The 57671-nt window shown below is 72.8% G+C and carries 40 protein-coding genes and 4 pseudogenes (1 of these 44 running past the window's edge); 29 read left to right on the top strand and 15 right to left on the bottom strand.

What is annotated here, in order from left to right:
• The 4 genes and pseudogenes from iolB to AB0P17_RS10600 form a co-directional block, all read right to left on the bottom strand.
• Positions 1-583, bottom strand: the 5' portion of a protein-coding gene (gene iolB / locus AB0P17_RS10615; RefSeq protein ID WP_365809533.1) for a 5-deoxy-glucuronate isomerase. Its footprint begins 320 nt before the window's first position; the window shows 583 of its 903 coding nt (coding positions 1-583); its start codon is at positions 581-583; the stop codon falls past the left edge of the window.
• 123 nt (positions 584-706) lie between these two features.
• Positions 707-1576, bottom strand: coding sequence for an aldolase (locus AB0P17_RS10610; protein ID WP_365809531.1), 870 nt, complete (start codon positions 1574-1576; stop codon positions 707-709).
• A complete protein-coding gene (iolC, locus tag AB0P17_RS10605; protein WP_365809529.1) occupies positions 1569-2597 on the bottom strand; it encodes a 5-dehydro-2-deoxygluconokinase in 1029 nt (342 codons plus the stop codon). The genes AB0P17_RS10610 and iolC overlap by 8 nt, the downstream gene beginning before the upstream one ends.
• Before the next feature lie 569 nt (positions 2598-3166).
• Positions 3167-3760, bottom strand: a pseudogene (locus AB0P17_RS10600) (ScbR family autoregulator-binding transcription factor); the annotation flags it as partial.
• A gap of 122 nt (positions 3761-3882) precedes the next feature.
• On the opposite strand from AB0P17_RS10600, the gene AB0P17_RS10595 reads away from it, so the two are divergent.
• The 3 genes from AB0P17_RS10595 (at position 3883) to AB0P17_RS10585 (ending at position 6213) form a co-directional block, all read left to right on the top strand.
• On the top strand, positions 3883-4803 hold the full coding sequence (locus tag AB0P17_RS10595) for a ScbA/BarX family gamma-butyrolactone biosynthesis protein (protein WP_365809528.1): 921 nt from the start codon (positions 3883-3885) through the stop codon (positions 4801-4803).
• Between the two features lie 232 nt (positions 4804-5035).
• Positions 5036-5755, top strand: a complete 720-nt coding sequence (locus tag AB0P17_RS10590; protein ID WP_365809526.1) for an HAD family phosphatase — start codon at positions 5036-5038, stop codon at positions 5753-5755.
• Between the two features lie 56 nt (positions 5756-5811).
• The gene (locus tag AB0P17_RS10585; protein WP_365809525.1) at positions 5812-6213 is read left to right on the top strand and encodes a hypothetical protein; all 402 of its coding nucleotides are present in this window, start codon (positions 5812-5814) and stop codon (positions 6211-6213) included.
• Between the two features lie 53 nt (positions 6214-6266).
• Here the strand turns inward: AB0P17_RS10585 and AB0P17_RS10580 are convergent, their stop codons facing one another.
• From AB0P17_RS10580 to AB0P17_RS10550, 7 genes are all read right to left on the bottom strand, one after another.
• Complete coding sequence (locus AB0P17_RS10580; protein WP_365809523.1) at positions 6267-7148, bottom strand: endo alpha-1,4 polygalactosaminidase; 882 nt, start codon at positions 7146-7148, stop codon at positions 6267-6269.
• Positions 7149-7208: 60 nt separating this feature from the next.
• Positions 7209-8045: a ferritin-like domain-containing protein gene (locus AB0P17_RS10575; RefSeq protein ID WP_365809521.1), complete on the bottom strand. Its 837-nt coding sequence runs from the start codon at positions 8043-8045 to the stop codon at positions 7209-7211.
• Positions 8042-8722, bottom strand: coding sequence for a ferritin-like domain-containing protein (locus AB0P17_RS10570; RefSeq protein ID WP_365809520.1), 681 nt, complete (start codon positions 8720-8722; stop codon positions 8042-8044). Before AB0P17_RS10570 ends, AB0P17_RS10575 begins: the two co-directional genes overlap by 4 nt.
• Before the next feature lie 181 nt (positions 8723-8903).
• Entirely contained in the window at positions 8904-9809 is a 906-nt protein-coding gene (locus AB0P17_RS10565) for a carbohydrate ABC transporter permease (protein ID WP_365809517.1), read from the bottom strand.
• Positions 9806-10999, bottom strand: coding sequence for a sugar ABC transporter permease (locus AB0P17_RS10560; RefSeq protein WP_365809515.1), 1194 nt, complete (start codon positions 10997-10999; stop codon positions 9806-9808). Before AB0P17_RS10560 ends, AB0P17_RS10565 begins: the two co-directional genes overlap by 4 nt.
• A gap of 5 nt (positions 11000-11004) precedes the next feature.
• Positions 11005-12255: an extracellular solute-binding protein gene (locus tag AB0P17_RS10555; protein WP_365809513.1), complete on the bottom strand. Its 1251-nt coding sequence runs from the start codon at positions 12253-12255 to the stop codon at positions 11005-11007.
• A 149-nt stretch (positions 12256-12404) separates the two neighbouring features.
• Positions 12405-13454: a LacI family DNA-binding transcriptional regulator gene (locus AB0P17_RS10550; RefSeq protein WP_365809511.1), complete on the bottom strand. Its 1050-nt coding sequence runs from the start codon at positions 13452-13454 to the stop codon at positions 12405-12407.
• Positions 13455-13645: 191 nt separating this feature from the next.
• On the opposite strand from AB0P17_RS10550, the gene AB0P17_RS10545 reads away from it, so the two are divergent.
• The 21 genes and pseudogenes from AB0P17_RS10545 to argF all read left to right on the top strand — a co-directional run bounded on the left by AB0P17_RS10545 (position 13646) and on the right by argF (position 46500).
• Entirely contained in the window at positions 13646-15793 is a 2148-nt protein-coding gene (locus AB0P17_RS10545) for a glycogen debranching N-terminal domain-containing protein (protein WP_365809509.1), read from the top strand.
• A 252-nt stretch (positions 15794-16045) separates the two neighbouring features.
• The gene (locus AB0P17_RS10540; RefSeq protein ID WP_365809508.1) at positions 16046-16450 is read left to right on the top strand and encodes a cell division protein SepF; all 405 of its coding nucleotides are present in this window, start codon (positions 16046-16048) and stop codon (positions 16448-16450) included.
• Between the two features lie 93 nt (positions 16451-16543).
• Positions 16544-16750: pseudogene (locus AB0P17_RS10535) on the top strand (hypothetical protein); the annotation flags it as partial.
• Positions 16751-16830: 80 nt separating this feature from the next.
• Positions 16831-17175 (top strand): nucleotide pyrophosphohydrolase, encoded by a 345-nt coding sequence (locus tag AB0P17_RS10530; protein WP_365809506.1) that lies wholly within the window; start codon positions 16831-16833, stop codon positions 17173-17175.
• A 150-nt stretch (positions 17176-17325) separates the two neighbouring features.
• Positions 17326-17897 (top strand): annotated as a pseudogene (locus AB0P17_RS10525) (DUF6099 family protein).
• Between the two features lie 222 nt (positions 17898-18119).
• Entirely contained in the window at positions 18120-19043 is a 924-nt protein-coding gene (locus AB0P17_RS10520; RefSeq protein ID WP_365809504.1) for an LLM class F420-dependent oxidoreductase, read from the top strand.
• 31 nt (positions 19044-19074) lie between these two features.
• Positions 19075-19977, top strand: a complete 903-nt coding sequence (mmuM, locus tag AB0P17_RS10515; RefSeq protein WP_365809502.1) for a homocysteine S-methyltransferase — start codon at positions 19075-19077, stop codon at positions 19975-19977.
• Between the two features lie 135 nt (positions 19978-20112).
• Entirely contained in the window at positions 20113-21615 is a 1503-nt protein-coding gene (locus tag AB0P17_RS10510; RefSeq protein ID WP_365809501.1) for a 3' terminal RNA ribose 2'-O-methyltransferase Hen1, read from the top strand.
• Positions 21612-24233 carry a polynucleotide kinase-phosphatase gene (locus AB0P17_RS10505; protein WP_365809499.1) on the top strand — a complete coding sequence of 874 codons (2622 nt, stop codon included), beginning with the start codon at positions 21612-21614 and terminating at the stop codon, positions 24231-24233. The genes AB0P17_RS10510 and AB0P17_RS10505 overlap by 4 nt, the downstream gene beginning before the upstream one ends.
• A 352-nt stretch (positions 24234-24585) precedes the next feature.
• Positions 24586-25317 (top strand): Crp/Fnr family transcriptional regulator, encoded by a 732-nt coding sequence (locus AB0P17_RS10500; protein WP_365809497.1) that lies wholly within the window; start codon positions 24586-24588, stop codon positions 25315-25317.
• A gap of 65 nt (positions 25318-25382) precedes the next feature.
• Positions 25383-26210, top strand: coding sequence for a hypothetical protein (locus tag AB0P17_RS10495; RefSeq protein WP_365809496.1), 828 nt, complete (start codon positions 25383-25385; stop codon positions 26208-26210).
• On the top strand, positions 26207-28555 hold the full coding sequence (locus tag AB0P17_RS10490; RefSeq protein WP_365809495.1) for a hypothetical protein: 2349 nt from the start codon (positions 26207-26209) through the stop codon (positions 28553-28555). Before AB0P17_RS10495 ends, AB0P17_RS10490 begins: the two co-directional genes overlap by 4 nt.
• Positions 28552-30147, top strand: coding sequence for a hypothetical protein (locus AB0P17_RS10485; RefSeq protein ID WP_365809493.1), 1596 nt, complete (start codon positions 28552-28554; stop codon positions 30145-30147). Before AB0P17_RS10490 ends, AB0P17_RS10485 begins: the two co-directional genes overlap by 4 nt.
• On the top strand, positions 30144-30650 hold the full coding sequence (locus tag AB0P17_RS10480; protein ID WP_365809490.1) for a Pycsar system effector family protein: 507 nt from the start codon (positions 30144-30146) through the stop codon (positions 30648-30650). Before AB0P17_RS10485 ends, AB0P17_RS10480 begins: the two co-directional genes overlap by 4 nt.
• 48 nt (positions 30651-30698) lie before the next feature.
• Positions 30699-33137 carry a VWA domain-containing protein gene (locus tag AB0P17_RS10475; RefSeq protein WP_365809489.1) on the top strand — a complete coding sequence of 813 codons (2439 nt, stop codon included), beginning with the start codon at positions 30699-30701 and terminating at the stop codon, positions 33135-33137.
• A gap of 57 nt (positions 33138-33194) precedes the next feature.
• A complete protein-coding gene (locus tag AB0P17_RS10470) occupies positions 33195-36908 on the top strand; it encodes a tubulin-like doman-containing protein (RefSeq protein WP_365809487.1) in 3714 nt (1237 codons plus the stop codon).
• Entirely contained in the window at positions 36908-39496 is a 2589-nt protein-coding gene (locus tag AB0P17_RS10465; protein WP_365809485.1) for a hypothetical protein, read from the top strand. Before AB0P17_RS10470 ends, AB0P17_RS10465 begins: the two co-directional genes overlap by 1 nt.
• A complete protein-coding gene (locus AB0P17_RS10460; protein WP_365809483.1) occupies positions 39493-41709 on the top strand; it encodes a hypothetical protein in 2217 nt (738 codons plus the stop codon). Before AB0P17_RS10465 ends, AB0P17_RS10460 begins: the two co-directional genes overlap by 4 nt.
• The gene (locus AB0P17_RS10455) at positions 41709-44099 is read left to right on the top strand and encodes a hypothetical protein (RefSeq protein ID WP_365809482.1); all 2391 of its coding nucleotides are present in this window, start codon (positions 41709-41711) and stop codon (positions 44097-44099) included. Before AB0P17_RS10460 ends, AB0P17_RS10455 begins: the two co-directional genes overlap by 1 nt.
• Before the next feature lie 18 nt (positions 44100-44117).
• Positions 44118-45350: an arginine deiminase gene (locus AB0P17_RS10450; RefSeq protein WP_365809480.1), complete on the top strand. Its 1233-nt coding sequence runs from the start codon at positions 44118-44120 to the stop codon at positions 45348-45350.
• Between the two features lie 124 nt (positions 45351-45474).
• The gene (gene argF / locus AB0P17_RS10445; protein WP_365809478.1) at positions 45475-46500 is read left to right on the top strand and encodes an ornithine carbamoyltransferase; all 1026 of its coding nucleotides are present in this window, start codon (positions 45475-45477) and stop codon (positions 46498-46500) included.
• Between the two features lie 7 nt (positions 46501-46507).
• Here argF and AB0P17_RS10440 read toward each other — a convergent pair whose 3' ends face one another.
• A complete protein-coding gene (locus AB0P17_RS10440; RefSeq protein WP_365809476.1) occupies positions 46508-46918 on the bottom strand; it encodes an ATP-binding protein in 411 nt (136 codons plus the stop codon).
• 324 nt (positions 46919-47242) lie between these two features.
• On the opposite strand from AB0P17_RS10440, the gene AB0P17_RS10435 reads away from it, so the two are divergent.
• Both AB0P17_RS10435 and AB0P17_RS10430 read left to right on the top strand, forming a co-directional pair.
• Positions 47243-48073, top strand: a complete 831-nt coding sequence (locus AB0P17_RS10435) for an enoyl-CoA hydratase family protein (protein ID WP_365809474.1) — start codon at positions 47243-47245, stop codon at positions 48071-48073.
• Positions 48074-48219: 146 nt separating this feature from the next.
• Positions 48220-50538, top strand: a complete 2319-nt coding sequence (locus tag AB0P17_RS10430) for a bifunctional salicylyl-CoA 5-hydroxylase/oxidoreductase (RefSeq protein WP_365809472.1) — start codon at positions 48220-48222, stop codon at positions 50536-50538.
• Here AB0P17_RS10430 and AB0P17_RS10425 read toward each other — a convergent pair.
• The gene (locus AB0P17_RS10425) at positions 50525-51361 is read right to left on the bottom strand and encodes a PaaX family transcriptional regulator C-terminal domain-containing protein (RefSeq protein WP_365809470.1); all 837 of its coding nucleotides are present in this window, start codon (positions 51359-51361) and stop codon (positions 50525-50527) included. The two genes, AB0P17_RS10430 and AB0P17_RS10425, sit on opposite strands and share 14 nt — an antisense overlap.
• 4 nt (positions 51362-51365) lie before the next feature.
• Positions 51366-53069 (bottom strand): AMP-binding protein, encoded by a 1704-nt coding sequence (locus AB0P17_RS10420; RefSeq protein WP_365809468.1) that lies wholly within the window; start codon positions 53067-53069, stop codon positions 51366-51368.
• Positions 53070-53168: 99 nt separating this feature from the next.
• Here AB0P17_RS10420 and AB0P17_RS10415 point away from each other — a divergent pair, with 99 nt between their 5' ends.
• Positions 53169-54380 (top strand): acyl-CoA dehydrogenase family protein, encoded by a 1212-nt coding sequence (locus tag AB0P17_RS10415; RefSeq protein WP_365809466.1) that lies wholly within the window; start codon positions 53169-53171, stop codon positions 54378-54380.
• Positions 54377-54775, top strand: a complete 399-nt coding sequence (locus AB0P17_RS10410) for a RidA family protein (RefSeq protein ID WP_365809464.1) — start codon at positions 54377-54379, stop codon at positions 54773-54775. Before AB0P17_RS10415 ends, AB0P17_RS10410 begins: the two co-directional genes overlap by 4 nt.
• A gap of 81 nt (positions 54776-54856) precedes the next feature.
• Here the strand turns inward: AB0P17_RS10410 and AB0P17_RS10405 are convergent, their stop codons facing one another.
• A complete protein-coding gene (locus AB0P17_RS10405) occupies positions 54857-56689 on the bottom strand; it encodes a hypothetical protein (protein ID WP_365809462.1) in 1833 nt (610 codons plus the stop codon).
• A gap of 289 nt (positions 56690-56978) precedes the next feature.
• Here AB0P17_RS10405 and AB0P17_RS10400 point away from each other — a divergent pair.
• Positions 56979-57671 (top strand): annotated as a pseudogene (locus tag AB0P17_RS10400) (peptidase); the annotation flags it as partial.

Genomic DNA, 57671 nt, shown 5'->3' with positions numbered 1-57671 from the left:
AGATCTCCTCCAGCTCGCTCTCGACCGGGGTGCCGTGCTCGTCGTGGCGGGCCTCGTCGTGCTTGTGGGGCGGGTACGACGACCAGTTGCCGCCGGGGGTGAGCACCTCGCAGACGAGAAGCTGGTCCGCCTCGAACGTGCCGGGCAGGCAGTAGTTGTTGACCTGGCGTGAGCAGTTCCCGGCCCCGCGCAGCTCGGCCGGTACGTCCTGGGCGGGCCCGTACCGCACGGTCAGCCGGCGCTCGCAGCGCGCCGAGGGAAGGGCGAAGCGGCCGCCGCGCTCGCTGCGGACCACGGCGTCGGTGTCGCGGGGGACGTACGCGAAGTCGCTGACCGCGTCGAAGACGCCGTCCCGGCCGGCGAGGAGAAGGGTCGTGCCGTCGGCGACGACCGTGCAGGACCCGCTGAGCGGCAGCACCAGGTACTCGCTGTCGCCGGTGCCGAGGGAGACCTGCTCGCCCGGGGCGAGTTCGAGGACGCGCAGCCCGGAGTGGCCCCAGCGCGCCGACTCGGGGGTGACGACGGTGGTGTACGGGCCCTCGGCGGTGGAACCGGCGGGCAGATGCAGGGAGTGGTCACTCACCACGGACTCCTCGCGCTCCTTCGGTCGACTGGTGCGGGTGCGGGTGCGGGTGTTGCTGGTGGTGACGGGTGCGGGCGGCGGGTGCGGCACCCGCGGGGTACGCGTCGGCGGCGCGGCGGCCGGTCACAGCAGGCTCACCGCGCGGTCCACGGCGCCGGCGACATCGCCGTCCGCGGGGTAGAGCAGCGACCGGCCGACGATCAGGCCCTGCACGGTCGGCAGGGCGAGCGCCTTCTGCCAGGCGGTGAACGCCGCCTCCGCGTCCTTGACCTCGCCGCCGAGCAGCAGCACGGGCAGCGTGGAGGAGGCGAGGACCCGCTCCATCTCCTCGACGACCGGCAGCTTCAGCCAGGTGTAGGCGCTGCGGCGGCCGAGTCCGGACGCGATGGTGATCGACGTGATCACCGCGTCGGGGGAGAGGTCGTTGCGGATCTTCCCGTCCACCCAGCGGGAGAGGAACGGCTCGATCATGGCGATCAGCGCCCGGTCGTTCAGCTCGTCCACGGCGTGCGCGGTCTGCTCCAGCACGGAGGGGGTGGCCGGGTCGTCCAGGCAGATACGGGTGAGCGTCTTGCCCCCGTCGAAGCGCATCGCGGCGATGGTCTCGGCGTCGTACCCGGTGAACCGGTCGTCGATCTCGAAGGCCGAACCGGCCAGCCCCGCGCGGTTCATGGAGCCGAAGACGCTCTTGCCGTCGAGCACGCCGAGCAGCAGCAGGTCCTCCAGGATGTCGGCGGTGGCGAGGACCCCGGTCACCCCGGGGCGCTCCAGCGCGGTGCACATCCGGTCCAGGAGCTGCCGGCGGTCGGCCATCGCCGTGGGGTCGGAGCCGACCGCGTTGGCGCCGCGCGCGGGGTGGTCGGCGGCGATGATCATCGCCCGGCCGTTCCCGCCGAGCGGCGAGTCGGCCCTGACCCGCCGGGCGGCGGCCTCGGCGATGGCGCCCGGGTTGGTGACCCGTGTCTCGACGATCCGCCGGATCCGGTCAGACACCCTGGACTCCCTGGACACCCTTGCTCTCCTCCTCGATCGTGTTCCCGCCGAGCCGCGCCTCGACCGCCGCCGCGTCGGGCATGGCGTCCGAGCAGGCCAGCTCCCCGGCGACGATCGCGCCCGCGGCGTTGGCGAAGCGCATCGTCCGCGTCAGGTCCCAGCCGGCCAGCAGCCCGTGGCAGAGCGCGCCGCCGAACGCGTCGCCCGCGCCGAGGCCGTTGACGACCTCGACCGGTACGGGCGGCACCTCGACCGCGGTGCCGTCCCGGTCCATCGCCAGCACGCCCTTGGGGCCCTGCTTGACGACGGCGGTCCCGACACCGAGTGCGAGCAGCGCGCGGGCGGCGGCGTACGGTTCGGTCTCGCCGGTGGCGATCTCGCACTCCTCGCGGTTGCCGACGGCGACGGTGGCGTGGGCGAGCGCCTCGCGGTAGTACGCGCGGGCCTCCGCCACCGCCTCGCCGGGACGGACGTCGCGGCCGCCCGCGTAGGCGCCCTCCCAGAACATCGGCCGCCAGTCGAGGTCGAAGACGGTGATGCCCGCCCGGTTCCGGTGCCGGAGCGCCGCGAGCGTCGCAGACCGGCTCGGCTCGGCGCTCAGCCCGGTGCCGGTCATCCAGAAGATCCGGGCCGACGCGACGGCGCCGAGGTCCAGATCACCGGGGCGGATGTCCAGGTCGGGGGCGAGCGGCAGCCGGTAGAAGTAGAGCGGGAAGTCGTCCGGCGGGAAGATCTCGCAGAACGTCACCGGGGTCGGCGCGACCTCGGAGACCCCGACGTGGGTGGGGTCGACGCCGTACTCGGCGAGGGCGCGCCGCACGTACCGGCCGAAGGGATCGTCGCCGGTCTTGGTGATCACCGCCGCGTTCCTGCCGTAACGCGCCGAGGCGACCGCGACGTTGGTGGGGCTGCCGCCCAGGTACTTGCCGAACGAGGTGACATCCGCCAGACCGACGCCCGTCTGCAGCGGATAGATGTCGACTCCGACCCGTCCCATGGTCAGGACGTCCAGGACTGCCATGTAAGGGGACCTCCAGCACCTGGCACGCTCTACTAGCGCGCTCTAGTTGCTCGTACGATGCTCGATGTCCATATGTCCTGTCAATAGCTTGTTACGTGCGGTTTTCCGCGAGGAGACAGGGAAGTGAGCGGGGCCGGGAACAGCCTCCTCAGGGCGTCCCTCGCGCCACGGGACGCCTTCCCCGGCCCGCAGTTGGCGGCACGGCGGACGAGTACCGCCCCGCCGCCCACGGCCTGACCGGGCGCCAGGCCCCGGAGCCCGATCCGGACGACGGGCCCGGGCGGCCACCGCGGCGCTCAGGGCCCCACGCCGGCCGCCGTCCCCTTCGTCCGGCCTGCCTTGCCCTTCGCCTTTCCCGAGGCCGTTCCCTTGCCGGCCGCCGTTCCCTTTCCCGTTCCCTTCCCCGTCGCCTTCCCTGATGCCTTCCCCGATGCCTTCCCGGTCGCCTTCCGCTTCCGTGGGGTCCTCCCCTCGCCCTTCGCCCCGTGCTCCTTCTCCGCCACGGCCTCGCGCATCCGTTCGCCGTGTTCCCGCGCCCGGGTGATCAGTGCCTGCGCGTCGCACCCGGGCCGGAGCGCGGTCAGGAGCAGCAGCCACAGATCGTGCAGCCCCTCCTCGATCTGCCGGCGCCCCTCCAGCGCGTCCGAGACGGTGTGCAGCCCGAAGAAGGCGCAGACCAGTCCGTGCGCGGCCATCTCCGGGGCGATCCCCTCGGCGAGCGCCCCCTCCTCCTGCGCCTCTTCGAGCAGTTCGGTGACCGTCTCCAGCCACCCCACGAACGGGCGCGGCAGGGTGGCGTCGATGGCGGAGCGCTCCGCCCAGAGCCGGGAGCCGGCGCGGATCACCACGTCGTCGCGGAAGGCTCTGGCCACGTCGAAACTGAGGGCCACCAGTCGTTCGAGCGCCGGGAATCCGGCCGTCCGGTAGCGGCCGATCAGTTCGGGCCAGGCCGCGAAATGCTCCTCGACAATGGCCAGCGCCAGATTCTCCTTGCTGGCGTAATGGAAATAAATTGCCCCACTGGTGCGACCTGATTGTGTGCTGATATCACTGATGCTGGTTCCGACATATCCCCGTTCGTCGAACAAATGTGCCGCCGCCTCCAGCAGGAACCTCCGCGTCGCTTTCGCCCGTACCTGCTCCGCCCGTACCTGCACGTACACTCCGGATTTCCGTTCCGATAAATGACAGTACGCAATCTAGCGTCTTTGTCGGCGGCCCTGTCGGTGCTCCTCGCGGGCCGGGCGAGGGTGCGTATACAGAAGAATTAAGATGTTCTAGTCACATGAACACATCGGGTGATGTCGGCCGGTACGACGGATACGACCGGCCGCTGTCCTGGTCGCGCACGGTGGCCCGCGAGCTCGTGCACCGCGCCTCCGTCGCGGAGGTGCTGCTCACCGACGTACGGCGGGCGAGGGGCGGCGGATTCGAGGCCGCGGCCTCCTGGCCGCGCTCCCACCCGACCTTCCCGCGCGGCGGCGGCGAACTGCACAGCCCGCTGATGATCGTCGAGACGCTGCGCCAGCTCGGCATCTACATCCCCCTGCGGTACTTCGCGGTCCGGCCGTCGGCGAACCTGGTCATCACCGACCTGTTCTACGAGATCGACCCGTCCGCCGAACCGCGGCTGGTCTCCGGCGCCACCTGCGTCCGCTGCCACGTCGGCGTGAGCGCCCTGCGCCATGACGCGGAAGGGGCGGTCAGCGGCATCCGGCTGGAGGTCGACTACCTGGCCGACGGGGTGCGCTTCGCCCGGGCCGGGGGCGGCGCCCGGTTCTTCCGGCCCGAGCAGTACGACGCCGTACGGGAAGGCCGTACGGCGGTCACCGCGCCCGTCGGAGCGGCGGACCGGACGCGTCCCGACCCGGCCGGGGTCGGGGTGAGCGGCGCGCACGACGTGGTGATCGGCACCGACGGCGCCACCCTCCTGGTGGAACCCGCGGACATGAGGCATCCGTACTTCTTCGACCACGCGACCGATCATCTGCCGGGGATGATCGTTCTGGAGGCGGCGCGTCAGGCGGCGGCCTTCGTGAGTCGTGGCGGGCTGCTCCGCCCTACCGCCGGTCGGCTGAAAACGGCGCGCTTCATCGAATACGACCCGCCCGCCCGCGTGTTGTGCGTTCCGCACCACGCGACCTGCGTTTTCCGCTTTTTCCAGGACGGTCTGCAGAAGGCTTTCGGGGTGCTGCGGTACCAATAAGCAGATAGCGATACTAAATGCGATCGCTTGACTGCTCAATGTTTCTCTCTCTAGCGTAGCGATCGTTATGTTCTTCGGCGGTCGCTGGATCCGGCCTCCATTCCGAGGTCGCGCCCGCCTGGAACCGCACCCGCTTCTCTTCGCGGGTGACCCTCGCGCCCGCGGTGTATTCACATCGATGCGGTGGCCAGCGCTACCGCTGTCAGGGCTCTCCTGAAACGGAAACAATCGGATGACAGCACAACGCATCCTTTCCTGGACACCTGCCGCCATCGTCTTCGACTGTGACGGCACTCTCATGGACACCGAATGCCACTGGCAGGACGCACGCCTCCGCGCCCTGCGCGAGTTCGGATTCACCCCCGCGCCGGGCTTCACCGAGCGGGCCAGGGGGCTGCACTACACGGAGTGCGGCGTTCTCATGGCCGAGGAGGCGGGCCACCCTGAGCTGGGCGCGGATCTGACGGAACGGTTGCTCGGGCACTTCGGCGCCCTGGTCGCCGACCGGCCCCTGACCATGCCCGGCGCGCGCCAACTCGTCGAACAGGCGGCCCGGTTCGCCCCGCTGGCCGTCGCCAGCAACTGCCCGAAAGAGGTGGTGGAGTCCTCGCTCGGCACGGCCGGCCTGCTCGACCGCTTCGACCATGTCGTCGTACCCGACGACGCCCGCGGCATCAGACCCAAGCCGCACCCGGACGTCTATCTCACCGCGGCCGGGCTCTGCGGCGCGGACCCGGCCGACACCCTCGCGGTCGAGGACTCCCACTGTGGGATCGAGGCCGCGGAACGGGCCGGGATGCGCATCCTGGGCGTCGGCCCGTGGCCGGCCGAACGGACCATGGCCCTGGTCGACCTGTGGGTCCGTTCGCTGGACGAGCCGGAGCTGCGGGGGTGGGCGGGCGACCGGGTGCCCACCCAGATTCCGGGGAATCGTCCTACCATGAAGCCGTAGGGACATATCCCTGCAAAAGTCGCCCACAGGTCGCCGCACGGGGAGATGGCCATCGGATGGATGAGGAACGTGCCGGCCGTCTCGTGACGTCGCTGCGGGCCCGGGGTGTGCCGGCCCATCTGGCGCATCTGGGCGTGTACCAGTGCGGTGTACGGGTCGTCCTGTACGACGGCGGTGAGGCCGTCTGGGACATCGACGGGGAGCTGGGACTGCGGGCCGAGGTCGTCGAGGACGGGGTGCTCGTCGGCTTCGTCCCGCACGTGCGGGACTCGGAGAGCTTCGACGAGGAGCGGCTCGTGGAGGTGATCGCGGCGACCCGTTACGACAAGGAAGGGCTGAGCCTGTCGGCCGACGCCGACAGCGGGCCCCGGCCTCCCGGCACGGGCCCCGTGCTTCCGCCGCCCCGTCCCCGGCGCGGCCCCCGCTGGCTGCGGCCCCGCTGGCTCCGGCGCCGGTGACCCCGGCGCCGGGACCCGTCCGGAGGAACGGGCGGGGCCGGTCTCAGACGCTGTCAGCAGCGCTTGTTGACATGGCCCGGCTCGCCCGCCGGGACGACGTCGAGGTCCCGCAGGACGATCGACAGCCGGTCGCCCCACTCCTCGCACGCGGCGGTGAAGTCCGGCCGCCGGTACTCCACCACCAGCACCTTGTCGTCGTACGCGGCAGCGTACTCCCCGCACTCGTCGTACCGCCCGCACTCCTCGGCGACCGCGAAGTCGAAGCCGATGGCGTCCCGCGCCCCGCTCATCTCCACCGCGTTCTTCTGGCCGATCGACAGCCCCGCCCGGTGGGCGCGCGCGGCCAGCAGCCGGGCGAAGGCGGTCGCCTGCTCACGGTCGAGCAGCGAGTCCGAGCGCAGGTACGAGTCCAGGTTGTCCGCCTCGACGGCGTCGAACCCGTCCCGCGCGCAGCCGTCGATCCACCCGCCGACGATGCCCGCCAGCCGCTCGCGGCGATCGGCGGTGGAGATGTCCAGCAGCGGTTCGTCCCAGTCCTCGTCGACGACGGTCTCGCCGTCCGCGTCCCGCAGCAGCAGGTCCGGATGGTTCTTCTGCCACCACCCCACGGCGTCCGGCTGCGTCTGGTAGGCGTTGACGTAGCAGATGTTGAACACCCCGGGCGCGGGCTTCGCCGTACGGTCCCTGATGACCGTACGCACCCCGGCGGGCGGGTCGTACGCCCCGCCGAGCTGGTAGTCGAAGGGGTCGTTCGCCTTCGGCTGCCCGACCCGCTCCGCCGGGGCGGTGGAACTCCCGCTCCTGGCAGGGGCGTTGCCGGAGGATCCGCCGGGGGAGTCCGGGCCGGCGCCGCAGCCGGTGAGGGCGAGGACGAGCGCCAGGGAGAGGGCGAGCAAGGGGGCCGCCGATGCGCGGGCGGCCGGGACGAACGGCAAGGTGGTGCCTCGATCTCGGTGCGGTGCGGTGGGACCGCCCCAGTCTCCCACCGCCCCGGCTCACACCGTCAGGAGGCTCGGCTTCGCCGCCTTGTCGACCGGCAGGAACGCGTCCGGCACGGGGTATTCCCCCAGCACGAAACGGAGGATCGCCGCGTGCATCGCCTCCACGGGCGCGATCGTCGCCGCCGTCTCGATCCCCGACGCGCTCTTCACGCTGTACGTCGACAGCAGATACGTCTGCGCCGCCTGATCCTCCAGCCGGAGGGCGAGCGCGGCCACGTCGCCCGCGTTCCGGGCCTTGCCCAGCGCGGTCGTGATCTCCTCGCGGTCGGTGAGCGGCACCCCCGTGATCGCGGGCCTGCCCGCCCCGGTCAGCACCGAGTTCCACACCTTCGCGTGGTCGGTGTGCTGGGCCTTCGCCGTCGTGACGAAGGACGACACCGCGGGCGGTACGGTGCCCAGCCGGCCCGCCTTCGCCGCCGCCAGCGTCGCCCGGTACGCGTCGACCGCCTGGTTCTCCAGGGCCACCGCCAGCGCGACGTACCGCAGATCCCCGGTGTACGTGACCGTGTCCGCGACGGGGTTCGCCGAGCCGTCGGAGGACCCGCCCGAGCAGGCCGCCAGCGCGAACGCCGCCCCGGCGCCGCCCGCGCCCCGCAGGAACCGCCGGCGCCCGGCGTCCACGGGCCCCTCCCGCCCCGTACGGCCGGCACCGAGGCGTGCCACCAGCGCGGCGGCCCGCGCCCGCATCACGGGCAGGGTCTCCCGGTGCGCCTCGGTCATCTCCCGCGTGAGGCGGTCCAGCGCCGCCTCGCCGACGGGCAGTTCCCAGCCGCCGCGCGCGCCGCCCGTACCGGAACTTGTTCCCGTACCTGTACCTGTGCCCGTGCTCATCGGGCCGCCCCTTCCGAGACGGGCGACGCGTCTGCCGTCGGGTAGAACGCGTCGGGGAAGCCCACCGAACCGATCGCCGGGGGCAGCTTCGCGACATCGGTGGGGAGCGCGATCAGGCTCTCGTCCCCGGCGGCGAGCAGCGCCTGCACCGCCAGCAGCGTCGCGCGGTGCTGCGCCTCCACCGGCGCCACGGAGCCGAAGAGCCGGCGCAGCGGCCCGCTGCTGACCTGGCCGACGTTCTTCGTGTACGTCTGCGCGGCCACGTCCTCCAGGGAGATGGCCAGCTTGACCACGTCCGCCGGGGTCTTCACGGTCGGCAGGGTCTTCCTGACCACGGCCGCGTACTTCGGGTCGGTCCCGGTCTGGGGCCGGCCGCCGGCCCGGGTGACCGCGGCGTTGAACGCCTTGGCGTGCTCCTCGTGCTGCCGCGTGGTCGTCGAGATGAACGCCACGAGCGTCTTGTTGCCGCTCCTGATGAACGGCAGACGGGCGGCGGTGCGATAGACGCCGACCGCCAGATTCTCCAGTGACGCCGCCGTCTGCAGCGCCATGACGTCCTCCTCGGACGCGGTCGGCGCCATGGCCCGGCCCGTGATCCTCAGCGCGTCGCTGTGCAGGTCCTGGGACTGCTCGGTGAGCTGTGCCAGCAGCCGGGTGTCGATGTGCTCCCTGCCCATCGCGCCCCCTCTCTCCTCGGGGCCCGCACGGCCGCGGGCACGCCCCCGACACCTTCGCGAGAGAGACGCGGACGGGGCGGGGGACGGCACCGGCGGGCGGGGGTGTTTCACCGGATCAGCCGATCCCGCGCCCCGCCCCGCCGCCGTACGTCCCCCGCCCCGCCGCCCTCGGGGAGCCGCGCTACTCCTTGACGGCCCCCGAGTTGGCGCCGTTGACGAAGTACCGCTGGAAGCAGAAGAACAGCGCGGCCACCGGCAGGGTGGAGAGCAGCGCCGCCGCCAGCTTCAGCGGGTACTGGGTGCCGCCGCCGAGCCCGCCGGAGGTGAAGCGCGCCAGACCCGTGGTGAGCGTCTCGTACTGCGCGGACTGCGTGGAGACGAGGAAGTGGGTGAACTCGTTCCACGACCCCTGGAACGACAGGATCGTCAGGGTGATCAGCGCCGGCCGCGCCATCGGCAGGACGACGGACCAGAAGATCCGGAACACCCCCGCCCCGTCGACCCGCGCCGCCTCCTCCACCTCGCGCGGCACCGACTCGAAGAACTGCTTCATGATGAAGATGCCCGCCGCGTCCACCAGTAGCGGCAGAATCATGCCGGTGTACGTGTCGAAGATGCCGAAGGTGTTGAGCACCAGGAACTTCGGGATGAGCAGCGTCACCCCGGGCACCGCGATCAGCGCGACGACGAAGCCGAACAGCAGCGAGCGGCCCCGGAAGCGCAGCCGCGCCAGCGCGTACCCGGCCATCGAGTCGAACAGCACCCGCCCCGCCGTCACCAGCACCGCCACCAGCGCAGAGTTGGAGAGCCAGCGCAGGAACGGCACCCCGCCGCCGTCGTCCGCCCGACCCATCCCGAACAGCCGCTGGTACGCGGCGGTCGTCGGCGTCGTGGGCAGCAGCGACAGCGGATTGGCCGCGGCGTCCGCGTCGGTCTTGAACCCGGTCACCAGCTGGAGCGCGAACGGCAGCAGATAGAGCAGCCCCAGGCCCACCACCAGCGCGTACCCCGCGGTGCGCAGCGGCAGCGGGAACCGGGGCAGTACGGGGCGGGCCCGGTCGCGTACCCGCGTACCCGAGGCGGTCATCGGTTCCTCCTGGTACGTCGGTTCCTCCCGGCCCCCGCGCCGCGCTCGCGCAGCACCCAGCGCTGGAGGGCGGTGAAGACAAGGATCAGGGCGAGCAGGATGAACGCGATCGCCGAGCCCTGGCCGAAGTCCGCGTTGTCGAAGCCCGCGGAGTACGACAGGAACGCGGGCGTCAGCGTCGTGTTGCCGGGGGCGCCCTGGCCCATCACGTACACCTGGTCGAAGACCTGCCAGGTGGAGATCAGCCCCAGGGTGAGGACCAGGAAGAGCACGGGACGCAGCGCGGGGAGCGTCACGTACCGCAGGAGCTGACGGCGGTTGACGCCTTCGAGCGCCGCGGCCTCCTCCAGCTCCCTCGGGATGTCCTGGAGCGCCGCGAGGAAGATCAGCATGAAGGTGCCGGACGTGGTCCACACGGAGAGCAGGATGATCGTGCACATCGCGACCGAGGGGCCGGACAGCCACTCGAACCACGACAGCCCCATGGTGGTGTGCTCGGCCAGCATCCCGGTGGGCCGCTCCGGGTCGACGACGCCCAGGGCGCCGAGGAGCAGGGAGAGCACCCCGCGCGGATCGGCGAACCAGTTCGGCCCCTTGACCCCGATCCACGACAGCACGGAGTTGACGGCCCCGCTGCCCTGGAAGAGGAAGAGGAAGACCGTGGAGACGGCGATGGAGCTGGTGACCGACGGGAAGAAGAACGCGGTGCGCAGCGCGCCGCGCCCGCGCAGCAGCTTCTGGTTGACGAGCAGCGCCAGGCCCAGCGCCAGACCCGTCTGGAGCGGCACGGTCAGCATCACGTAGTAGGCGTTGTTGCGCAGGGCGGTCGCGAAGAGCGTGCGGTCGAGGCCGTCCTGGGTGAGCAGCGCCCGGTAGTTGTCGAGACCGACGAAGTCGGCCTGGCCGGAGAACGGGTTGGACTGCCCGTCCCAGTTCAGCAGGCTGACCCAGAGGGCCATCAGGATCGGCAGGACCAGGAAGCAGCCGAGGCCGAGCAGCATGGGGCTGACGAACAGCCAGCCCCACGCGCCCTCCCCGCGAAGGGCCGCGCGCGGGGCGCGGCCCTTCGCGGTCGAACCGGCGGCGCCGGGCGTGTCAGGTTCGCCCGGCGCGCCGGCGGCTCGGGGCGCGCGCTCGGCGCGCGCCGCGGAGCGTGGCGTGGTGCGGAGGGGCATGGTGCGGAGGGGCATGGTGCTCAGTTGCCCTTCGCGATCGCCTGTTCGCCGTTGCGCTGGAGGTCGGCGAGGATCTTCTTCGGGTCGGCGGTGCGCAGCGACTGGAGGTCGGTGTTGAACTGGCTGAGGACCTTGTCGAACCCGGCGATGGTCACCGGACCCTGCGCGTAGGCGCTGCCGTCCACCCACGCCTTGGCGTGCGGCTCCTGCGCGGCGTACGTCTTCAGCGCGCTGGTGCGCGAGGGCATGACGCCGAACGCGTCGGCGAAGGCGAGCTGCTGGTCGGCGGAGGTGAGGTACTTCACCAGGTCGACGCCGGCCGCGCGGTGCGCGCTCTCGGCGGCGACGCCCCAGCAGTTGCTGAACGCGAGCGTGCCCTGGCCGGCCGGGCCCGAGGGGAGCGGGGCGACCGCGTACTTCACGTCCGGGTAGTCGAGCTTCATCCCGCCGTCGAGCCAGTTGCCCTCGATGGTCATGGCGGCCTTGCCCTTGCCGAGGGCCTCGCCGCCCCAGCTCGTGTCCACCTGCTTGGCGAACTTCATCGAGCCGGACTTGAGCAGCGACTGCACGTAGGAGAGCGCCTCGGCGTTCTCCTTGGAGTCGGCCGTCATCTTCGTCTGGCCGGAGTCGGTGATCCAGCCGCCCGTCTGCCGCATGAAGACGCCGAGGCGCTGGAACTCGTCGCTGGTGACCAGGCCGGTGACGCCGTCGCCGGTGAGCTTGTCCGCGACGGTCTTCAGCTCCGCCCAGGTCTTCGGGTAGTCCTTCTCCGTCAGCCCCGCCTTCTTCCACAGCTCGGTGTTGATGGTGAGCGCGAGCGTGGAGGTGTCCTTGGGCAGGCAGACCAGCTTCCCGTCGTACGAGAAGGACGTGCGGAGCTGCTCCGAGAAGTCGTCCGCGTCGGATATCTCGTCCCCGTACGCGTACAGCGAACCGCCCTTGGCGTAGTTCGCGAACTGGTCCGAGTTGACGTAGAAGACGTCCGGCGGCTTGTGCCCGGCGAACGACTGGGCCAGCTGCTGGTTCATGTCCTTGGCGACCTGGACGTCGACCGTGTTGCCGGACTTCTTCGCGTACGCCGCGGCGGCCTTCTTGACCGCCTGGGTCTCGGCGTCCCCGGACGTGGCGATCAGAACGGTCAGGTTCTGCTTGGCGGTGGTGTCCTGGGCCGGCTCGTTCTTGCCGTCCTTGTCGAAATTGGACGAGCAACCGGTGGCGGCCAGCAGCGCCGCGCAGGCGGCGAGGGCGGCGACGGCCGTACGGGTGACCATGTATTCCTCCAGAAAAGATGAAAAATGCGGCTCGGGTTCGGGTACGGCCCCCGGCCGCCCGGTGGGGGGCGGGAGGCCGGGGCGTACGGGGAGAAGGACCCGGGGCGGTGACGGGGCGGGCCCGCCCCGGGGGTTCAGGGGCCGGGGGCTCAGCCGCCCGGCGGGGGCGTGCTGTCCCGGATGACGAGGGACGGTTCGAGCAGGACGCGCTCGGGCGGCGCGTCCGGGGCCGCCATCCGGGCCAGCAGCAGCCGGACGCACTCGTGCCCGACGGCCTCCAGCGGCTGGGCGACCGTGGAGAGTCCGGGGGAGAGGAGCGCCGCGGCCGGCGAGTCGTCGAAGCCGATGACGGCGACGTCCCGGCCGGGCACGGAGTCGCGGTCGCGCAGCGCCTGGTAGCAGCCGAGCGCGAGCATGTCGCTGGCGGCGACCACGGCGGTCACGCCCGTGTCGAGCAGGGGGCCCGCGGCGGCGCGCGCGGCGGCCAGGTCGTCGAGGCTCTGGGCGCGCCGGCCGCGTACCGGCAGCCGGTGCCGGCGCATGGCGCGCCGCCACCCCTCGGCGCGGTCGTCGCCGACGCCGGAGCCGCGCGGCCAGCCCAGAAAGCCGATCTTCCGGTGGCCCTGGGACACCAGGTGATCGACGGCGGCGTCGGTGCCCGAGGCGCCGTCGACGTCCGCCCAGTCGCCGATCTGCCGGCCCGACCACATCCGGCCGAATCCCACGAACGGCACGCCGCGCCCGGCCAGCCACGCCTGGCGGGGGTCGCCGCGGTCGGTGCCGCTGAGCACGAAGCCGTCCACGCTGTGCAGGTCGAGGAGTTCCTCGTGGCCGTCGAGCCCGGGGCTGCCGGGCGGCGAGGCGAAGAGCAGGATCCGGTAGCCGGCCTCGTCCGCGGCCTGCGAGAGGGCGTGCAGGAAGCGGTCCATCACCGGGGCGGTGGCGCCGGGGGCGGTGGGACGGATGCCGTACCCGATGAGCTTGCTGGAGCGGGTGCGCAGCGTCTGCGCGGCCCGGTGCGGGCGGTACCCCATCGCGTCGACGGTGGCGCGGACCCGTTCCAGGGTCTCGGGCCTGAGCAGCCCCGGGGCGTTGAGGGCGTTCGAGACGGTCTGCGGGGAGACCCCGGCCCGCCGCGCCACCATGGCCAGGGTCACGGGACCCGGCTTGGACGAAGGGGGCCTGGTGGAGCGGGGCATGGCTGTCTCCGGAACCGTTCTCACGCATCGACGGGTGAATCTGGTGGTGGATCTTCTGTTGACTCTACGAGTTTATTGGAGCGTTCAAATCCCATTGTCAACGAGCTGAAGTCGTCGTTAGGGTTCTTGGAACGCTCCAATGACTGAGAGGTTCTGCTCTGTTGTCCACCACTGTCAAGACCCACGACACTATGAACTCCGTCGCAGAGGCCGTCCCGGCGGCCGAGGCACTGCAGCCGTTCCTGCACGACGCCAGCGTCACGCTGTACGCGCCGAGCTTCGCGATATCCCATGCGGACGGGCAGTTCGACGGCGGTGCCGACGGCTTCTACCACGGCGACAGCAGAGCCCTCGCCCGGCTGACCGTCGAGGCCGACGGCGTCGGGATCGCGCCGGTGCGAGGCGCCCTCGAAGGAGCCGACCGGGCCTCCTTCCGCGGGGTGCTGCGCGGCCTGGGCGAGTCGACCCCGGACCCCGCCGTCACTCTGTGGCGCCGCCGCCGGGTCACCCCCGGATGCCTGGAGGAGACCCTCGAACTCGCCAACGCGGGGCGCCAACACGTCCGGGTCACGCTGATCGTCACCGCCGCCACCGACCTCGCCCTGATGGAGCGCGTCAAGCAGGGTGACGCACGGCCCGCCGTCGCCGCCACCGCCACGGACGCCGGGCTCGACTGGGCCAAGGAGTCCTTCTCCGTACGGCTGACCAGCTCCCCGGAGCCCGCCGCCGTCGACGCCGCGTCCGGACGGTTCACGTACGACGTCGAACTGGCGCCCGGCACCGAGTGGACCGCCGTACTGCGCTGCGTCGCGGCCCACGAGGACGGCGACCAGTTCCCGGCGCCGCCGGCGGAGAGCGTGCCCTGGCGCACGCCGGTGCTGCGCAGCGCCGACCGCCGCTTCGACCAGTGGCTCGGCCAGTCCGCCGCCGACCTCGACCGGCTGCGGCTCAGCGACCCGGTGGCGCCGGGCGAGGCCCCCGACGGCGCCGGCCGCGGGGCGCTCACGGCACCCGGGCGCCCCGCCGACCAGTTCCTGGCCGCCGGAGCCCCCTGGTTCCTCACGCTCTTCGGCCGCGACTCGCTGTGGGCGGCCCGGATGCTGCTGCCGCTGGGCACCGGACTCGCGGCGGGCACCCTCCGTACGCTCGCCCGCCGCCAGGGCCTGCGGAACGACCCGGAGACCGAGGAGCAGCCCGGCAAGATCCTGCACGAAGTGCGCCGCGCCGCCCAGTCGTTCCACGACAGCTTCGCCCTGCCGCCCAGCTACTACGGCACCGTCGACGCCACCCCGCTGTGGATCACGCTGCTGCACGACTCCTGGCGCTGGGGGCTCGCCCCCGAGGAGGTCGAGGAGCTGCTGCCGCACGCGGAGGCGGCCCTCGGCTGGATGCACGACCAGAGCGCGGCCGACGGCGACGGCTTCCTGAAGTACATCGACGGCACCGGCCGCGGCCTGGCCAACCAGGGCTGGAAGGACTCCGGCGACGCCATCCGGCACCGCGACGGACGCCTCGCCACCTCGCCGATCGCGCTCTGCGAGGTGCAGGCGTACGCGTACGAGGCGGCCCGCGGCGGCGCCGCTTTGCTGCGCGCCTTCGGCCGGCCCGGCGCCGACCGCTGGGAGGAGTGGGCCGAGCGGCTGAGCGACCGGTTCCGCGACCGCTTCTGGGTGGAGGACGAGCGCGGCGCGTACCCGGCCGTCGCGCTGGACCGGGACGGCAGGCCGGTGGACTCCGTCACCTCCGGCTTCGGCCACCTGCTCGGCACGGGGCTGCTCAACCACGAGGAGAGCGGGCTGCTCGCCGCCCGGATCGGCGCGCCCGACCTGGACTCCGGGCACGGGCTGCGCACGCTGAGCAGCGACTCCGTGGGGTACAACCCGTTCGGCTACCACATCGGGTCCATCTGGCCGCACGACACCGCGATCGCGGTCCACGGGCTGGTCAGGGCCGGTTTCCCGGACGCGGCGGCGCCGCTCGCGGCCGGGCTGCTCACCGCGTCCGCGGGCTTCGACGCGCGGCTGCCCGAACTGTTCGCGGGGCACGGCGCCGCGACCGACCCGGTGCCCTCGCCGTATCCGGCGTCCTGCCGGCCGCAGGCGTGGGCGGCGGCCTCGTCCGTGCTGGTCCTCCAGTCCGCGCTGGGGCTCTCCGCCGATGTGCCGGGCGGCACCGTGACCGTCGCGCCCACCTTCACCGAGGCGTACCGGCCGCTGAAGGCCGAGGGGTTCGACGTCGCCGGCGGCCGGCTCGACATCACCGTCGACGCGGACGGCACGGCGCACATCGAGGCGCCCGCGGGTCTGGAGGTGAGGAGGGAGCACGGCGGCCCCCGTTGAGACGAGGGCGCGCGTGATGTGAGGATGGGGTCCCGGAGGGGCACGGGGCCCCGTCCCTCCGGTCACGTCCGGCGGAGAACCGGTGCGTCCGGCCGGCTCCTCCGGTGGCACCGGAGGAGCCGTATGTCACACAGCCGGAGACCGTGACACAGCCGGACAAGAGCCGCACACAGCCGTGTCGCTGATGGGCCGAACGGGTGAGGCGCGGGAGGATGACCTGATGCAGACAGAACGTGCGGGCCGGGTGGTCCGGTGAGCAGGTACGGCCGTTACGACGGGTATGACGCCACCGATGAGCAGTGGGAGGGCCTCGCCCAGGTCGTTCCGCTGCGGGGCCGCAACGAGTGGCCCTCGCGGGTGGACCACAGGACCGTCTCCAGGGAACCCGTCGAGGAGAACCGGCGCTTCATCGTGCTGCGGGTCCGGGTCTTCGCGGACGCGCGGGAGGTCGCCGACCACCTGATCGCGCGGATCCCGGTGCTACTGGACCTGACCGGCGCCGAGACCGATGTGGCCAAGCGCATCCTGGACTTCAGCAGCGGGGTGGTCTTCGGGCTGGGCAGCGGGATGCACCGGGTCGACAAGAACGTCTTCCTGCTCGCCCCGATCGGCACGGAGGTCGAGGGGATCGCGGCGGACACCATCCCTCGCTCGTAGGAAGGTCGCCCGCTCGTAGGAAGATTGCCCGCTCGCAGGAAGGTCCCGCGGGAGGAACGGTTCGTCACCGGGGCCGCCGCATACGGTCCGGCCATGGAAGCCTTCCGCCCCCGCGCCGCCGCCCCGCCGCCCCGGCCCTGGCCCGCCGTCACCGAGCTGCGGCTCTCCGCCTTCACCTCGCACCGCGGGGCCGCCTTCCCGATCGGTCCCGTGACGCTCTTCACGGGCGCGAGCGGCAGCGGCACGTCGACGGCGCCGGCGCCGTCGACGTACGAGTCGCTGGGCCGGCTCGGCGCGGGTGCCACGGTGCGGGCGCTGCCGGCCAGGGACGCCTCGTACGCGCGCGGGGCGGCCGGTGTGACGGTGGTAGACCTGGACCCGTGACCGAACTTGATGTGGCGCAACTGCAGCGGAGACTGGCCGCGTTCGCGGCGGCGCGGGACTGGGAGCCGTACCACACCCCCAAGAACCTGGCGGCGGCGCTGAGCGTCGAGGCGTCGGAGCTGCTGGAGATCTTCCAGTGGCTGACCCCCGAGGAGTCGGCCCGGGTGATGGCGGACCCGGAGTCGGCCCACCGGGTGCGCGACGAGGTCGCGGATGTGCTCGCCTACCTCCTCCAGTTCTGCGCGGTGCTGGGTGTCGACCCGCTCGCGGCGCTCGCCGAGAAGGTGGAGCGGAATGAGCTCCGCTTCCCGCCCAAGAGGCCCGCCGATCATGGCGATTGAGCGCGATTGTCACTCTCCGGAGTGGCCGAGTTATGCACAACGAGTCTGCTGTCCACAGATTTCCGCAATGCTCTAGCTTTTCTGCGCCGATGCGCTCACTCTGGGTAGTGGAGTTCTTGGGCAGGATTCTCGTGGGAGTGGGGAGTGCGGATGGATGCGGAACGGCTCATCGCTGTGAGCCGGCATGCCCTGGCGGCGAGCGCGGAGGAAATGGACGTCGTCGCGGAGGCGTGGCAGGCACAGGCCCTCGCTCAGGCGATCGGGCATCAGCTGGCGTTGAGAGGGCCGAAGGAGCTGCGCGGGGCGGCGCGGGATCTGCGCGATCTCCCGGATCTGTACGGGGCGGGCGGGGGCGGCGGCATTCCGCCGGACATACCGGGGCTCGGCGCCGGAGCGATACGGGCGCTGCAGCTGTCCGGGGTGCGGGACGTGCGGGAGACGCTGACCGGACTCGGCGCGTTATTGGGCGACGTGGGCATCGCGCTGGTCGCGGTGGCGTGTGCGACGGACGAGGAGGGGCTGTACTGGCAGTGCATAGAGGCGATCGACGCGGCGGACGAGTCGAACGACCGGGTGGGTGGGATGCTGCGGCGCCTCCTCACGCAGGAGCGTGAGAGGGAACGGGAAAGGGAGCGGGAGCGGGACCGGGAGGAGGAGCGGGTGTGGCCGAGCGAGTGGCGGCGCGAGCGGGGGTGGGACGGGATGCCGGTCGGCGGCCGTGACCGGGGCAGGGCCGCGGGGGACCGCCTTCCCGAACGGGTCGGGGACCGTCTGCCGGACCGGGTCGGGGAGCGCGGCACGGATCACGGCGGGGACCACCGGCGGGAGCGCGGCAGAGGACGCGGCAGGGAGGAGGCGGCCGACTCGCCGGTGGGACCCCTCTGACCGGGCGGTTCGACAGGGCGGGTCGGAGCGGCACCCGCGCGAAGGTGCAGGATGGAGCCATGGATCTGCGCATCTTCACCGAGCCCCAGCAAGGGGCGAGCTACGACACACTGCTGACCGTGGCCAAGGCCACCGAGGATCTTGGCTTCGACGCGTTCTTCCGGTCCGACCACTATCTGCGGATGGGTTCCGTGGACGGTCTCCCCGGGCCGACGGATGCCTGGATCACCCTCGCCGGGCTGGCCCGGGAGACCAAGCGGATCCGGCTGGGCACCCTGATGACCGCCGGGACGTTCCGCCTCCCGGGCGTGCTCGCCATCCAGGTCGCCCAGGTCGACCAGATGTCCGGCGGCCGGGTCGAACTGGGCCTGGGCGCGGGCTGGTTCGAGGAGGAGCACAAGGCGTACGGAATCCCGTTCCCGAAGGAGAAGTTCGCCCGGCTGGAGGAGCAACTGGCCATCGTCACGGGGCTGTGGGCCACCGAGACCGGCAAGACCTTCTCGTACGAGGGCACGTATTACCAGCTCACCGACTCACCCGCGCTGCCCAAGCCCGCGCAGCGCAAGGTGCCGGTGCTGATCGGCGGACACGGCGCGACACGCACCCCGCGGCTCACCGCGCAGTACGCCGACGAGTTCAACATCCCGTTCGCCTCGATCGAGGACACCGAGCGGCAGTTCGGCCGGGTGCGGGACGCGGCCGAGAAGGCCGGGCGCGCGGCGGACGACCTCGTGTACTCCAACGCGCTGGTCGTCTGCGTGGGCAAGGACGACGCGGAGGTGGCCCGCCGTGCCGCCGCTCTCGGCCGGGAGGTGGAGGAGCTGAAGGCGAACGGGCTGGCCGGCTCGCCCGCCGAGGTGGTCGACAAGATCGGCCGGTACGCCGCCGTCGGATCCTCGCGGATCTACCTCCAGGTGATGGATCTGGACGATCTCGACCACCTGGAGCTGATCTCCTCGCAGATCCAGTCGCAGCTGAGCTGAACCGCCCGGGATCCGGAGTACAGGAGCCACCGTGAAGCCCGCCCGCGCACTCGCCGCCGCCCTCGCCGAGGGGACCGTCGTCCTTGACGGAGGTCTCTCCAACCAGCTCACGGCGCAGGGGTGCGATCTGTCCGGCGAGCTGTGGTCGGCGAGGCTCCTCGCCGAGGACCCCGAACAGATCGAGGCCGCCCACACGGCGTATGTGCGCGCGGGCGCCCAGGTGCTCATCACCTCCAGCTACCAGGCGACGTACGAGGGGTTCGCCCGCCGCGGGGTGGGCCGGGACGAAGCGGGCGCGCTGCTGGCCCGCAGCGTGGAGCTGGCGCGATCCGCGGCCGGGACGGGGCCGCGGGAGGTATGGGTGGCCGCCTCGGTCGGCCCGTACGGCGCGATGCTCGCGGACGGCAGCGAGTACCGCGGGCGGTACGGGCTCTCCGTGGCGGAGCTGGAGCGCTTCCACCGGCCGAGGATCGAGACCCTCGCCGCGGCCGGCCCCGATGTGCTCGCGCTGGAGACCGTGCCGGACTCCGACGAGGCGGCGGCACTGCTGCGCGCCGTCGACGGATGCGGGGTGCCGGTGTGGCTCTCGTACTCCGTCGCGGGCGAGCGCACCCGGGCCGGCCAGCCGCTGGCCGACGCCTTCGCCCTGGCGGCGGGGAACGCCTCGGTGATCGCGGTCGGCGTCAACTGCTGCGATCCCGGGGACGCGGACCGCGCCGTGGAGATCGCCGCGGAGGTGACGGGCAAGCCCGTCGTCGTCTATCCGAACAGCGGCGAGGAGTGGGACGCGGTGGCCCGGGGCTGGCGCGGGGAGCCCACGTTCGACCCGTCCCGGGTGCGTTCCTGGCGGGCGGCGGGCGCGCGGCTGGTGGGCGGCTGCTGCCGGGTCGGTCCGGCCGAGATCACCGGGCTCGCCGGACTCGTCGGTCGCTGACGGCGGCCGGGCGGGGCGCCGGTCGGGCAGGGTGCCGGTCGGGCGGGGCGCCGGCCGGGCAGGGTGCCGGTCGGGCGGGACGCCGGCCGGGAAAACCCGTCGTGACGAGGGGCCGAGCGGGCCATACTCGACCAGGTGTTCCTGACGATCAGTACCACCGGTACCCCAGAGCGCCCCGCGACCGACCTCGGGTTTCTGCTGCACAAACATCCCGACCGGGCGCAGTCGTTCTCCACGTCCCATGGCACCGCCCAGGTGCTCTATCCCGAGGCGTCCGACGAGCGCTGCACGGCGGCGCTGCTGCTGGAAGTCGATCCCGTGGCCCTGGTCCGGCGCGGCAAGGGGAAGGGCCGGGGCGGAGCCCCCGACACGGCGCTCGCCCAGTACGTCAACGACCGCCCCTACGCGGCCTCCTCACTGCTGGCGGTCGCGCTGTCCACGGTGTTCAGGAGCGCGCTGCGCGGCGTCTGTGCCGCACGGCCCGAGCGCGCGGCGAGTCCCCTGCCGCTGCGGATCGAGATCCCCGCGGTGCCCGCGCGGGGCGGCGCCGAACTGGTCGGGAAGCTCTTCGGACCGCTGGGCTGGGCCTCGGTGGAGGCGCGGCCCGTGGCGCTGGACGAGCGGTTCCCGGAGTGGGGCGACTCCCGCTACGTACAGCTCGTCCTGGAGGGCGAACTGCGGCTCGCCGACGCGCTGCGCCAGCTCTATGTGCTGCTGCCGGTGCTCGACGACGCCAAGCACTACTGGGTCGCGCCCGACGAGGTGGACAAGCTCCTGCGGGCGGGTGAGGGATGGCTGGCCGACCACCCGGAGCAGAAGCTGATCACCAGCCGCTACCTCGCCCGCCGCTGGGGGCTGACCCGGGAGGCCATGAACCGGCTCGAACTGGTCCGGCTCGCCGAGGCCGACGACACCGAGGTCGAGGCGCTCGACAACGCGGTCGAGGCGGAGGCCCCCGCCGACACCGGCGACGAGGCGGGGAAGCCGCCCTCGCTCGCGGAGCTGCGGTGCGCCGCGATCCTGGCGGCCCTGCGCGACGCGGGCGCGAGCACGGTGCTCGACCTCGGCTGCGGCCAGGGCCGGCTCGTCCAGGCGCTGCTGAAGGACGCGCGGTTCACCCGGATCGTGGGCGTGGACGTGTCCGTACGGGCGCTGACCGTGGCCGCGCGCCGGCTCAAGCTGGACCGGATGGGGGAGCGCCAGGCCGAACGCGTCTCGCTGGTCCAGGGCGCTCTCACGTACACCGACAAGCGGCTCACGGGATACGACGCGGCCGTGCTGAGCGAGGTCGTGGAGCATGTCGACCCGCCGCGGCTGCCCGCCCTGGAGTACGCGGTGTTCGGCGCGGCCCGGCCGCGCACGGTCGTCGTCACCACCCCCAACGCCGAGTACAACGTGCGCTGGGAGACCCTTCCCGCCGGGCAGGTGCGCCACAGCGACCACCGCTTCGAGTGGACGCGGGCGGAGTTCCACGCCTGGGCCGGGGAGGTGGCGCGGCGCCATGGCTACGGGGTGACGTATACGGCGGTCGGGGACGACGACCCGGAGGTGGGACCGCCCACGCAGATGGCGGTCTTCGTCGAGCAGGCGAGGGACGAGAAGGACGAGAAGGACAAGAAGGAGGGGAAGGGCCGATGACCCGCGACCAGGAGAACGCGGCTGAGAACGAGAACGCGGCTGAGGACGAGAACGCGGGCGGCGGTGGGGGTGCGACCGGTTCCGAGGTCCGCGCGGCCCGCCGTCTCCCCGTGCCCGAGCTCTCCCTCGTGGTGCTGATCGGGGCGAGCGGATCCGGCAAGTCCACCTTCGCCCGTACCCGGTTCAAGCCTACCGAGGTCGTCTCCTCGGACTTCTGCCGAGGTCTGGTCGCCGACGACGAGAACGACCAGAGCGCGAGCGGCGACGCCTTCGACGTGCTCCACTACATCGTCGGCAAGCGCCTCGCGGCCGGCCGGCTCACCGTCGTCGACGCCACGAACGTGCAGACGGAGAGCCGCAGGGAGCTGGTACGGCTCGCCCGTGAGCATGACGTGCTGCCCGTCGCGATCGTTCTCGACCTGCCCGAAGAGGTGTGCGCCGCGCGCAACGCCGCCCGCCCCGAGCGGGCTTCGATGCCGCGCCGGGTGATCAGGCGCCACCGCGGTGAACTGCGCCGCTCGCTGCGGGGACTGGAGCGCGAGGGCTTCCGCAAGGTGCACGTCCTGCGCGGCGAACGGGAGGTGGAGGCGGCCGAGATCGTCCTCGAACGCCGGTACAACGACCTCCGTCACCTCACCGGCCCCTTCGACATCATCGGTGATGTCCACGGCTGCCGCTCTGAGCTGGAGACCCTGCTCGGCCGGCTCGGTTACGTCGACGGGGTCCACCCGCAGGGGCGTACGGCCGTCTTCGTCGGCGACCTCGTCGACCGCGGCCCGGACAGCCCCGGGGTGCTGCGCCGGGTGATGGGCATGGTCGAGGCGGGCAGCGCCCTGTGCGTCGCCGGCAACCACGAGAACAAGCTCGGACGGTGGCTCAAGGGCAGAAAGGTCCAGCTCACGCATGGACTCGCCGAGACGGTCGAGCAACTGGACAGGGAGGACGACGCCTTCCGCGCGAAGGCCGGGGAGTTCATCGACGGGCTCATCAGCCACTACGTGCTCGACGGCGGGAAGCTGGTGGTCTGCCACGCCGGGCTGCCCGAGAAGTACCACGGCCGCACCTCGGGCCGGGTCCGCTCGCACGCCCTGTACGGCGACACCACGGGTGAGACCGACGCGTTCGGCCTGCCCGTGCGCTACCCGTGGGCCGAGGACTACCGGGGCCGGGCGGCCGTCGTCTACGGTCACACGCCCGTACCGAACACCTCGTGGCTCAACAACACCCTCTGCCTGGACACCGGAGCGGTGTTCGGCGGCAGGATGACCGCGCTGCGCTGGCCCGAGCGCGAACTGGTCGACGTACCGGCCGAGCGGGTCTGGTACGAGCCGGTCAAGCCGCTCGCCACGGAGGCGCCCGGCGGCCGGGAGGGCCGCCCGCTGGACCTCGCCGACGTGCACGGCCGGCGGATCGTGGAGACGCGTCACATGGCGCGCCTCGCGGTGCGCGAGGAGAACGCGGCGGCGGCGCTGGAGGTCATGAGCCGCTTCGCGACCGACCCGCGGCTCCTCGCCTATCTGCCGCCCACCATGGCGCCGACCGCCGCCTCGCACGAGGAGGGCTTCCTGGAACACCCGGCCGAGGCGTTCGCACAGTACGCGGCGGACGGCGTCGCGCGGGTCGTGTGCGAGGAGAAGCACATGGGTTCCCGCGCGGTGGCGCTGGTCTGCGCGAGCGAGACGGTGGCCGAGGCGCGGTTCGGGGTGCGCGGGGCCACGGGCGCGCTGCACACCCGTACCGGACGGCCGTTCTTCGACGACCCCGCGGTCATCGAGGAGATCCTCGGCCGGCTGCGGACCGCGGTGACCGCCGCGGGACTCTGGCGAGAACTGGACACGGACTGGCTCCTTCTGGACGCCGAACTGATGCCCTGGTCCCTCAAGGCGACCGGCCTGCTGCGCAGCCAGTACGCGGCGGTGGGCGCCGCGGCGGGCGCGGCGTTCCCCGCGGTCACCCGCGCCCTCGAAGCCGCCGTGTCCCGGGGTGTACCGGCGGCCGGTCTGCTGGCCGCGCAGCGTGAACGGGCGGCCGACGCCGCCGCGTTCACCGAGGCGTACCGGCGGTACTGCTGGACGACGGACGGCCTGGACGGTGTGCGTCTGGCGCCGTTCCAGCTGCTGGCCGCGGCCGGCCGCAACCTCGCCGGTGTGCCGCACGACCGTCAGCTGGCCTGGCTGGACCGGCTGGTCGAGCACGATCCGGCGGGGCTGCTCCAGGTCACCCGGCGGCTGCTCGTCGACACGGGGGACGCGGACTCGGTGCGTGCCGGGGTCGACTGGTGGCTGGAGATGACGGAGCGGGGTGGCGAGGGCATGGTCGTCAAGCCGCTCCAGGCGCTGGTGAAGGACGAGAAGGGGCGACTGGTCCAGCCGGGGATCAAGGTCCGTGGCCGTGAGTACCTGCGGATCATCTACGGTCCCGAGTACACCCGGCCGGAGAATCTGGAGAGGCTGCGCGGCCGGTTCCTCGGCCACAAGCGCTCGCTGGCGCTCCGGGAGTACGCCCTCGGTCTCGAAGCCCTGGACCGGCTGGCCGACGGCGAACCGCTGTGGCGGATCCACGAAGCGGTCTTCGCGGTCCTGGCCCTGGAGTCCGAACCGGTGGACCCGAGGCTCTGATCCACGTCAGAAGCTCCGACCTGCGTCGGAGCAGGTTTTCCACAGGTACGGGGAGGCGCTGTCAGTGCCTCCCCGTACGGTGTTTTCCAGGCACGGGGACGAATGTGTGTACCACGTCCGTCGTCGTCCTGAAATCGATCCTGCCATTTCGCACGTAACAGGAGGTTCCGAGGAGCATCATGGTCGAGTTGACGGCGCTGTGACGAGGTCCTAACGTTTCGTCACCACCCGTTGACCGGCAGTCAAAAGTTTTACCAGCAGGGCTTGGTTGGCGCATAACCGGCGCACGGGGCGAACGGCTGTGACCGGTGTGACGGCTGTCCGGTACGCGCACATTCTCACGGGGGTGAGTATGAGTCTTATCGAACGTAATCGTTCCTTCCTCGACGCCCTCACTCCCCAGGACCGTGCCGCCCTGCTCGCCCTCGGCACGCGGCGGGCCTACGCCCCGGGCGAGGTGATGCTCAGGGAGCGGGACACGACGACCTTCGTACTCGCCCTGCGCTCGGGCTGGTCCGTGGTCTCCGTCGACACCGACCGGGGAGCCCGGCTCATCCTGGCGCTGCGCGGTGCGGGTGAAGTGGTCGGCGACATGGCCGCGTTCGACCAGGGGCCGCGCAGCGCGACCGTCACCGCGCTCGGCCGCGTGGAGGCCACGGCCGTCTCCGGCGAGCGGTTCCGCAGCTTCCTCGCCGCGCGCCCGCACGCCACCTCACTGATCATGCGCCAGCTCAGCGCCCGGCTGCGCAGCGCCGACGTCGAACGCCGCTCGCTGGCCTCCGGCTCCGTCCTGCAACGCCTCGCGGCCCGGCTGGTCGAGCTGACCGAACGGGTCGGACGCCCCGGCGGCGACGGCACCGTGGTCGAACTGCCGCTGCCCCAGCACGACCTGGCGGCGGCGATCGGGGCCACCAGGGAGGCCGTCGCCAAGGCGCTGCGCCTGCTGCGGGAGCAGGACGTCGTACGGACGGGCAACCGGCGGCTCACGGTCACGGACATACAGGTGCTGCGGCTGCTCGCCGACGGGCGGCAGTCGCAGCGGCCTCGGGCGGAACGGCCGGAGAAAACTCCTCCGGCTGTGTAAACGGCTACATCGCCCGCCGCGTTTCGCGGCGAGGCTTGTTCTGTCACCACGGCACAGGGGGAGCAGTGAGCAGTGTGGGAGCGGTCAGCAGACTGGTGGTCTTCGGCGACGCCTGCGGTTCGGGCACGCTGGGGATGGCGGCCAAGAAGCGGATGCGGAACGCCCTGTACGGCGCGTTCGACGAGGCGTTCGCCGCGGTGGACGTCGATCCCCGCGGTCTGCACCAGGAGGACCGCGGGGACGGCATCCTCACCGCGCTCGATCCGGGCACCCCGTCGTCCCTGATGGTCGGGGGCTGGCTCGAAACGCTGTACCAGTACCTGCGCGAGCACAACGAGGGCAGCGCGCAGCGGCTGCGACTGCGGATCGGGATGAACGCGGGGCCCGTGCTCGACGACGGCAGGGGGCTGGTGGGCCGGGCCGTGGACCTGGCCTGCCGGCTCTGCGACAGCCCGACGGCCAAGCGGGTCATGGCGGACGCCCCGGGCTCCGACCTGCTGCTGGTCGTCTCCGACTGGCTGTACGTGAACGTGGTGGCGGAAGGCGGGCGCCAGGTGGAGCCCGAGCACTACGTACGCTCACGCGTCCGGTTCAAGGAGACGGACGAGACCGCCTGGTTACACATCCCGCGGTTATCCGCTGCCGCGCTCTCCGGCCTGGCCGGGACGTCCGGAGGGTCCGGTGAGGGCCCGCACCCGGACGACGACGGGGGCGCGGCGCGGCAACAGACCGGCGGTGGGCCGACACCGGGGGACGGCCCACCGCCTCCTTCCGCGGGGAGGAGCATCTCCGTCCAGGGGGACTTCCAGCACTTCGAGAACGGCGTGTTCCACAACTTCACCGGATTCGACAAGCGGCGGGGACCGGCCTCCGGGCCGGGTGAGTCCGCGTGAGCGACCAGGACGAGACGCCGGACGCGCCGGATCCCCAGGATGCCGCCGAGGACCGGTCGCCCGAGAAGAACGCGGCCGACCACAAGAAGGCCGACAGGCCCGAGAAGGGCGCGGACCGGCGGGCGCCGGGCGACGGCCAGGATTCTCCCGAGTCCAACCCCTTCGACCAGGCGGGCCGTAATCCGCTCGGTGCCTCGGGCGGTACGGGCGGCTCCGGTACGGCGCACGCCGCCCTCCAGACCTTCGCGGCCGGCAAGACGGGGCGCGCCATCGGCTTCGGCGCGGACGGCCAGTACTACGAAGGCAACACCTTCATCAACCAGCTCGGCGTCGGCGGCGGACACGCCATGGTCCAGGGCCCCGTCCCGGCCGAGGAGCTGACCCGCCTCGCCGGTGTGTACTGCGAGGCTCCGGGCTACGAGGAGATGGAGCAGCGGCTCCGCGAGCGCGGCCTGCTGGTCCTCTGCGGGGAACACAACAGCGGCCGTACGGCGACGGGGCTCTCCCTGCTCGCGGGCGTCGCCGACGACAAGGTGACCCGGCTCGACCCCGGAGTCAAGGTCCACGAGATCGAGGAGATCCGGCCGGGTCACGGCCATCTCCTGAAGATCGAGTCCGAGGACACCGGGTGGCAGGAGCCGGAGCGGGCCGACGGCCGGAGCAGGCCCCGTGTCCGGCGGGCGGGACCGACCGAGCTCCACCTCGACGGCCTGCGCAGCAAACTCGTCAAGGCGGGAGCCTTCGCCGTGCTCCTCGTCGAGAACGGCGAGCCGGCCGACCGGCTGCTGCGCGGCCGGTACGGAGTGGCCTGCCCCGCGCCGCCCTGGGAGAAGGTCCTCCGCCAGCACCTCCGGGTGCTTCTGGCGGACGCGCCCGACGGTGCCCTGGACGAGGCCCTGGCGCTGGCCGCCGGGGAGGACGTCACCGAAGCCCTCGGCCTGGACGGGCTGCGGCCGGGCGAGGCCGCGCGACTCGCCGGCCATCTCGTCCGGCGCCGGAGCGGCGAACTGACGCACCGCCGGCTGCTCGCCGCCTGCTCGACCTTCGTCGACGCCCAGGCCAGGGACTGGTTCGCGGGCGCGGACCGGCCCGGCACCCTGCCCGAGGCGCTGCCCACCCTGAGCGCCGCCGCCTTCCGTATCGCCGTCGCCGTGTTCAACGGCTCGCCGTACAGCCTCACCGCGGAGGCGGGCGAACAGCTCGCCTGGGAGCTGGCGGTCACGCTCGACCCCGAGACCCCCGTGGGCCGCAGGCTCTTCGGCACCCACGCGGAGGCCCGGCCGGTCGCGGCCCGGGCCGTGCTCCAGGACGGCGAGCTGGACCTCGGCGACGCCCAGGTGCCGGTACAGGCCATCAGCTTCCAGGGCGAGGCCCTCGCGACGGCGGTCCTGAGGGAGGTCTGGCACGGCTACCACAATGTGCGCGGCCCTCTCGTCCGCTGGCTGCGCGCCCTGTGCGACGACCCCCGGCCCGTCCTGTGGGTACGGGCCTCCATCGCGGCCGGAGTGCTCTGCTCCTGGGACCTGCCCTACGGCTCCGGCGAACTGATCGTGCCCATGGCCGCCTCCGACAGCCCCGTACAGCGGATGTCGGCCGCGACCGCGCTGGCGGAGGCCGCGCGCGAGCCGTCCGTACAGCCCGCGGTGGCCGCCCTGCTCAAGGAGTGGGCGAAGAGCAGCCACGAGGAACTGCTGACCACCGCGGTCCTCGCGCACGGCTACGGAATGGCGGCCGGTTCCGTCGCGGCGTCGCTCGACGCCCTCGCCAAGGTGGCGGTCCGCGCCCACGACGACACCGACGCCGCCCATGACACGGACATCCTGTCCAACGCGTCGTTCAGTGTGACCCGGCTGCTGGCGGGACCGGAGCCGGAGGCCGTCGTCCACCGTCTCGACGCATGGCTCCGCGACACTCGGAGGGGCCCCGCCGACCTCGCCCTGCTCACCGTGATCGGCGCCCTGCGCACCCGCACGACCTTCCTGTGGGGCCTCCAGGACATGCCCGAACTCCAGGCACGCGGCAAGAGGATGCTGCTCTCCGCCCTGCTGGAGACCGAGCCCGGACTGACCGGGCGGCTGGCCTGGCTGGTCCGGCGCACGCTGGCCACGCCGCGCGCCGGCGCCGCGGCACAGGACTCCCTCGCCCTGCTGCTGCGCCAGGCCGCCGGGGACGCACAGCAGCTGGAGGCCGTCTGCGGCTTCCTGGTCCGGCTGGCCGAGGGGCGCAGGGACCGCGACCGGCTGCGCCACCTGCTGGCGCGGCTGGTCAAGGACCCCGACGAACCGTTGGACAAGACCGCGGCGCGCACGATGTGGGACGCGGTGGGAGAGGGGGCCGCGGCATGAGCCCGTCACCGTACGAGGAGCGGTCCGCACAGGGGGACCGGGAACAGCAGTACGCCCAGTGGCTGCACGAGAAGCGGCCGCGCCCACCCGAGGGCGAACGACGCGCGGGCGGACAACGCGACGGCGAGCAGCGGTACGGCGAGCCACGCGACGGCGGACGGCGGTACGGCGAGCGGCGGTACGAGGAGCGGCGGTACGAGGAGCGGAGTCCCGGGCACGGGGCACCGGAGCGGGGAGGTGTGGCGGTGACGAGCCGGCCGGCGGACGACGAGACGGTGGAGCAGTACAAGGACGGCGCCGTGGGCCCGCTGCTGCGTGAGCGCAGGCCGCCCTACCGGCAGGAGAGCGGCCAGGTCGCCGCCGTACTCCTGTACCGGAACGGCGGGTACAGCGTGGTGTGGCCCGACCGCCCCCGTGACGACCACGACAGACCCAGACTCCGCACCCCGTACACCGTGTTCGAGGTCCTGCTCGGCCGGAACGTGACCTCGTTCGAACTGGCCCTGCCCGCCGCGGGCGACGCCCAGTTCTTCGACGCGCGCGCCGAGGTGCACTGGGAGGTCGAGGAGCCGTACGCGGTCGTCATGAAGCGCGTGTGGGATGTCGGTGAACTGCTCCACGGCGAACTCCTCGCCATGCTGCGCCAGGTCTCCCGCCGCTTCCGGCTCACGGACGCGCAGCGTGTCGACGAGGCGGTCCAGGAAGAACTGGTCAGGGGCCGTATCGATCTGGGCCGCGATCTCGGACTGCGGCTGCGCATCCATGTGTTCATCGATCTGAGCGACCCGGTCAGGCAGCGCAAGGGCGAGCGCGACGACATCGACTTCGACATGTCGAGGGACGAGGCGCGGGCCGAGGCCGACCGCCGCAAGGAGGCGATGGAGCGCCGGCTCGTCAACGAGCGGGCCGCCGAACTCGAAGCGGTGCTCCGCCGCGGCCAGGAGGCCGAGATCATCCACTTCATGGCGCGCAACCCCGCCAAGGAGTGGGAGATCCGCGAGGCCATCCGGCAGGAGAAGCGCGAGGGACAGACCGACCTCATCAACCTCTTCAACCGGCTGCTCGACACCGGACATCTCGAACGCCACGACATCGGCGACCAGATGTTCGAAACGCTGCGGCTGCTCCGCGAGAGCGGGGGAGCGGTGATCGGCGGCGTCTCGGACCAACTGCTGCTCGGACAGCGGCCGAGGCGGGAGCTGGAGGAGGGCCGGAGCCCCCGCCGCCGGCGCGAGGAGCCGCCCAGGAACGGCCGGGCGGACGACTGGGACACCTTCGACGACGACGGACGCGGCGACGGGAGGAGCGACGGGCCGAGGGACGGACGCGACGCCGGGCGGAGCGACGGGCGGAACGGCGGACGCGGCGGACACCGCGACGACCGGGAGTACGGCTACGGGGACGACCGCGGCGAACCGGAGCGGCCCCCGTGGGACGACGAACCGCGGGTCTACCGGCCGACCAGGGTCGAGTCGTCCGCGGAACGCGACCGCGACGCGCGCCGGGAGCGCGCCGACCGGGAGGACGAGCGCGGCAGCGCGCGGCGCGGCTCCAGGCCCAGCGCCGACTTCGACGACTGGGGGGACGAATGAGCAGCGGAGTCCCGGCCGGGCGCCCGGAGGGACCCGACACCACCGAGGTCAGGTATCTGGCCGAGCGCCTGGTCGCGTCGGTCCGCGAGGACATCGCCAGGGCCGACACGAAAGCCGCGATCCTGCTCTCCGGGGCCATCGCCTTCTGCGCGGTCGCCTTCACCAAGGACGGACTGCACCAGCCCCTAGCCCCGCTGAGGCTCGCCCTGCTCACCGCGGGCGGAGTCCTCTGCGTGGCCGGACTGCTGATGCTCATCGCGGTCGTTCTGCCCCGCACCCGGATAGGGGCGCGGAACACCTTTCTGAACGACCTCCTCGCCGGTACCCCCTCCGACGAACTGCTGGCCCGGCTGAACACGACAGGCGAGGACGTCGTGGGCTGGCTGCTGAGCCAGGCGACCGTGCACGCCGCGGTCCTGGCCGCCAAGTACCGCTGGCTGCGCATGGGGGGCTGCTCCCTGATGCTCGGCGCGGTGCTGGTCCTACTGAGTGAGCTGTGGTGAGAGACGGTGCACATGAGAAGCACATCGCGTGCGACACGAGGGGCCGGAGTGAGACGCCTGGCCGGAGTCCTGCTGGCCCTGGCCGGTCTGATCGCCGTCACCGGCGCGGCCCCGGGCCATGCCACCGGCGCCCCCGGCCGGACCGGGGCGGTGACCGAAGGCGCTGACCCGATCGACTTCGCCGTCGTCGTCGACCAGTCCGACAGCCTCTCCCAAGAGGACCTGAACCGTGAGGTGGAGGCCGCGGCGCTGATCGCCCAGGGCGAGATCTCGGACCGCTCACGCGCCACGGTCATCGGCTTCGGCAGCTCCGAGAAGTCCGGTCAGACCCCGGTCACCGAGGTGTGCCCGCCGACCGTCGTCGACTCCTCGGGGCGCTCGTATCTGAACGGCTGCGTCAAGAAGCTCTCCCGCCGCGACGCCCGCATGGGCCCGGGCACCGACTTCCCGGCCGCGCTGCGCCAGGCGCTGACCCGGCTCACCCAGGACGACAGGACCGGCACCCCGAAGGTGATCTTCCTGCTCACCGACGGCAAGCTCGACGTCCGCGACAGTCCGGAGTACGGCGCCGACGCGGCGAGCCGCCAGTCCGACGCCGCCCGGCAGCTCGGCGAACAGCTCGCCCGCGCCCGCGAGGAGTCCGTGCAGATCTGGCCGCTCGGCTTCGGCGACGCCATCGACCGGGACGCCCTCAAGGAGATGGCCGAGGGCGGTTTCCGCAACGGCTGCGCCGAACTGCCCTCGGCCACACCCCGGATGAGGGTGGTCGGCAGTGCCGCCGGGATCGACAAGGCGCTCCAGGAGACCTTCGCCGCCGCCCGCTGCGCCCAGGTCGTCCAGGGCACGGAGGGCAAGCCGCCCGCCGACCTGTACGTGACCATCCCCAAGATCGCCACGGACGGGTCGATCACCGTCAGCAAGCACGACCCGAAGGTCAGCGCGACCTACTACGACCCGCGCGGCCGGAAGGTCCGCACCGACGGCTCGTTCGACGGCTCGACCTTCGAGATCACCGGTCAGAGCGGCCCGGTCGAGGCGTTGCGGGTGAAGAATCCACGCCCCGGCCGCTGGCGCGTCCATCTGGAGGCGCCGGAGGGACACCGGGATCGGGTCGTCGCCGTACGGGCCATCTGGCAGGGACAGCTGCGCTCCTCCGTCATCCTCGACCCCGCGTCCCCCCGCCCCGGCGAGAAGACGACCGTCGAGGTGCGGATGCAGACCCGGCGGGGCGTCGTCATCGACGACCCGGACGAGGTGAAGGGCATCACGGTCGCGGCCCGGCTCACGGGCAGCGGCTTCGAACCGGTCTCCGTGCCGCTCACGGACGACGGCAGAGCACCGGACGCGAAGGCGGCGGACGTCCGGTTCACCGGGACGCTGACCGTGCCGTCCACCGCCGACGGCGATCTCGCCCTGACCGCCGAGATGTCGGCGCCGGGCGTCACGAGCGACCACCGGCCGTTCAACGCACAGATCGCCTCGGGCCCCCCGCCGGTGACCGCCGCGCTGACCGTCGAGCAGGCCACCGTGCACCCGGGCGGGAGCGTCACGGGTCTGCTGAAGGTGGACAACAAGGGCAAGGAGACGCGCACGCTGCGGCTCGCCCTCGCCGATCAGCCGCCCGGCGCGGAGCTGACGCTCAGCCCCGCCCAGGTGGAGGTCACGGCTGGCGAGGGAAGGAGCGTTCCCTTCCGGATCCGCATCGGATCCGGCACCGCACCCGGCGAGATCGGCGCCCGGGTCACGGTCACCGACACCGACGACGGCGGCCGGATCCTGGACAACACGTTCCTGGAGATCGGCGTCGACCCCGTGCCCACCTGGTGGGACCGCTGGTGGTGGGCGGTCGCCGCGGCGGGCGCGCTGGCGCTGGCCCTCGCCGTGTTCGCGGCGGTGTGGTACGTGGCGCAGCGCCGCCGCCGCGATCTCGCGGGCGTGAAGCTGGAGTTGCGCGGCGAGGGCGTCCGGCCGGACGAGCTGACCGTACGGGCGGGGCAGAGCCCCGGCGGGGAGTTCCACTTCGTGGTGGACCGGGCGCGGGGCGCGGCGCCCTCGCTCCAGCGCTGCGGCCCGGGCACGGCGTCCTCGTACCGGCTGCGGCGCACCCCTTCGGGGGAGTTCCTGCTGAAGCCGCCGCAGGGCCGGGAGCGCGCCCTGCGGCCCGAGGAGGCAGCCGCGCTGGGCGACGGGTTCGAACTCGTCGTCCACGACCGGCGGGCGGCCACCGGCCGCGGCCGCGGCGCCCGGGACCGGAACGGGCAGCGTACGAGGGGCGCGCGGGACCGCGGGCGAGGCCGTACGAGGGAGACGAGGGGCACGAGGGAGACGAGGGACCGGAGTGGCGACGGTGACCGGGACGGGGCCCGGGGCAGACCACCCCGCTCCTCCTCGGGGGGAGAGGGCGGAGCGCCGGGCGACGGCGGAGGCTCTCCCTCCGGGGGCGGCGAACGGCGGGCGGGCGCGAGCCGGTTCGACCCGAATTTCTGAGTTCTGAGTGACGACGGGCCGTCGTCGTGACCCGGCGACGGCCCTACGGGAGACGACATGAAGATCTATCAGCCCATGCTGTTCGTCGGTCTGGGCGGCACCGGCGGCAGAATCGGCGCCGAGCTGGAACGCGGCCTGCGCCGGGAGCTGTGCGGCCCCGACGGTACGAAACTGGTGTCGGACGGCCGGCGTGCCCCGTTCCAGCTTCCGGACTGCCTCCAGTTCGTGTACGCCGACTTCAGCGAGTCCGAGCTGAACCGGCTGCCGCATCTCAGCGCGAAGGGCACCGAGGCGGGGGCGTACGCGCGCACCGCGCGGGTGGTCCACGACCTGCTGCCGGCCAACTACGACAGCTCGCCCGAGGTGACCCGCATGCTGCGGGTCGCCCTGCACGACGAGACCCACGACTGGCTGCCGCCCCAGGACCGGCAGCCGCGCGTGGCGCCCCTGCACAACGGCGCGGGACAGCTCCCCACGGTGGGCCGTGCCGCGCTCTTCGCGACCCTGCGCAGCGGCCTGGAGCCGGTCCTGCGCCAGCTTCGCGCCGCCATCGGCACGATCTCCGGCTCGGCGGGCGATCTGCGGGAGATGGGGGGCCGGCAGATCCGCGGCTGCGACGTGTTCGTGGCGTTCTCCGTGGCGGGTGGTACCGGCGCGGGGATCTTCTACGACTTCCTCCACCTCATCGGACACGAGTTCCGTAAGTCCAAGGTGCCAGGGGTGAAGATCTATCCGCTGGTGGTCATGCCGTCCGCGTTCCCGCCGGAGGCGGGCGGCGGCCGGGAGGCGGAGCTGAACTCGGCCCGAGCGCTGGTGGACCTCTCCCGGCTGGTCGACGACCAGAACGTGCCCAACGCGCAGGCCGACTTCGGCGACGTCGAACAGCGCGGCACGCTCAGCGTCCGCTACCCGGGCGACGGCCACGTCGCGCTGCGCCCCTCGACCGTACAGACCGCGTTCCTCTTCAGCCGTCCCTCCGGCATCCGGCCCGAGGACCTGAGGCGGTCGATCACCGCCATGGTGCTGTCACTCATCGGCACGGAGCTGGGCGACGACACCGCCCAGGGGCGCGCGGAGGGCGATCACCAGTCGTTCGCCGCGGGGTTCGTCAACAAGAGCGTGGAGCGCTCCACCCCGTCCCGCTCCGGAATCGGCTACCGGGGCATGTCCACGAGCCTGGCCGCCTCCCTCACCGTCCCCGTCGACGACCTCGCGGAGATCGTGGCGGGACGGCTGCTGGCCCAGGCCGTACGCGGCATGGCCGAGGACGCCCGGCGCCCCGACGAGGACGGCACCCAGCTGGTCAGGGACCTCTTCGACCGGTCCGGCATCGGACGGCTCTGGACCCGTGAGGCGCCCGAGGTGCCCGCGCCCGACCCGCTGCCCAAGGGCAGCAAGGCGATCGCCCAGGCGCTGCGGGACCGGATCGGCGACATGGAGGACGGCCTCGGCCGCCTCGACCGGGAGCTGGACCGGGAGATTCCACGGCTGGTGGAGGACTTCAAGCCGGGCACCGGAGCCCGCGAACTGCTGGGCCTGCTCGGCCCGTTCCGGCTGGAGCGGGTGCTGTCCGGGCTGCCGGGGCACCCGCAGCGGCCGGCCGAGGCGGGTTTCGCCGGGATGCTGGACAACCGCAAGAACGACCCGGAGCGCCCCGAGGGCGTCGAGCCCTCCGCGCCGCCGATCCCCCGGATCAAGGGATCCGTCGCCGGCATGGTCCCGGCCCGCTGGGGCGACCCCGACGTGCAGGACGCGCTGGAGGAGCAGGACGCGTGGTACCGCTGGCGGGCCAACCGGCAGTGGCACCGTGGCTGGAAGGAGCACGAGTCCCGCTGGCGCCCGCCGCTGATGCGCTCCATGAAGGAGGTCACCGAGCTGGTCCGGGCGCTGCGCGCGCACGAGGAGGACGAGCGAAAGCTGTTCGCGGAGCGCCGCAAGGAGCTGTACCGCGACGACCGGACGGGCGTGTCGTACCTGCTGCCCCCGCAGAACAATCTCCGGGCCTTCTACGACGACGTCTTCGACCGGCTGGCCCAGCACGAGAGCCTGCCGGAGAACGGGGACGCGGCCGGGCTGCTGAGCAGGCTGGTCCAGCCCGAGGACTGGCAGCGAGCCCTGGACGCGGTACGCCGCTCCCCGCGCGCCGCGGTCAAGGAGGTCAAGCAGGTCGTGGAGCGGCGCGTCAAGGCGCTGTTCGGCGAGGCGAGCGTGCTCGACGACCGTCCCCTGCTGCCCTCCCTCGGCGTACTGCTGCGCGCGGCGGCGGGCGACGAGGACGCGGTGGCCACGGTCGACGACCGCTGGCTGGAGCAGTTCAGGTCGCAGCTCGCCGGGCTGCTGCCGGTCGGCTTCACCCCGGACGGCAGCGGCCCGCTCAAAGTGCTCATCGTGCACCCGCAGAGCGAGGCGGACGGGCGGGCCGCGCGCTACCTCCAGCAGGAGCTGAACCTGCCGAGGGATCCCGGCACCGCACCGGAGTTCCGGGCCGTGGAGGCGGAGTCCATCACGGTGGTGCTCTTCCGCAGCGGCATGAGTCTCACCGACGTCTCGGAGGTCCGGCACTCGCTGCGGCTGTGGGCGGAGGCGCGCGACGCGACCGGCGGGGACGACTTCCTGCACTGGAGACAGCGCCTCGGCTACCGCGACGACTGGCTGGCCAGTACGGAGGAGGACCGCCGGCGCATCCTGCACCGGCTCCTCTGCGCGATGTGGAACGACCGCGTCGACATCGAGGGGGACCCCGCCTCGCCCGATCTGATCCGTATCCGGCTCCAGGACGGCGACTCCGCGACGATGACGCTGCGGCTGGACTCCTTCGACGGAAACGTGTCGAGCTGGGCGGGGCTGCTGCGCGCGTACGAGCAGTGGGCCCTGCTGGACGAGGGGCAGATCATCGAGGACTTCTGCGACCGGCTGATGCGGACCCAGCCCACCGGCCTCTCGACCACGCCCGTCCCGCCCTCCCGCCTCTTCCGTAAGCTGGTCCACGAGGTGGCGCCCCGCCAACTGGCCCTGCTGAACGAGCTGTCGGGGCGATTCTCGGCGGAGGACGAGGAGTGGCTCGTACCGCTGCGGGACTTCTGGGAGCACACCTTCGCCGGCGCGCTCGACCTGCGCTTCCCGGGCGCGCAGCGGCCCATCAAGCCCACGCTGCGCGCGCTGGACCAGCGCCACACCCAGGGCCCGGACGCCGGCCGGGGGACCCCCGTCAGGGCCAACGGCCACCGCCGCGAGGAGGACCCGAGGATCGTCCGGCCGCGCCGCGAGGAGCCACCGCGCCGCGAGGAGCCGACCCGGCACGACGGTGACCCGCGGTACGACGACGTCCCGCGGTACGACGGTGACTCCAGGTACGACGACGCCCCGCGGTACGACGACAGGCGGAACGAGGCGCCGCGGTACGACGACCCGCCGTACGGGGAGCCTCGTCACGAACGGCCCCGACGCCCGGAATCCCGGCACGAGGAGCCGCGATACGAGGAGCCGCGGTACGAAGAGCCCGGAGATTCGCGGTACGAAGAGCCAGGAGACGACCAGCCCCGCTACGACGAGCCCCGCTACAAGGAGACCTCCCGCTACCGGGAGCGGGAGCGGGAGCCGAGGTCCGACGAGCGCGGGGGACCGGTGGACGCGGGGCGCGGGGCCGACCCGTGGGACGACGGCGAGTGGGGGGACGGCGCCCCCGACGACACCGACGACCCCGAGCGGAGCGATGCGGGACGGGGCGTGTCGCGCCGGCGCGATGACGGACAGGAGGGGACCCGGCTGTGATGACGGACCGACTCCAGGCCGGGGTGGTCTGCCTCGACCTGCGCCACCGCGGTGATCCGGCCGACGCCCCCGACGCCCTCCACGGCGAGGTGGACGACGCGCTGGCGCGCACGCGGCAGTCGGACGTACGGCGCTTCCTCGTCCTCGACGACGCCGCCGAACTCGTCGCGCACCAGCTCCTCTACGAGCGGCTCTACGCGTACGGACCGGCCCAGGTGCTCTGTCTGGCGCAGGGCGGCGGGGGCGACCGCGCCCTGCGCCGCCCGCACGCCCTGAGCCCGCCGTCCGCCGGGGTGCTGTGGATCCCCGACGTGTTCGCCGGCGCGGGCGGCAGGGACGGCGGGCCCGTACCGCTCCCCGAGGAGGCCGACGAGGCGCTGCGCCCCCTGGTCGAACTGCTGGCGGACGCCTTCCTCTTCGACACCGTGCTCGGTGAACTGGGTGAGGTGCTGCACAGCGTCGCGGTGCCCGCCGCCCAGGTTCTTGAGCACGACCTGACGGAGGAGGCCAGGACCCGCGCCTGGCGGCGGACGCTGGAGAACCTGGCGGGCCAGGACATCCCGGCGCCCGTCCTCGTCACCGAGGGCTCTCCGGGCGCGGTTGCGGTCACCCGGTCCGGCGCGCGTCCCGGGACGGCCTCGAACGGGCCGGGCTCCAGTGGGGGCGACTCCGTCCCCGCCGGGCTGGCCCGCTTCCTCGGCGACATGCCGGCCGGGACCCTGGCCGACGGCTCCTGCCTGGTGCCCGGCGGACCGGCCGAGGAGGCGCGGCGCGCCTGCGACCGGGCGTTACGCGACGCCGAGGACGGATACGAAGTGGTGCGCCGCCCCGCCTCCCTGTTCACCCCGCCGGCCCGCGCCGTGGATCTGCCCGAGCGGCTCGAAGCGCTCTCCGACGCCCTCGGCACGTACCGCGACACCGTCGCGGGTGCCCTCAGCGACGGCGGCGGCGACCGGCTGCGGCCCGATCAGCGGGCCCGTCTCCTCAAGCGCGGCATCCAACTGCCCGAACTCCCCGAGGCGCCCCGCGCCGACGTCGGCCCCGGCCTGCGTACGTACACCGAACGGCTGCTGGCGTACGGGCTGCCGCTGCGCTCCGTCGCCGCCCGGCTCGCCGCCCTCTCCGACCTGTCCGCCCCGGCGGGGAGCGCGGCGCGGCTGGCCCGGCTCGACGAGATCTGCCCCGGCCGCCGCGTGGCGGAGCTGGCCCTGCCACCTCCGTTCACGCTGCGGGGCTCACGCTTCGCCCACGCGGCGCCGGTGTTCCTGCTGGCGTTCGCCGCCGGCCTGTGGCCGCTGCTCGGCTGGGCGCTGGGCCCGTTGGCGGGCTTCGCCGCGGCGGCCCTGACCCTGCTCATGGTGCGGCGCAGGCCCAGCCGTTCCTACGACGGCCGGCTCGACGGCGGCGGCAGCACCCGCTCCGGGAGCCGGCTGGTCGCGGGCCTGGTGGGCGGCGGTGCCGGCGCGCTGACCGGGCAGTTCCTCGATCTGCCGCGCTGGGCGGGGACAGCAGGGCTGGTCGTGGCCCTCCTCGCGCTCGGGCTGCTCGTGGCCCGGGACTGGACGGCGGCCGTCGACGCGTGGTGGCGGGACACGGAGACGGAGTTCGCGGCGGACGCCCTCGACGCCGTCGACGCGCTGCTCGCCGAGACCGTGGTGCAGGACTGGCTCTTCGCCGAGGCCCGCTACCACTGCTCGGACGGGGCGCGCGCGGTCTCCCTGATGGTGCGGAGCCTCGCCGAGACGGTCGAGGATCGGCTGATGACCGCCGCGTCCCCGGCCGCCCGGGCCCGTACCGGACACGACCGCACCGGACACGACCGCCCCGGGCAGGACGGTTCCGGACAGGACCGTTCCGGACAGCAGCCGGGCGACGCCTGGAACTGGGACAGCTGGGGCGACAGTTCGGCCGACGACGGCTGGTCGGGCAGCCTGACGGGGACGGGACCGGCGGCCCCGCCGGAGCACGAACTCCCCGAGGACCCCTGGCAGCCCGCCGCACCGGCCGACCCGCCCTGGCTGGAGCGGGAGTGGGGCGACGGCGGTCCCGCCCTCGTCGACACGCTCCTCGACGACCTCGCCCACGGCGTCCGGGGGATCCTCGCCGGACGGTGGGCCGCCGTCGAACGAGACCCGGCCGAGGCGGGCCGGGTCTCCCTGCGCGCCCCGCTCCTCGACGTGCTCGACGAGGAGCACACCGTCCTGCGGCGCGACGGCGCCACCTCGGCGCCGCACTTCGCCCGCGACCCCGAACTGCGCCCAGGGGCAGCCGAATTGCTGGGGGTGGCCGCCGACCACGCGGCCCGGCTGGTCGCCACCGCCGACGGGACGGACGACGCGGTGCCGCTGTGCGCCGCCGAGGACCGCCGGATGCTCTCCAAGGACCCGGCGGGGGTACGGCAGGTCAGATTCGCCCCCGAGGCGATGCGCCGGGGCACCGAAGCGGACCCCGCGCAGGACGGCGGGGCCGGGGCGGGCGAGGACGTGGTGTGGACACCGGGCGGGCGGCACGCGGGCGTGCTGCGGCTCGTCCCGCTGCGCGGAGAGATCGTCAGGACCGTCCGGGCCGAGCAGGGGGACGCGCCATGATCACCGGCAACGACGGCACGAGGAAGGACCACGACCCCGCCACGGGCCACCCCGGCCGGGCGTCCCGCGACCACGGAGCCAACTCCGCCGGTAGCGGGGCCGGCGGAGGTTCGGGGGCGGACGCCGACTCCGTGGAGCTGGACTTCCTCACCCACAGCGGTGAGCCGGTCCGCTTCGCCGCCCGGCTCCACGCCGACCTCAGGACGCCCGGGGCCGCGCCGCTGCTGGCCCGTCCCGTCACCCTCGGCGAGGGGTGGCGCGTCCTCCAGTACCGGCTGCCGGTCGGCGCGCAGAGCGACCCCGCCGCGTACAGCGCGCTGGAGCGGCAGGTGAGCGCCGGGGTCGCGATGGAGCGGCGGTACGGCTCCGAGCGGTACGGCGAGGTCTTCACGCGCATGGTCGGCTTCGACCTGGAGGCGTCCGAGCCCTTCGTCCTCTACCGCGTTCCGGACGGTGAGCCGATCGCCCGCCGCCAGGGCATGCTCACGGTCGAGGAGCAGGGCAAGGTGATCGCGCAACTCGTCCTCGCCGTACGCCTGCTGGAGGAGGTGGGACTGGTCCACCGGGCCATCACCCCGTACACCGTCCGCTGGGACGGGACACATGTCCGGCTCGCCGAGCCGGGCGCGGCCCTCCGCGCCGACGAGCCCCGGGAGGCGTACGGCGCCGCGCCCTGGGCCTCGCCCGAACAGCGCGAGGGCACCGGCAGGGCCGACTCCAGGGACGACCTGTGGTCGGTTGCCCAGCTTGTCTACTTCCTGCTGTCCGGACGCCCAGGACCGGGCTCAGGACCCCCCGCCGACCTCGGGGAGTTCCGCAGGCTCGCGGCGCTCCACCAAGGCGGGGCGTTCGCCCCGCGCGCAGACCAGCGCCCCGCCGCGGTCGAGCTGATGCGGCTGCTGAACGTCCCCGACCCGCTCGCCCACGCACCCGGCGGCCCCGACGTACTCAGCAGGGCCCGCGCCGAGTTCGACGTCCAGCGCGCCAAGAAGCGCCAGGAGACCGGGCGGGACGACCCGCCGGAGGAGCCGGCCGAGGACCGCACGTACTACGAGTCGCCCCCACGCCGCACCCTGCGCTCCTGGCTGACCGGCACCGCCCCGGTCCCGCCGTCCCGCGCCGCCGAAGAAGCGCCACGCCCCGCGCAGCCGCTGCGCCGCCCCACGCTCTGCCCGCACTGCCTGCTCCCGGTCTCCTTCGACCAGAGCCGGCTCGTCACCCTCGACTCGAAGAAGGTGGCCAAGCCGCTGGACCTCAGCGAGGAGCGGCGCCCCATGCACTACCAGGACGCGCTGCGCCAGGCGTACCAGGCCTGCCCGCACGCCCCGGCGGGAGCGCCGCACTACCTGCCCGTCCCCTACCTCAACAGCGGCGAACCGCTCACCATCGCCCTCGTGGGCAGCTCCGCGGCGGGCAAGACCCATCTGCTCGCCGCGATGCTCGGCGAGATCGAGCAGGGCGGCCTCGAACCGTACGGACTGAAGTGTCTGCCCCTCAACCCGGACACCCACCGGGAGTTCCTCCAGGAACGGGTCCAGCGGCTGCACCGCGGAAAGGTGCTCGAATCCACCGGGCACGCCTCCTTCGCGCACTTCACCGACGGACTGCTGGTCACCGGAGCCGACGGCACCCGGCCCGTCGTCTTCTTCGACCTCGCGGGCGAGGACCTCGCGCAGAACGGCGAGGTGACCAGCTTCCTCATGGGCGTGGGCGCGTTCATCTTCGTCCTCGATCCGCTGCGCGCCCTGCGGCTGCCGTCGCTCGACCCGGTCCGCGCGCGCACCAGGCTCCAACAGCGCGACCTGGGCGACGAGGCGTTCACCACCGTCCTCAACCGGATCCCGCGGCTCGGCTCCTACATCGAGGCGCCCGCGGCCGTCGCCCTCAACAAGAGCGACCTGATCCGCTTCGACCCGTCCGCCGACCGCTGGCTGAGCCGAGCCCTGCCGGCCGAACTGGACGAGGAGACCCTGCGCGCGGAGAGCCGTGACGCCTACGCGTTCGTCGCCCACCACGGCAGCCCCGCCTGGCTGAAGCCGTTCGACGACTGCGCGCGCTGCACGCTCCACTTCGTGGCGGCGACCGGGGCGCAGGAACGCGGTGACGTCTACCCCCATGGCGTCAGACCGCGACGCGTCCTGGCACCGCTGTTGTCGATCTTCGCCATGTGCGGGCTCCTCCCCGGAGCGGAACTGAGAGAGGTGGGCACCTGATGGCCCTGATCGCCCGTCAGGAGGGTCCGGTGGACCAGATCGTCTTCCGCTGGGACACCGAGAACAGCCTCGGTACGACCGGATTCGGACCGGTGGCCTGGTCCTGCGACCGGGACACCGCCGAGACCCTGTTCAACAACGCCGCGCCGATGCTGCGCACCACAGCCTCGGAGACGGTCCCCGCCCTGGTCAGGCTGGAGCGGCGGGGGCAGGCGCTGCTCGTCCGCCGGGCCCCCGTGCTCGACCCCGACGGACACTCGGGCGCCGTGTGCCACGCGCTGTACGGGCCGACCAGGGCCCTCGACCCCGAGACCTGCCTCGGGCTGCACACCTGGGCGTGGGAGGGCGGCGGACTGCCGCTGGGCGAGGTCAGGGGAGCGCTGGAACAGGTGCGGGTGGTGGAGCTGCTGGCGTCGGCCGAGGACGGCCGGCACGCACTGCTCGCCGGGTTGGCGGAGCTGGCGGAGCCCCTGACCACGCTGGCCGCGGAGCTGCTCCGCCACCCGGGCCAGCGGTTCACGGTGCTGGACCGGCACGGCGGCGACGGCCCCTGCCGGATGCTGTGGGGGCTGTACGGCATCTTCAGCGGGGTGTTCCCCGAGGGATGGACGTTCGCGACGCATGACACGGTCGAGACCCCGGCGACCCGCTTCGTCTTCGTACGGCGCTGGCCGGGCCCGGCCCCGCAGTCCACCGAGCGGCTGCGTACGGATCCCGGGGAGCGGACCGACGACCGGGCCCAGGCACTGGCCGCCGGGCTGGTCGACCACTACCTGCGCCGCATCGGGCGGGGCGAGGGCGAGGAGTACGAGGTGGCCGCGGCGCTGGCGGCGGTCTCGGGCCCGCGACAGCCGGGCGCCCACGGCTCGCTCCTCGACTCGGCGGAGGAAGCGCTCGTACGGCTGACGGAACGGCAGCCGCGCGGGAGGGAACGGGACCCCAGGGAACGGGACCCGATGGAGCGGGACCCGATGGAGCGGGACCCGTACGAGGAGCGCCCGCCGTCCCCGCCACGGGTGCCGTACGACCGTCACCGCCCCGACCCGTACGAGGATTCGTACGGTGACCGGCGCGGCGACTACCCCGCCGACCGTTACGCGCCGTCCGGCCCCGACGACCGTCGTGCGGGGCGCCCCGCCCATGAGCCCCTGGGCCCGTCCCGTTACTCGTCGCACCCCGCGCCGTCGCCCGACCCGGCGCCGCCCGTACGTCAGGCGCCCGAGCCACGACGGCAGGGACGGCGGATGTTCCGGCCCGTTCCTCCGGAGTGGCCGGTCGCGCCGGAGTCGGCCGGGTTCTTCACGACCCGCCGGAAGATCACGGTCCAACTCGACCATCTCCTGGCCGTGCTGCACACCTTCCACGAGCCGAACGCCTCGTCGCGCAACGTCAGGGACGCCCTGCGCGGCAGTGGCAACAAGAGTCTGGTGGCCGCCATGGAGGAGGAGGGCCTGCACTACGCGGCGGTCACGGTCCTGGTGGAGGAGATCGCCACGCGGTACGGCGACTGGCCCAGGAACAGACGCCACGACCTGTGCCAGGCCGTGCTCAGGAGGGAGCTGTTCGTGGGCGACCGGCCGTGGCCGGCCGCCGTGGGCCTGCCGTCCCGCGAGACCCGCGCGGCCAACGCCGCCGCGCTGTACGGCTGGGCGGTCGGGCCGTTCGCGGGCCTGGACCCGGTGCGGGTCCGGCTCCTGGAACTGCTGCCCCGGCTGAGCTGCGACGCGGGCGGCGCGGGCCGGGCCGCGGTCGAACAGATCCTGGAGGGGGAGAAGGCGCCGGGACTGGGCAAGGAGGTCTGGCTGGCGATCGTCCGGGCCGGCTGGCGCGACGGCGGCCCCGCGCCGGCGGCGCCGGCTCCGGCACCGCCCACGCCGCCCGGTACCCCCGCGTTACCCACCCCGCGACCGCCGTACGGGACCGCCCCCGGATTCGGGGGCGGTCCCGCCACGGGATCCGCCACCACGGCCGGGCCCGGCCCCGGACCCGCCGCTCCGGCCGGGCCCGGCCCCGGACCCGCCACTCCGGCCGGGCCCGGCCCCGGACCCGCGTCCGGTCCCGCCCAGGGCCCGTCGGCGACCCCGTACCGGACTCCGACACCTCCACCTTCCCCACCACCATCGGCAGTACCGCCACCACCGCCACCACCGGCGCCCCCGCTCCCCCCACTCCCTCCGCGCCAGAAGGGCTCCCCGGGCGCCCCGGGAAGCGGCGGCGCTCCCCTGCTCCGCTCCCTCGCCCGCTTCTTCGGGATCGGGGCGGACGCCGCCTCGGACGGCGGCGGGCGCGAGTCCGGGCGGAGACCGTCGGACGGCAGGATCTTCGTGGCCGCCCTGGTTGTCCTGTTTGTCGTGATCGTGTCGTTTCTGGTGATAGAGATGTCCCGCTGATCACGCCAGGATGGGGGTATGGGATTCCATGTCGACTCCGAGACCGGGCGGCTGCGCCGCGTCATCCTGCACCGCCCCGACCTGGAGCTGAAGCGCCTCACCCCCGAGAACAAGGACGCGCTGCTCTTCGACGACGTGCTCTGGGTGCGCCGGGCCCAGGAGGAGCACGACGCGTTCGCGGCGGTCCTGCGTGACCGGGGGGTCCAGGTCCATCTCTTCGGGGATCTCCTCCGTGACTGCCTCGCCCTGCCCGAGGCGCGCCGTCTCGTCCTGGACCGGGTCTTCGACGAGAAGGAGTACGGTCCGCTCGCCACCGGCCACCTTCGGGAGATCTTCGACGGGCTGCCGACGCCCGAGCTGGTGGAGGCGCTGGTCGGCGGATTGACGAAGCGGGAGTTCCTGGAGCGGCACGAGGAGCCGACCTCGGTCCGGTTCCATGTGATGGCATTGGACGACTTCCTGCTCGACCCGCTGCCCAACCATCTCTTCACGCGCGACACTTCCGCCTGGATCTACGACGGCGTCTCCATCAATGCCATGCGCTGGCCGGCCCGGCAGCGCGAGACCGTGCACTTCGAGGCGATCTACCGGCACCACCCGCTCTTCGGGGTGGAGTCCGCCGGGGCGTTCCACCACTGGTCGGAGGGGCAGGACGACTACCCGTCCACCATCGAGGGCGGCGATGTCCTGGTCATCGGCGAGGGCGCCGTACTGATCGGGATGAGCGAGCGCACCACCCCGCAGGCGGTCGAGATGCTGGCCCGGGGGATGTTCGCGGCCGGTTCCGCCACCACGATCGTGGCGCTGGACATGCCCAAGCGGCGGGCGTTCATGCACCTCGACACGGTGATGACGATGGTCGACCGCGAGACGTTCACCCAGTACGCGGGGCTCGGCATGCTCCGCTCGTACACCATCGAACCGGGCGGCGACGGTACGGAGCTGAAGGTCACCGACCATCCGCCGGAGCACATGCACCGGGCGATCGCGGCGGCGCTGGGGCTGCCGCAGATCCGGGTGCTCACCGCGACCCAGGACGTGCACTCGGCGGCCCGTGAGCAGTGGGACGACGGCTGTAACGTGCTGGCCGTCGAGCCGGGGGTCGTGGTGGCCTACGAACGCAACGTCACCACCAACACCCATCTGCGCAAGCAGGGCATCCAGGTGATCGAGATCCCCGGCAGCGAGCTGGGCCGGGGCCGCGGCGGCCCGCGCTGCATGAGCTGCCCCGTCGAGCGGGACGCGGTCTAGTGCCCCTCCCGCACTAGCGTCCAGAGCCTCGCGCGTCAGTCTGTATAGCAATGCAGGTCATCGTATATAGTTCCAATCTCGGCTTATTTTCCCACTCATGATTCGCGCCCCAGGAGCAGCCACCATGGCCATACACCTCGAAGGCCGCCACTTCCTCAAGGAGCTGGACTTCACGGCCGAGGAGTTCCGCGGCCTGATCGATCTGGCCGCCGAGCTGAAGGCGGCGAAGAAGGCGGGCACCGAGGTGCGGCGGCTCGGCGGCCGGAACATCGCGCTGATCTTCGAGAAGTCCTCCACCCGCACGCGCTGCGCGTTCGAGGTGGCGGCGGCCGACCAGGGCGCGTCGACCACGTACATCGACCCGGCGGGCTCACACATCGGCTCGAAGGAGTCCGCGAAGGACACGGCCCGCGTCCTCGGCCGGATGTTCGACGGTATCGAGTACCGCGGGGTGGGTCAGGCGACGGTCGAGGAGCTGGCCGCGTACGCCGGGGTCCCCGTCTTCAACGGTCTGACGGACGACTGGCACCCCACGCAGATGCTCGCGGACGTGCTCACGATGACCGAGCACAGCCCCAAGCCGCTGCCGGAGATCGCCTACGCCTATCTCGGTGACGCCCGGTTCAACATGGGTAACTCGTATCTCGTCACCGGCGCCCTGCTCGGTATGGACGTACGGATCGTCGCGCCGCGCGCCTACTGGCCCGCCGACGAGATCCTGACCCTGGCCCGTGAGGCGGCCGAGGTCAGCGGTGCGCGGCTCACCCTCACCGAGAACGTCACCGAGGGGGTGGCCGGCGCGGACTTCGTGGTCACGGACGTCTGGGTGTCGATGGGGGAGCCCAAGGAGGTCTGGGACGAGCGGATCAAGGCGCTGGGCCCGTACGCGGTGACCATGGACGTGCTGCGCGCGACCGGCAATCCGGACGTGAAGTTCCTGCACTGCCTGCCCGCCTTCCACGACCTGGGAACGGCGGTCGGCCGGGAGATCCACGCCCGGCACGGGCTGACCGAGCTGGAGGTCACCGACGAGGTCTTCGAGTCGGCGCATTCGGTCGTCTTCGACGAGGCCGAGAATCGGATGCACACGATCAAGGCGGTGCTGGTCGCGACGCTGGCGAAGGACGAGGCCGGGAGCGTCGCGCTCTAGTCGCGCTCTAGACGGCGGGCAGGGTGAACCAGACCGCCTTGCCCTGGTCCGTGGTGCGGTGGCCGCAGGCCGAGCTGAGCGTGCTGATCAGCAGCAGGCCGCGGCCGTCCTCCTGCCAGGGGTCCGGCATGGACCCGGGGTGGGTCAGATTGCCCGGGGGCGCCGGGTCGCCGTCGTGGACCTCGACCTGACAGCCGGTCGGCAGCAGCTCCACGACCAGCTCGATGGGGTGGTCCCCGGTGGTGTGCTGGATGGCGTTGGCGACCAGTTCCGCCGTGAGCAGTTCCGCCGTCTCGCTGTGGGTGGGCTCGTCCAGGTGGGCCAGCGCCGAGCGGACCAGGGCACGCGCGAGCGGTACGGCTTCGGCGCTGTGCGGCAGCGTGACTCTCCAGGGAGAGGCATCGGCGGCTTCTGGCATGGGGGACGGTCCGATCGGGGCACGGTCGCGGCCGTGGTGGGGGGCGGGGGCGATGGGAGAAATCGCTGGCGCGTTCAACCATACGAAGGGTGAGCGGGTTGACAAGGGGCGGCGGCCTGCCGGACTTGGGACCTATGTCCTGTGCCGGGCGGGACCTTTGTCAGCCTACGGGAGGCATGTCGCGACCATGTCACAGGTCTATCGCGCCCTCGTGACGGCGGTCACGTACGAGTGATACCGTTCCGTGGCGAGCCTGTGACAAGGGCCGTACATCGGTGGTGGCAGCCACCGCGGCCCACGGCGCTCGCCGAAGGAGGCCGCTCCATGAGCCCGTTCTCCGGTTCCGCGCCCCGCACCCAGGACTGGCGCCATCTGCGGCTCGCGCGAGGTGACGACGGAGTCGCCACCGTCACCCTCGCCCGCCCCGAGAAGCTCAACGCGCTCACCTTCGGCGCCTACGCCGATCTGCGCGACCTCCTCGCCGAGCTGTCCCGGGAGCGTTCCGTACGGGCCCTGGTGCTGGCCGGTGAGGGGCGCGGCTTCTGCTCGGGGGGCGATGTCGACGAGATCATCGGCGCGACGCTCGGCATGGACACGGCACGGCTGCTCGACTTCAACCGGATGACCGGTCAGGTCGTCCGGGCGATCCGTGAGTGCCCCTTCCCGGTGATCGCCGCCGTGCACGGGGTGGCGGCCGGCGCGGGCGCCGTCCTCGCGCTCGCCGCCGACTTCCGGATCGCGGACCCCTCCGCCCGGTTCGTCTTTCTCTTCACCCGTGTCGGACTCTCCGGCGGCGACATGGGCGCGGCCTACTTACTGCCCCGCGTGGTCGGCCTCGGCCACGCGACCCGGCTGCTGATGCTCGGTGAACCCGTCCACGCGCCAGAGGCCGAACGGATCGGTCTGATCAGCGAGTTGACCGAGGACGGGCGGTCCGACGCGCGCGCCGCGGAGCTCGCGCGGCGGCTGGCCTCCGGCCCCTCGCTGGCGTACGCGCAGACCAAGGCGCTGCTCACCGCCGAACTGGACATGCCGCTCGCCGCGGCCGTCGAACTCGACGCCGCCACCCAGGCGTTGCTGATGCACGGCGAGGACTACGCCGAATTCCACGCCGCGTTCACCGAGCGGCGGCCCCCGAAGTGGCAGGGGAGCTGACGATGGCGGCAACGGCGGACCCCGGAAGGACCGACCCCGGAAGGACCGAGCGCGGAAGGACCGAGAGCGGAAGGATCGAGGGCGGAAGGACCGAGCCTGGAAGGACCGACCCCGGAAGGACCGAGCCCGGGAGAACCGGCCCCGGGATGACGGACTCCGGCGTACCGGTTCCGGCGGCGGGCACCGCGCACCGTGCCCTGCGGGTCGCCGTCATCGGCGGCGGGCCCGGCGGGCTGTACGCGGCGGCCCTGCTCAAACGGCTCGACCCCGCCCGCGAGATCACCGTCTGGGAACGGAGCGCCCCCGACGACACCTTCGGCTTCGGCGTCGTCCTCTCCGACGAGACCCTCGGCGGAATCGAGGACGCCGACCCCGTCGTGCACCGCGCGCTCCAGGCCGAGTTCGTCCGCTGGGACGCCATCGACATCGTGCACCGCGGCCGTACGCTCACCTCCCGCGGCCACGGCTTCGCGGCCCTCGGCCGGCGCCGGCTGCTGGAGATCCTGCACCAACGGTGCGCGTCCCTCGGCGTACGGCTCCTCTTCCGTACGGAGGCCCCGCCCGCCGAGCGACTGGCCGCCACCCACGACCTGGTGATCGCCGCGGACGGGGTGCACAGCCGTACCCGCGAGGCCCACGCCGATGTCTTCATCCCCACCGTCACCACCCACCGCTGCCGCTACATCTGGCTCGCCGCCGACTTCGCCTTCGACGCGTTCCGCTTCGAGACCGCCGAGACCCCGTACGGGGTGATGCAGCTGCACGGCTACCCCTACTCCCCGCGGCACAGCACCGTCATCGTCGAGATGCGCGAAGAGGTCTGGCGGGCCGCCGGCTTCGCCGCGCTGGACGAGCGGCAGTCCACCGAACGGTGCGCCCGGATCTTCGCGGACGCGCTCGGCGGACGACCGCTGCGCTCCCACGCCTCCGCCTGGACCGCGTTCCGTACCGTGACCAACGGCCGCTGGAGCCACGGCCGTACGGTACTGATCGGCGACGCGGCGCACACCGCCCACTTCTCCATCGGCTCCGGCACCAAGCTCGCCGTCGAGGACGCCCTCGCCCTCGCCGCCTGCGTCGAGGAGCGGCCCGACCTGCCTGCCGCGCTCGCCGCGTACGAGAACGAACGCCGCCCGGTCGTCGAGTCCACCCAGCGCGCGGCGGCGGCCAGTCTGCGCTGGTTCGAGGAACTCGCCACCTACACCGGCCAGCCGCCGCGCCGGTTCGCCTTCGGGCTGCTCACCCGCAGCCGCCGCGTCACCCATGACAACCTGCGGCTGCGCGACCCGGACTTCACCCGGGCCGTGGAGCGGGACTTCGGCTGTCCGCCCGGCACCCCGCCGATGTTCACGCCCTTCCGGCTGCGCGGACTGACCCTGCGCAACCGGATCGTCGTCTCGCCCATGGACATGTACGCCGCGCGCGACGGGATGCCCGGGGACTTCCACCTCGTCCACCTCGGTGCCCGCGCGCTCGGCGGCGCGGGGCTCGTCATGACCGAGATGGTGTGCGTCAGCCCCGTGGGCCGGATCACCCCCGGCTGCACCGGGCTCTACACCCGGGAGCAGGGCGAAGCCTGGCGCCGCGTCACCGACTTCGTCCACACGTCCTCGCCCGGCACCGCCATCGGCGTCCAGCTCGGCCACGCGGGCCGCAAGGGCTCCACCCGGCCGATGTGGGAGGGCATGGACGAGCCGCTGGTCACGGGCAACTGGCAGGTGTGGGCCGCCTCGCCGCTGCCGTACCGTCCCGGAGTCAGTCAGCTGCCGAAAGAACTGACCATTCGTCAACTCGACACGATACGCGAGCAGTTCGCGTCCGCAGCCCGGCGGGCCCGGCGCAGCGGCTTCGACCTGCTCGAACTCCACTGCGCCCACGGCTATCTGCTCTCCGGCTTCCTCTCCCCCCTGACCAACCGGCGGACCGACGCCTACGGCGGATCGCTGGCGGGCCGGCTGCGCTTCCCGCTCGAAGTCTTCGACGCGATCCGCGCGGACTGGCCCGACGACCTGCCCATGACGGTCCGGATCTCCGCCACCGACTGGGCGCCCGGCGGCACCACCGCCGAGGAGGCCGTCGAGATCGCCCGCGCCTTCACCGCGCACGGCGCCGACGCGATCGACGTCTCGACCGGCCAGGTCGTCGCCGACGAACGCCCGGAGTTCGGCCGCTCCTACCAGACGCCGTTCGCCGACCGGATACGCAACACCCTGCACGTCCCGGTGGTGGCGGTCGGCGCGATCTCTTCCTGGGACGATGTCAACTCGCTGCTCCTGGCGGGCCGTACGGACCTGTGCGCCCTCGCCCGACCCCATCTCCACGACCCGCAGTGGACCCTGCACGCGGCGGCGGCCCAGGGGTACGAGGGTCCGGGCGCGCCCTGGCCGCTTCCGTACCGGGCGGGCAGCCGCCCGCCGCCGGCCGGCCGCGCCGACGCGCCGAAGCCGCGGCTCACCCTGCGCTGACCGGCGGCGTCACGAACGCGAGGCCCGGGTCCCGGAGCCGCGCGTGCAGCCGGGCGAACACCTCGGCGGAACGTTCCCCCGGCCAGTCGTCCGGCAGGAGTTCGGCGGGCAGCCCCGGGTCCACGTACGGCAGATGCCGCCAGGAGTCCAGGGCCAGCAGATAGTCCCGGTAGGCGTCCCGCGGCGTGCCCCCGCCCGCCGCGGGGCCCGCGCCCTCCCAGCGGCGCAGCACCGGCTCGTGCGCGGCGAGGAACGCCTCGTGCCGGCCGGCGATCGCGGGCAGGTCCCACCAGCGCGCCACCGCCTCGGCGGTCGCGTCGAAGCCGAGGTGCCGGCCACTGAACAGGTCGACGTAAGAGTCGAGTTGGAGCCGTCGCAAGGTGTGGCTGGTCTCGTCGTGCAGCCGCCCCGGGGCGATCCAGACGCCGGGCGCGGCCGTGCCGAAGCCGAGCCTGCCCAGCCGGGAGCGGAGCAGATGGCGCTTGTGGCGCTCCGCCTCCGGGACGGTGAAGACCGCGAGCACCCAGCCGTCGGTGAGCAGCGGCGCGGGACGGGCGTAGATCCTGCGGTCCCCGTCGTCGAGGAGCTGGCGCGCCTCGCCCGACAGCAGATAGCCGGCCGCGCCCGCCGCCGTACGCGCCGGGACCAGCAGTCCGCGCCGCTTGAGCCGGGAGACCGCCGAGCGCGCCGAGGGCGCGTCCACGCCGACCGCGTCGAGCAGCCGGATCAGCTCCGCGACGGGGAGCGGCGCGCCGTCCGGGGCCCGGCCGTACGCGCCGTACAGGGTGACGATCAGGGATCGGGGGGTGTGCTGCTCTGCCACGTGATCACTTTAGGTGCCCTGCCTCCGGTCCGGTGGCCGGACCGGCGTCCGGACCGGAGGCCGGCGGGGCGTCCGGGGCCTGGGCGCGCAGCAGGTAGCGCTGGAGTTTGCCGGTGGCGGTACGGGGGAGCGCGTCCAGGAAGACGAAGACACGCGGGCACTTGTACGGCACCAGCCGGGCGGTGACGAACTCCCGCAGCGCGGCCGCCGTCACGCTCTCCCCGCCCGGCGCGGCGCCGTGCCGCAGGACGACGTACGCGGTGACGAGCTGGCCGCGCAGCGCGTCCGGACGGCCGACGACCGCCGCCTCCACCACATCGGGATGGGCCAGCAGGACCTCCTCGACCTGCGGGCCGGGGATGTTGTACCCCGCGGAGATGATCATGTCGTCGGCGCGGGCGACATAGCGGAAGTAGCCGTCGGGCTCGCGCACATACGTGTCGCCGGTCAGGTTCCAGCCGTCCCGCACATACTCCGACTGGCGCGGATCGGCGAGATACCGGCACCCCACCGGGCCCCGTACGGCCAGCAGCCCAGGCTCCCCGTCGGGCACCGGCGCCCCCGCCCCGTCCACCACGCGCGCCTGCCATCCGGGCACCGGCACGCCCGTCGTGCCGGGTCTGATCGCCTCGTCCGCCGCCGAGATGAAGATGTGGAGCAGCTCGGTCGCCCCGATGCCGTTGATGATGCGCACCCCGGTGCGCCGGTGCCAGGCGTGCCAGGTCGCGGCGGGAAGATTCTCACCGGCCGAGACACACCGCCGGAGACTGGACACGTCCGGCGCCCGCGATCCGGCCTCTTCGAGGACGTCGAGCATCACCCGGTACGCGGTCGGCGCGGTGAACAGGACCGACACCCCGTGCTCGCCGATCGCAGCCAACAGCCGCCTCGGCTGCGCCTGTTCGAGCAGCAGCGCACACGCCCCGGCCCGCATCGGGAAGATCACCAGACCGCCGAGACCGAAGGTGAAACCGAGCGGCGGGCTGCCCGCGAAGAGATCCCCGGGCCCGGGACGGAGCACCTCGCGCGAGAACGTGTCCGCCACCGCCAGCACATCGCGGTGGAAGTGCGCGCATCCCTTGGGCCGCCCCGTCGTCCCCGAGGTGAACGCGATCAGCGCCACATCGTCCGCCGCGGTCTCCACCGCCGCGTACCGCTCCGGCTTGGCGCTCGCCCGCCGCAGCAGGTCCTCCGGCCCGTCCCCGCCGTACGCCGTGATCCGCAGCCCCGGCACGCCCGCCCCGGTGAGATCCCCCAACACCCGTACGTCACACAGGGCGTGGCGGATCCGGGCGATCTCGCACATGGTCGTGAGCTCGGGCGCCCGGTGCTGCGCCAGGACCGTCACGGCCACCGCGCCCGCCTTCAGCACCGCGAGCCAGCACGCCGCCAGCCAGGTCGTCGTGGGCCCGCGTAACAGCACCCGGTTGCCGGGCACCACCCCCAGGTCCTCCGTGAGCACATGGGCGATCCGGTCGACGTGGCCGCGCAGTTCACCGTACGACCAGACCTCGCCCACCGCGGTACGGAAGACGGGGCGGTCGGGGCCGAACCGCTCGGCCGTGCGATCCAGTAACTCCACCGCGCAGTTGAGGCGTTCGGGAGGAGGTGCCCCGCGCGGGAGCGGCAGGAGCCGGGGCCACTGCTCCACCGGCGGCAGATGGTCGCGCGGGAAGGTGTCGACGTGCGCGGAGTGTGTCAGCTCCATCGTTCGCCCCCTGACGGTGTGTGGGGTCGCTCATCGAGCGTATCGTGAACTTGACGACAGTCAACGGTCCGACATAGACGTGCTGGAAGTGGGGCCCGGATGCCCGTATTCTCGCTCGATCCGGTACAGACCGCGTGGTGCGCGGAGCTGCGCACCCTGGCCGCGCGGCGGCTGCGCCCGCTCGCCGACGGGGGCGACCCCGGCCGGGTGAACCGCCCCCTTCTCGTGGAGCTGGGCCGACTGGGCCTGCTGGAGCGGGTGTTCACCTCCTCCGCGCTGGACCTCTGTCTGCTCAGGGAATCCCTCGCCCAGGGGTGCACGGAGGCCGAGACGGCGCTCGCGCTCCAGGGGCTCGGCACCTGCCCCGTCGTCCTGACCGGTACGGAGTCCCAGCGCGCCCGGTGGCTGCCGGAGGTATCCGCGGGGCGCGCGGTCGCCGCGTTCGCGCTGAGCGAGCCGGGCGCGGGGTCGGACGCGGCGGCGCTCACCCTGCGCGCCGAGCCGGACGGCCACGGCTGGCGGCTGACCGGGGAGAAGCGCTGGATCTCCAACGCGCCCGAGGCGGACTTCTACACGGTCTTCGCCCGGACGTCCGAGGGGGCGGCCCCGGATCCGGACCCAAACCCTGCCCCGGAACCGGTCCGGGACCCGGACCGTGCCCCGGATCCGTCCCCGGTCCGGGGTCCGGCCACGCGCTCGCGCCCCGGTTCGCGGGGGGTGACGGCGTTCCTCGTCCCCGCCGGCCGCCCGGGGCTGACCGGGTCCCCCATCGAGATGCTCTCCCCGCACCCCGTCGGCGCCCTCGTCTTCGACGCGGTGCCCGTGACCCGCGAGGACGTCCTCGGCGAGGTGGGCCGGGGCTTCCGTACCGCGATGACCACCCTCAACCGGTTCCGGCCCAGTGTCGGCGCGTTCGCCGTCGGCATGGCGCAGGCGGCGCTGGACGCGACGCTGGAACACACCGCCACGCGCGCCGCGTTCGGCGGCCCGCTCAAGGACCTCCAGAGCGTCGCGCACCAGGTCGCGGAGATGGCGACCAGGACCGAGGCGGCGCGGCTGCTGGTGTACGCGGCGGCCTGCGCGTACGACACCGGCGCCCCGGAGGTGCCCGCGCGCTCGGCGATGGCGAAGCTGTACGCCACGGAGGCCGCGCAGTACGTCGTCGACGCGGCCGTCCAGCTTCATGGCGCCCGCGCGCTCCAGCGCGGCCACCCGCTGGAACACCTCTACCGGGAGGTTCGCGCGCCACGGATCTACGAGGGCGCGACCGAGGTCCAGCGCACGATCATCGCGAAGGAGCTGTACGGATGAGCCCGGAGCGCGTCAACCCCGCCGGGCTCGCGCCCGCCACCGGCTTCTCGCACGCCGTGGTCGCCACCGGCGGCCGGCTCGTCCTGCTGGCCGGGCAGACCGCTCTCGACGCCGACGGGAAGATCGTCGGTGACGCTCTGCCCGAGCAGTTCGCCACCGCCCTCGGCAATCTGCTGACCGCCCTCGCGGCGGCCGGCGGCGCGCCGGGCGATCTGGCCCGGGTCACCGTCTACGCCACCGATGTCGCGGAGTACCGCGCGCACGCGGCGGAACTCGGCCGGATCTGGCGCGGGCTGGCGGGCCGCGACTACCCGGCGATGGCGGTGGTCGGCGTCGTACGCCTGTGGGACGAGCGGGCCTTGGTGGAACTGGACGGCATCGCGGTCCTGCCCTGAGCGGCCCGCAGCCCCTGACCGGAACGTTTCTGCCGTTCCGCTTCCGGTTCCGGTTCCGGTCAGGGAGTGCCCGGCCCTGCGTCACGAGGTGATCGGCTTGGTCTTCGTGCAGTTGGTGAACGGCACCCACGGGCGCCCGCCACCGCTCTGCGGGCCCGTCGCGTAGGTCGGGTTCCCGGTGATCTTCTGATTGCGCTCCTCGTGCGTGATGTCGATGCCGAAGAGCTTGAACCCGAGGTTGAACTGCCCGGCGGAGACACCGAATCCGATGCCGAGCGAGGCGTTCCACCAGTCGGTGTTGGCCTCGTAGTCCAGCCGCGTCAGCTTCCCCTTGTCGTGCAGCAGCCGTTCGATCGGGCCCGCGTCGTCGGTCAGCGGCTCGGCCGCCGAGGTGGGGGAGGGGATCGACCCGGTGGCCGGGTTGTCGCCGCGCCCGCGCAGCCAGTCCTCCACGGCCGTGCTGTCCGCGTCGTTGTCGAGCTTGACCTCGGCCGACTCGGTGTGGATGTTCGACTTGATGTTGCCGCCCCCGCCGCCGACGTCGATCGTCACCGGACCGGCGTTGGCGCCCCCGCCGACCTGGATGCCCGGGCCGTCCCCGTTCTCCTGGCTGGACGTGATCACCAGCTTCTCGGGGTGGTGCGGCTGCTTGTCCTTCTCCTCCTGGTCGTAGGCGGCCGCGTCGTACGTGATGGCCACCTGCTGCATCCGGCTGCCCTTGGCCTGCGCGACCGCGCCGACCGTGCCGTTGAGGGAGAAGGTGTAGATGAAGGTGATCTTCCCGGCGTCGGGCCCGGTCTTGGCGCGCAGCACCACCACGTCCTTGCTCATCGCCCCGGCCAGTCCGTCGGCGGAGACATTGCCGACGTCCTTGGTGTCCTTGGCCCCGGCGATGACACTCTTGCTCTGGGCCTCCTTGACGAGCTTGTCCAGCGCCTCGCCCTTCACCTTCGGGTTGTTCTTGGCCACATCCTTGGCGATGGTGTCCTTGAGGGCCTTGACCGCCTTGTCGTCCTTGGCGAACGTCTTGCCGAAACTCACCCCGCCGGCCAGCTCCGTGGTGGTCTTGGTGATGTCTACGTCCGGCGCCTTCTCCGGGTCGATGTCCGGCTTCTTCTTGTTGGCGTGGTAGCCGCATATCGCGCCCAGTTCGGAGGAACGGGCCCCGGCCGGACGGCTGTTGCACTTCTCCGACGCCTTGAGGTACTCGGCGAACTGCTTGGCGTCCGCGAGGTTCGCCTCCAGGTCGGCCTGTGGGTCGTCACTCTTGTTCCCGTTGAACAGCCACTGTCCGCCGCTGCCGCTGCCCTTCGTGTAACTGCCGCTCAGCGCGGCGCCGCCGCCCCAGTCCTTCAGCCCCGGGATGCCCGCGTCGATGCTCGCCGTGACGCCGCCCCCGACCTCGGTGACGCGCTCCAGGGTGACGGTGCCGTCCGACCACTGCTTGACCTTGACCTGCTCCGAGCTGCTGATCTTGATGAAGAGGATCTGCACCACGACCGTGGTCTTGGTCGAGTCCTCGGCGATCAGGCACTTCGCGGGCTGGAACGGGTCGTTCTCGGGGACGACCGGATCGTCGCCGTCGCCGTCCCCGTCATCCCCGTTCTCGCCGTCCCCGTCGTCGCCGTCCGCGGTGGTGGTCCGCTCACAGGACTCGGCCCCGCCCCACGGATTCATGGCACGGCACGCCGCGTACTGAAGTCCCGCGTTCTCGGCCCGGGACAGGGCGGTGACCGAGATGCCCCCGATGAGCAGGACCACCACACCGAGCAGGGCGAGGTACTCGATCCCCGTCTGGCCCCTGCTGTCGCGAGGGAAGGGGGACGGCGCACCTCCCGGACGTCCGCCGTGCCCGTGCTTCTCCCGCACGGGCACGGGCCCGTGCTCCCCGCGCACCCCATGGGAACGCCTCATCCGTACTCCTCACCCGTGCCGTCGCCGTTCCCCCCGAGCGCGGGAAGCCTAGAGATGAACGTGGGCCCAACGGCAGGGTCCAAGGGCCCAGTTCAGGGCCCAGGTACAGACCTATGGCGGGGTGTCGCGTGGGCCCCCGGGATGTCGGTGTGTTTGCCGGCGGCCCGCGGGACGCGCGGGGGAATTTCTCGGATTCGAGCACCGGGTGAATGAACCGGCCGGTCTTTCCCACCGTCTTCAGAGCCGATCCGGGGGTTTGACCAATCTTTACTCCATCATTGGGGGAGAGTTGCACAGAAGCACACGCCGAGCGGGCGCGGCCATGGTCGCCGCGCTGCTCACGGCGGGACTGACGACAGGCGCCGCGGCGGCCGGCCGGGACACGGCGGGGAACACCGCCGGCGACACCGCCGCCATCCAGGCCTTCGAGGCCAAGGCGCGCCAGGCACAGGGCAGTTCGTCCGCGGTCACCCTCATCACCGGGGACCGGGTGCAGGTGGACGCGAAGGGCCGGGTGACCCGCGTCGAGCCCGCGGCGGGCCGCGAGGACATCCGGATATCCGTCAGGCGCGTCGGCGACGCCACCTATGTCATACCGTCCGACGCGGCGAAGCTGGTCGCCGAGGGCAGGCTGGACCGGCGGCTGTTCAATGTGACGGGGCTGATCAGGGACAAGTACGACGACGCGCACCGCTCGACGCTGCCGCTGATCGTCTCGTACGCGCAGGACACGCAGGACAGGGCGCGGGCGAAGTCGGCCATCTCGGCCGCGGACGTCTCGGTACGGCGGAACCTCCCCGCCGTCAAGGGCGAGGCGCTGACCGCGCCCAAGGACGATTCCGCCGAGGTCTGGGGGGCCTTCACGGCACCCACCGAGGGCCGCGGCGAGGACCGTACGGTGGCGACGGGGATCGCCCGGGTGTGGCTGGACGGCAAGCGCAAGGCGAGCCTCGACAAGAGCGTCAAGCAGATCGGCGCGCCC

It is taken from the genome of Streptomyces sp. NPDC088124 (assembly GCF_040685895.1).
Taxonomy (GTDB): Bacteria; Actinomycetota; Actinomycetes; order Streptomycetales; family Streptomycetaceae; genus Streptomyces.
Note: the sequence above shows the minus strand (reverse complement) of the source record. Positions and strands in the feature narration are given on the sequence as shown.

What these genes read in the sequence shown, in the direction of transcription:
- iolC (WP_365809529.1), bottom strand. Translation starts at nt 2,597, where the DNA reads ATGGCAGTCCTGGACGTCCTGACCATGGGACGGGTCGGAGTCGACATC.
- AB0P17_RS10595 (WP_365809528.1), top strand. Translation starts at nt 3,883, where the DNA reads ATGAACACATCGGGTGATGTCGGCCGGTACGACGGATACGACCGGCCG.
- AB0P17_RS10590 (WP_365809526.1), top strand. Translation starts at nt 5,036, where the DNA reads ATGACAGCACAACGCATCCTTTCCTGGACACCTGCCGCCATCGTCTTC.
- AB0P17_RS10585 (WP_365809525.1), top strand. Translation starts at nt 5,812, where the DNA reads ATGGATGAGGAACGTGCCGGCCGTCTCGTGACGTCGCTGCGGGCCCGG.
- AB0P17_RS10575 (WP_365809521.1), bottom strand. Translation starts at nt 8,045, where the DNA reads ATGAGCACGGGCACAGGTACAGGTACGGGAACAAGTTCCGGTACGGGC.
- AB0P17_RS10570 (WP_365809520.1), bottom strand. Translation starts at nt 8,722, where the DNA reads ATGGGCAGGGAGCACATCGACACCCGGCTGCTGGCACAGCTCACCGAG.
- AB0P17_RS10565 (WP_365809517.1), bottom strand. Translation starts at nt 9,809, where the DNA reads ATGACCGCCTCGGGTACGCGGGTACGCGACCGGGCCCGCCCCGTACTG.
- AB0P17_RS10560 (WP_365809515.1), bottom strand. Translation starts at nt 10,999, where the DNA reads ATGCCCCTCCGCACCATGCCCCTCCGCACCACGCCACGCTCCGCGGCG.
- AB0P17_RS10555 (WP_365809513.1), bottom strand. Translation starts at nt 12,255, where the DNA reads ATGGTCACCCGTACGGCCGTCGCCGCCCTCGCCGCCTGCGCGGCGCTG.
- AB0P17_RS10550 (WP_365809511.1), bottom strand. Translation starts at nt 13,454, where the DNA reads ATGCCCCGCTCCACCAGGCCCCCTTCGTCCAAGCCGGGTCCCGTGACC.
- AB0P17_RS10545 (WP_365809509.1), top strand. Translation starts at nt 13,646, where the DNA reads ATGAACTCCGTCGCAGAGGCCGTCCCGGCGGCCGAGGCACTGCAGCCG.
- AB0P17_RS10520 (WP_365809504.1), top strand. Translation starts at nt 18,120, where the DNA reads ATGGATCTGCGCATCTTCACCGAGCCCCAGCAAGGGGCGAGCTACGAC.
- AB0P17_RS10505 (WP_365809499.1), top strand. Translation starts at nt 21,612, where the DNA reads ATGACCCGCGACCAGGAGAACGCGGCTGAGAACGAGAACGCGGCTGAG.
- AB0P17_RS10500 (WP_365809497.1), top strand. Translation starts at nt 24,586, where the DNA reads ATGAGTCTTATCGAACGTAATCGTTCCTTCCTCGACGCCCTCACTCCC.
- AB0P17_RS10485 (WP_365809493.1), top strand. Translation starts at nt 28,552, where the DNA reads ATGAGCCCGTCACCGTACGAGGAGCGGTCCGCACAGGGGGACCGGGAA.
- AB0P17_RS10480 (WP_365809490.1), top strand. Translation starts at nt 30,144, where the DNA reads ATGAGCAGCGGAGTCCCGGCCGGGCGCCCGGAGGGACCCGACACCACC.
- AB0P17_RS10470 (WP_365809487.1), top strand. Translation starts at nt 33,195, where the DNA reads ATGAAGATCTATCAGCCCATGCTGTTCGTCGGTCTGGGCGGCACCGGC.
- AB0P17_RS10465 (WP_365809485.1), top strand. Translation starts at nt 36,908, where the DNA reads ATGACGGACCGACTCCAGGCCGGGGTGGTCTGCCTCGACCTGCGCCAC.
- AB0P17_RS10460 (WP_365809483.1), top strand. Translation starts at nt 39,493, where the DNA reads ATGATCACCGGCAACGACGGCACGAGGAAGGACCACGACCCCGCCACG.
- AB0P17_RS10455 (WP_365809482.1), top strand. Translation starts at nt 41,709, where the DNA reads ATGGCCCTGATCGCCCGTCAGGAGGGTCCGGTGGACCAGATCGTCTTC.
- AB0P17_RS10450 (WP_365809480.1), top strand. Translation starts at nt 44,118, where the DNA reads ATGGGATTCCATGTCGACTCCGAGACCGGGCGGCTGCGCCGCGTCATC.
- argF (WP_365809478.1), top strand. Translation starts at nt 45,475, where the DNA reads ATGGCCATACACCTCGAAGGCCGCCACTTCCTCAAGGAGCTGGACTTC.
- AB0P17_RS10440 (WP_365809476.1), bottom strand. Translation starts at nt 46,918, where the DNA reads ATGCCAGAAGCCGCCGATGCCTCTCCCTGGAGAGTCACGCTGCCGCAC.
- AB0P17_RS10435 (WP_365809474.1), top strand. Translation starts at nt 47,243, where the DNA reads ATGAGCCCGTTCTCCGGTTCCGCGCCCCGCACCCAGGACTGGCGCCAT.
- AB0P17_RS10430 (WP_365809472.1), top strand. Translation starts at nt 48,220, where the DNA reads ATGACGGACTCCGGCGTACCGGTTCCGGCGGCGGGCACCGCGCACCGT.
- AB0P17_RS10420 (WP_365809468.1), bottom strand. Translation starts at nt 53,069, where the DNA reads ATGGAGCTGACACACTCCGCGCACGTCGACACCTTCCCGCGCGACCAT.
- AB0P17_RS10415 (WP_365809466.1), top strand. Translation starts at nt 53,169, where the DNA reads ATGCCCGTATTCTCGCTCGATCCGGTACAGACCGCGTGGTGCGCGGAG.
- AB0P17_RS10410 (WP_365809464.1), top strand. Translation starts at nt 54,377, where the DNA reads ATGAGCCCGGAGCGCGTCAACCCCGCCGGGCTCGCGCCCGCCACCGGC.
- AB0P17_RS10405 (WP_365809462.1), bottom strand. Translation starts at nt 56,689, where the DNA reads ATGAGGCGTTCCCATGGGGTGCGCGGGGAGCACGGGCCCGTGCCCGTG.